The following is a 57671-nucleotide window of genomic DNA, read 5'->3' on the forward strand; positions in this document are numbered from 1 at the left end:
TTCGCGGAAGACCACCCAGCCCAGCCCGGGCGGCACGAGACCGTATTTGTGCCCGGATGCATTGATCGACTGTACGCGCGGCAACCGGAAGTCCCATTTGTAGTCAGGATAAAGAAAGGGATTGATGAAGCCTCCGTTTGCGCCGTCGATATGCATTGGAATCGAAATCCCGGTTTTCTTCTCGTAGCCGTCAAGCCAGTCGTGAATGCCCTGGATGTCATCGTCCTCGCCGGTGAAGGTCTGCCCGGCAATAGCGACTACCGCGATCGTGTTCTCATCGACGTACTTGTCGAGTTCTTCAGCCGTCAGCCGATAGTTGCCCGGCTTCAGTGGCACGATGCGCGGTTCAACGTCGAAGTACCGCAGGAACTTCTTCCACACGATCTGCACGTCGCCGCCCGTCACCATATTGGGCTTGCTTGCATCCTTGCCGTCCGCTTCACGCTTCTGGCGCCAATTCCACTTGTGCGCGAGACCCGCCAACATGCAGGCTTCCGACGACCCGACGGTTGCCGTGCCGTATGGCTCCACGCCTTTCGGACCGTTCCATAGCTCATGCAACCACTTTACCATCCGCGTTTCCATCGCAAACAACTGCGGATACATGTCGTGGTCGATGTAGTTCTTGAATATGTTGCGCTTTGCCGTCTCCGCTGCCTCCGGCTCTGCCCACGTGGTGACGAACGACGACATGTTCAGCATCGGATTGGCATCGGTCCATTCGGAACTGATGACAATGGCCGCCGCTGCGCGCGCCGACATACCCGCCTTCGGGAACTCTGCCTCCGGGATCGGATAATTGAATTCGTCATAAGGGGTAATCTTCTCGATCGACGTTTCCATGTGCAGCTCCTTAAGATAATGATGGGTCTTTCGCATGCACGTCATGGCGCTGTAAAGACGCACACGACGGTTCAAAAAATCCGTTACCAAACCTGGTTGCTGTCGAGCTTCTTACCTGTCGGTTGAAAAACTTTAGCTTGTCCGGCTCGGTGGTGATCGACTCGTAACGGGTATGCAGTTCCCTCTTCACGTCCTTCGGCGATTCCTCCAGCGGGCGATCCCGCACGTTGTCGCGACCGTGCCGGGACGCCAGCCCGTCGCCGCGAAGTTGGGGTTGCGGCGGCCCTGTGGGCCGCGTCAGGCCATGATCATCACGATCACCATGCCCCAGATGGTCAGGAGCGTGTTGCCGACCGCGTAGGTCACCGTGTATCCGAGGCCGGGGATCTGACTCTTCGCCGCGTCACAGACCATGCCGAGCGCCGCCGTCGTGGTTCTCGCGCCGGCGCACGCACCAAGCAGGATGGCGGGATGGAAGCGGAACACATACTTGGCGATGAACATGCCGAGAATCAGCGGAACGGACGTGGCGAAAATGCCCCACAGGAACAGGCTGACGCCCAGGTGCTGAAGACCGGTGACGAATCCGGGGCCCGCCGTAATGCCAACTACCGCGATGAACACATTCAATCCGACTGAGTTCATGAACCAGACAGCAGGTTCCGGTATGCGGCCGAACGTGGGATGAATCGCGCGCAGCCAGCCGAACACGATGCCAGCTATCAACGCGCCACCGGCGGTGGACAAGGTGATCGGAACAGTGCCGACCTTGATGACAATCGCGCCGACCAGCGCGCCGATCGTGATCGCGAGGCTCATGAAGGCCACGTCAGTCACACTGGTTGGCCTGTCTAGCACGCCGAGCGCCTTCGCAGCGGCAGTCGTGTCCTGCGTGCGCCCAACAAGCGTCAACGTGTCGCCCCGGTGCAGTGTTGTTTTCGGCAGAACGGGGATCACCGTTTCCGTCGGTCCGCGCTTGATCTTTCTCAGGTAGACGCCACGCGCTGCGGGTAACGTGGCGAGTTCCGCCAGCGTCTTGCCGTCCACCGCCTTGCTTGTCACATAGACGTCCACGCCTTCTGCCGGTACGGCGAGCAGTTCAGGGTCGTCCACTTCCTGGGCTCTTGCCTGAGTTGCAACAAGCTGGTCGCCGCTGCTGCCCACGTCCTTGTCCTTCGTTCCGAGCAACGCGATGAGCTGCTCCCGGCGACCCGCTACCGCTACCACGTCATTTGGCTGAAGAACGAAATCGAGCGTCGCCTCTTCAATCACGGTCCCACGCCGGACCCGCTCGATGAACAGGCGCATCCCTTCGGGCTCAAGTGCTTCCACCTGGCTCACCGTCTTGCCCGCAGCCAGCGTGTCGGCGGGAAGCCTGTACGCGCGCAATTCGTAGCGGTGCCATGCCTGGCCCGGGGCGCCCAGCTCCTGCTTGCCGCCGCCCATGCTCGCTTCATACTCCTTGCATGACGCGATCAGATCTATGCCCAGCAGCTTTGGGCCAAGAGTGGCGAGGATCAACGCAGAGCCAACCGTGCCGAAGATATACGACACCGCGTACGCAGTCGGCATCGCATCCAGCAGCGCCTTTGCCTGGTCTGCCGGTAGCCCAAGCCGGTTGATGGCGTCGGTGGCCAGACCCATGGACGCCGAAATGGTTTGGGACCCGGCGAGCAGCCCGGCCGCGGATCCGACGTCGTAACCCGCGAGTTTCGCAGCAACGATTGGTGCGGCGAGGGACAGCACACATTGAACGACCGAAAATAGTGCCTGAGGCGCGCCGTCCTTTGCAATGCCACGCACGAACTGCGGCCCAACGCCGTAGCCTACGGCGAACAGGAACAACAGGAAAAACACAGACTTAACATTGGGCGAAATTGTGATGTGAAGCTGCCCGATGGCGATCGCCACCAGCAGGGTCGCTGTCACCGCGCCCAGACTGAACCCCTTAAAGCTTTTCCCGCCCACCCAGTAGCCGATTCCGAGTGCAAGGAATAGGGCAATCTCAGGATAGTGTCGCAGGGTATCGGCTAGCCAGACCATGATGGATCCTTTGTCTTTGATCGTTTCGGAAACGCGAAAGACTTACCGCGGCTTCATTAGAGAGCGCCATGTGTGAAATTTGCATAACCAGACGCCCCTCCGGAGGGTTCGCGCCTGGATGGCGAGCGCTTCGCAATAGCCTCGATGTCCGACCGGGCCGGTTTCGATGGCGTCGCCTGCGCAAGGCGCAGGTCAGGAAGGTCTCCTGTCACATCGTCCGTCCGGCGCACCAGGCTTTCAACTTTCATTCAGTTGGGCGCGCTGAGCGCGCTGTACCCCTTCTAATGATGGTGCGAACGTTCCGACAGGACAATGAGACTTTAGTCCGATGACGCAGTCTGTTGATCAGGCGCATTCTGGGTGCGCGCAAGTGCGCCGCAACCTCCGGAGGAAATCAAGCGTGATTCAGCGACGATCGGCGTATGCACCGCGATCCGCTGCGATCGAGACAAGGTCAAGTCTAATGGAATGGACGCCCCCACCCGAAAGGGATGGATGTGCCAAAGTGGACGTGTCTAAGCAACCACCGAGGGGAGCGCCCATCATGAAAATTACGACAGTTGGTATCGATCTGGCGAAGAACATTTTTGCCGTCCATGGTGTAAATGAGCATGGCACGAACCGTGCTGCATGGCACGAACCGTGCTGAAAAGGTGCTCAAACGAAATCATCCTTGAAGGCAATACCCTCGAGCAACAGCTTGATCTGTTCGGGGCCGTAGATATGGCGCCGACGTCCAAAAATTGGGAACCGTAGTCCACTCAGTGCTGTGCTATAAAAAATACAGCGCTCTCGTCCCGGGTCCGCTCATTTCCTCGTCAAGTGCAAGGAGAACCGCAATGCAAACAAGAGGCTTTTTGCTAAAAGGTATTGTTGCGATGGCCCTAGGCTGTCTGGTGCTTTCCGGATGCGGTACGACTTCGGAATCGTCGGGCGGTGCCGCGGTCAACACGTCGAAACGTCAAACGATCGACGCGAGCGTCGACGACGCACTGGCCAAGCTGTATGCGAAGGTGCCGGGCTCGAAGGAACTGGTCGCGAAAGCGCAAGGCGTGCTGGTGTTTCCGAACGTGGTTCAGGCAGGCATTGGCATCGGCGGCGAGCACGGTGACGGCGCATTGCGTATCGGAGGCAGCACCGTTGGTTACTACAGCACCTCGTCAGGATCGATCGGCGCAATCCTTGGCGTCCAGACGAAGGCCGTCATTTACCTGTTCATGACGCAGGACGCGCTCAACAGCTTTCGCAACGCCAGCGGCTGGTCGGTGTCCGGCGATGCGTCGGTGGCGCTCGTTAAGGTCGGCGCCAACGGGACGATCGACTCGTCCACTGTCACCGCACCCGTCGCAGTGTTCATCCTGACTGACTCAGGGCTGATGTTCAATGTGTCGCTGGCCGGTTCCAAGATCACACGCCTCGATATCTGAACATCCAATGCGTTCGCTGCATGCGAATCAGGCATGTCTGCCGTCCAGCGTCCGTTGCAGCGTACTGCTTCATTTCGGCGATCCGCACGAAGGGAGTGTGTTCAAAGGCCTCAGCCAGCGATTGCACTCCATGAGTTTGCGGCGCATGGCGCGAGACTACCGCCGGGGCGACGAGCGGCCTCTCTGCCCGACTGGCCGCTTCATCATGCGGATTCAACCGGTGGATGCAACACACTAGAGGCTGCGCAAGCAGTGGGAGTGTTGCAGATGAAGCAACGACGCCGGATTTATTACACCGAGACCCAGAAAGCGCTGATGCGGGAACGCTGGCAGAAGGGCGAATCCCTCCAGCGTATTGCCCAGCTTTTTGACCGGAACCACTCATCGGCACAAGGGATTCTGGCTGAGACGGGCGGAATCCGGCCGCCACAGCGACGCCGCTCCAGATTGGCGTTGACGCTGGCCGAGCGCGAGGAGATATCGCGGGCGCTCGTGTCGGGCGATTCGGTCCAGTCAATTGCAAAGCAACTTGCACGGGCTCCCTCCACAGCGACATTTTCCTCGGCTGGTCCAAAGCGCGAATTACGGGTATCGATTTTTACGTGCGACAGTTGCGTGACATGAAGGGCGCATTCGATTTCAGCACCTTTAAGGCTGATGATCTCAGCGAATATGCGGTGTCTTGCGGCCACGCCCTTGCCCACGCGATGGCAAAGGCTGGTGATCCCGCGCTCATTTGCGGATACTTCGGCAAGTCCGACGGTTCGACGAGGCTATCGAGCAATTCGCGCTCGCCTATGCCGAGCAGAACGAGGCTGACTGGTCGGCGTTGAAGGCCGCAGTCAAAGCGGGACGCATCGACGGTATGCAAGACAGTTGACCGCCATCTGCTTGTTTGTGTCGGTCCCGCTTCGGTTCGTATGGTGGCAACGCGTGGTCGGCAACGCAATACGCGCCGTCACGCGAAGCGTGGCATCACGATTTGTTCGTTCCGGACCCACCACCCGCCACCTGCAATGACACCAGTCGTGCAAGCACGATAGCCGGATAAAGTTGGCCGATCAGCGCTTCGAGATTCGAAAGCGATCTCGCCGCGGGGGCGACAGGCGTGATGTCGCCATACCCTACGGTGGTCAATGTGACGAAACTGAAATAAATCCAGATCGAGTGATTCTCTGGGATCTCGCTGTGTGTAGCGCCTGCAAACGCCCCGGGAACGTAGAGGCTGACGAGGTAATACGCGTCAGCCCAAACTACTCCCACCAATATGTAAAGCGCGACAGCTCCGGCGATCCGGTCACGTGTCACCGCGCCCGGGCCGAACACTCTCATTCCAACGACCATGCCAAGCAGCACAAGTGCAAGGAGTGTCGCTTCGTCACGTATCGCCAGCGTGAGGACTGTCGGGAGGAGCCATCCCGCCCAGACCACAACGAGAGCCACGAGGGCGACCAGCGAGATCAGCGCGAACTCTCCGGATCGATCCGTCGCGGTTATTAGTCCGTTCAGGAGGATCAGCGAGAGAAGCACGTCCTGCAGAATTCGACCGGCCACGCTAGTCAACGCGGTGACGAACGGGAGCACGAACACCATCATGACGAAGAGCACAAGAAGCGCGATCATGCTTCCGTGACGCAACGGCGCGGCGCGGTCCCGCCATCGCTGTACGTATGCCATCGCCCCTCCAGTCGAACAGAAGTCCGCGACCGTTTCCCTGCCTGAAGATGCGCACTCGGGTGGACCGCGGTGCGCGAGGAAAGCAAAGAGGGCAACTGTCTATGCGCCGATACGCCGATACACCGATACGCTGATGACTCTTGTCGCCCAGGTCGAGCATCCAGTGTACGTCGCTCCGTTCTGCATTTCTCATTCGTTTAGTCTCTAAACAGTTCAGTCTTGACAAATGTGGGGATGACCCGCTTCGATGGACCCTTGAACGGAATGTCGAATCACGCCATCATGGCGTCGTTGCTGCAACGCCATGTCCAGCGCGCGCAACATCAGTTCGGTGTACAGATGGTTGGACATCGCCCAGCCGATGATGCGACGGCTGAACACATCCAGCACGACCGCCAGATAGAGGAACCCTTCACCCGTGGGTACATAGGTCGCATCTGCGACCCACAGCACGTTTGTCGCGTCGGCACTGAAGCGCCGGCGCACCAGATCAGGCGCGCGCCGGCCGCCTGCGCCTGGCCGTGTGGTGCGCGGCCGGCGCCGCCGGCTTGCCCCGCACAGACCCGCCATACGCATGAGGCACCGCGTATCCATGCGCAGCGCGCGCGCGAAGGCGTACACGTGGGGCAAGCTCAGGCTATCCGGCGCCACATCGGTGGCCTTGACCTCGATCTCCACCAGCGTGGTGGTGCTGCCTGCCGCATTGGTGCCCGTGATCGTATAAATAGTGGCGTTGCTGACGGCGGTGGGCGTGCCGGTGATCGCGCCAGTCTGGGGATTCAGGCTCAGGCCGGCAGGCAGCGGAGGCGACACGCTGTATTGCGTGATCGTTCCACCGCTGCTGCTCGGCGTATCGGGGATAATTTCCTGCCCTTGGGCGTAGACCACCGATTCATCGTGCTCACTCATGCCGGCGGGCGGCCCTTGCGTGACGACGGTGCCGCCACTGCTTCCGCCCTGGCATCCAGCGAACAGCATGGCCAGCAGCACGAGCAGGCCTGTCAGGCAACGCGTGATCTGCATGAACATGCTCCCGGACAGATTCACTCATTCATGATAGGCCGCGTCGGTACGTTTACCATCCGAAAGCAAAGGCCTCTATATCGGCCGAAAACGCGACCAGCATGGCAACGGGCTTAACGTCCGCAGCCTGACTTGAAGCGACGTTCGACCGTCCGCGCTAACGTGATCGCCACCGACCGCAGTTGGCCGCACCCGGTCCGACGGCAAGCTTTGGTGAGCGAGCTGAACACCGACGGTCGCGATCGGCGGCAAACGACGACCCGTTGCGGGCGTAGGGAGCGGATGTCGGTCTGTCGGTTGCCGTATCAACAGCGGACAAAGTTTTCTCGCCCAAAACCCTGTTTCCACGTAGTGGCGCTCCTGCGCTCGACGGTTGAAGGCATGATGCACCGCGCCATTCGAGCTGCCACGTATGTTCTTGCGAACCAGATGGCGGCGTTACATCGGCAATCGGAAGTCCGCGAGACAGTCGCTCAGCAGATCAGATGTTCATGGAGAGCTATTTCCATCCCGCGACGTCGCTTTCCAGTCAGATTGACTCCAAGAAAAATGCAATCTATGTTGAAACAGATTCCCGCCGTGTCGAGACCGGAATTGAACTTCGTGCTCCGCGCCGGAGACTCCTGGTGCAAACAGAAGCGTGCTGTGGACATGTTGGCATAGATGACCGAATCGTCCAGGTGCCTGGCCGCCGTTGCGGTCGTAGTTTTCATATAGAAACGGCTGGAAAAACTGAGGTGCGGATCGATGAACTCGTCTGTGCAAAGTGCGCCAGGGTATCTGCAGATGACCTTCTACGCATTCTGGGCACTGACGCTCATTTTCGCGGTGGTAACCTTGCTTGTCTTCCGGCGCAAAACAGAGTTGCAAAATTCCGGTATTGAAAAAGGGGCTTGGATAGCAATCGTATTGGCCATCTTGCTGCAGCTGGCCTCTTTATTGCTTGGCGGGCGACTGGTGAGCTTCGTATTTCACATAATCAGCCTGATTGTCGTGTGCACCGGCCTGTTCGGCTTTAGCGCGTACGCAGCCTTCCTCGTGGTCACTGGCCAGTCGCGAAAACGCAACGTCAGCGGCTAACCACGCGCGACGGCGTGTGGTCCGCGGGAAGCGGCCGCACAGCCCCGCTTCGCAGCGCGACCCCGAAAAGCCACGGCGAGCCATACCCGACGCCGATACCATAGAGCAGCGCGTCGCGAACGGCGTCCGCTGACTTGAGGCGAAAGCGGCCGGCAACCGCCACCTCGTTATCGCCAAAGCGCCAGGTACCCTGGACTGAGAGTGCAGAAATCGTCGCGGATGGCGGCAGGATGTTGAACGGGTAAATGTCTGCGGTCACCGGGTCTCGTGGTAATAAAGCCCGCTGGATTGTGACGTGGCGCGGGAAGATGTTCACCGCGCTAAGGCCTATGTCGTAAGCGCCTCATCTCGGCCGTTCTCTAAGCAGCCATAAATGGAGGTAATTTGGTTCCCACCAAATTTTTTGGGCGGGAACCAAAGTGGCCGACATAGTAGATGGCAAGAACGAAGCGCCCGGTAGGCGCCCGAACTTTCCGCGCGAATTCAAGCGACAGCTGGTCGAACAGACCTTCGAACCGGGAGCTTCCGTATCGCTGGTCGCGCGTCGCAACGACATTAACACCAACCTGCTGTTCAGATGGCGTCGCCAATATCTTCAAGGCGTATTCGGAGCACCACATCCGGCGCATGTGCAACAGCAGTCAGAGGTTGACGTTGCACCGTTTCTTCCGGTGAGCGTTGTCGCCGAAACCGAGACATCGATGTCCATGCGCGAGGCTGTGTCGGAGAACGTCTGCGAGATCGAATTTGACCGTGCACGCCTGCGCATCCGCGGCAACGTGTCGCCTGATATGCTGCGGTTACTGGTACGAGAACTGTCCCGATGATCGGGCTGCCGGCGGGCACCCGCATCTGGATTGCGGCTGGCGTCACCGACATGCGTTCCGGATTTCAGGGCCTGGCGGCGAAGGTGCAAACTGCACTGGAGGAGAATCCGTTCGACGGGAACGTCTTCATCTTCCGGGGCAGGCGCGGTGACCTCATCAAAATCCTGTGGGCCACGGAGGACGGGCTATGGCTCCTGGCGAAGCGGCTTGAGCGAGGGCGGTTTGTCTGGCCGCAGGCCGACGGCGGTAAGGTCCATCTGACACAGGCACAACTCTCGATGCTACTCGAGGGCATTGACTGGCGGCAGCCGCGTCGAACCGCGGCGCTATCGGTGTTGTAAACGCTTCGGGGCACGCGTAAACTCCGGCGCATGACCGATGATGCCCGTCTTCCGGATGACGTCGATGCGCTTAAGGCCTTGCTGCTGGAGGCTCGTGCCCAGCTTGCCGAGCGCGATATCGAGATCGAACAGCTCAAGGCCCAGATCGACAAACTCAAACGGGTGCAGTTTGGCCGCAAGTCCGAGCAGCTGGACCGGCAGATCGAGCGGCTCGAAACGGAACTGGATGAGCTGAGCGGTGGGCGCGGTGTCGCGGATGTTCGCCGCGACCGCACATCGGGCACAAGTGTGCCCGCCGGCGCAGCAGCCTCGAAGGAGGCGTTGCCGCCCCATCTGCCGCGTGAAGAGCGCGTACTCGAACCCGATCCGAGCTGCCCGAACTGCGGCAACACCATGCGGCCACTCGGCGAGGACGTGTCCGAGCAGCTTGCCCGTGTCGCCGCCATGTTCAAGGTGATTCGCACGATCCGCCGCAAGGCGGTCTGCACCTGCTGCAATCACATCTCGCAGCCGCCGATGCCGGGCTTGCCAATTGAGCGCAGCATCGCGCATCCGGGCCTGCTTGCTGACATCCTCGTTTCGAAGTTCGCTGATCATCAACCGCTGTACCGGCAGTCGGCAATTGCCGCGCGTGACGGCGTTAAGCTCGACCCCGCCAGCATGGGGCGCTGGGTCGGCCAGTGCGAGGCTTTGTGCGAGCCGTTGACCGAAGCGCTGCGCGTCTACACGATGGCAACGTTCAAGCTGCACGCGGACGACACGCCGATCCCGGTGCTTGCACCGGGCAACAAAAAGACGCGCACGGGTCGCCTGTGGGTGTACGTTCGCGACGACAGCCGTTCGGGCTCGACGGACCCGGCCGCAGTCTGGTTTGCCTACTCGCCCGACCGAAAGGGGATACATCCGCAGACTCATCTGGCCGGATTCAAGGGCGTCCTGCAGGCCGACGCCTACGGTGGTTTCGACGAGCTGTATGCAGGCGGCAAGATTCGTGAGGCGGCTTGCTGGGATCACGCGAGACGGTACATATACGACGTTCATGTCCGCACGCCGACTGAGTCGACAAGGCACGTACTCGAGCTGATCGGCGAACTCTACGACATTGAGGCTGATATCCGGGGCGAGCCCGCCGCCGAACGATTGCGCGTACGGCAGGAGAGAAGCCTCGCGGTGCTCGCGACCATCAAGGCGTGGATGACGGACAAGATCGCGACCCTGTCGGCAAAATCCGAGTTGGCCAAGGCGATACGCTACTCGCTCAATCAATGGAACGCACTCGTTCTGTACTGCGAAGACGGTCGTATTGAGATCAGCAACGCTCTCGCCGAAAACGCTCTGCGCTGTGTAAGTCTGGGGAGGAAAAACTTCCTGTTTGCAGGCTCCGACAGTGGAGGCGAACGGGCCGCTGCCATGTACGGTCTGATCGGCTCGTGCAAACTGAATGACATCAACCCCCGTGCATATCTGGAATACATCCTGACTCACATCGCGGACCACAAAATCAGTCGCATCGACGAACTGCTGCCCTGGAACATGGTCGGCAAGTTGCCCACGCAATCCACTCCGCCGTCAGCGACAACCTGATCGCCGCAACGTCTCCTGCCGGTATCCGCGAGGTATCGATCAACGCGTTACCGATAGCGTGCCACATGCGCGCGACACATCACGAACGGCCGACGCGAGGCGCTTACCTATGTCTGAGGCCAAGGCGGGAGTGGACAAAGCGAATCCACGCAGCGGTCTTTGGCTCAACACGGCAGCTGCTTCATGATTCCCCAGGACAAACTCGAATGTGGCTTGTTGGACGCCATCGGCGCCATGCGTCGTCCGACGCAAAGCGATCCGTTGCTGCCCTTCGAGGAAAACCCGCGAACGACTCAACTTCGGCCTTATGCGAAGCTTTCCATAGGGCCGATGAAGCATCGTTCGTCCTCGCGAATTGAATGGCTTGCTTGCCGGGCAGAGCCGCCATTCGAACGTCCATGTGAGAGCGTGAGCGGATGTCCGTAGATGACCGATTGCACGCGCATCGCGCACGCTCCGAAAGCGGCCGTACGGTTGCGATTGCCGTTGGCGATCGCGGCAACTGACGCGTGAACAGGCCGGTCGGGGGCAGTCCGCAATCGGTAATCAAAATAATGTTAATGCTAAACCGCTCCACACGCGCTGGCGTCTATGGGCATTGGATGATCGTCGCGGTGATTTGCGATGCTCGGCGCACGGTTGGCGCACGCCGGGACCCGGCGGTTGTCCGGGCCCGTTGTGCGAACGCGGCGGGAATGCGGACGTCAATGGGCAGGGAATCCAGAGTTTCGCGGCATTGTGATGGTGCGACGACGCTAAAGCACGAACGGGTTCGCGTTGGCCGCATGGGGGAAGACCAACGTGCGCGTGGATGGTGCTGATCCCGGTCAGTACACATCGCTCGGGTCAGGTGGCGTAGCAAATTCTGCCCCCACGTGTGCAGGACCGTGATGAAGCCGAGTTCCGCGCCCAGGTGTCTCGGATCGGCGGCGATCGTGCGCAGCGTCTCGGCGCTGGTGCGAAACAGCAGATCGTAGAGGGTCTTCTTGTTCTGGTACGCGAGCGCGACGATAGACTCGGGGAGTGTGAAAGCGACGTGGAAGTACTCGACCGCGGGAAGCAGCTCTGCGCGCCGGCGTTCGAGCCATTGCGCGCGGGCAGTCCCCGCACGCCGGGCTGATGTTCCTGGGGGAAGCACCTCTTGGGTTGGCCCTTCGAGCGCCCGCCACTGGCGGATACGCACGCTCCAGCGTGCGCCGCATGCTATCGGGATAACGATCCGGGTGATCATCCTGCAGCTTGCGCAGGACCGTGATGCCCATCAGATTGGGCGAGTTGCGCAGCAGCGGTACGACTTCGCTGTCCCATACATCGACGATGGGATCAGGGCGGGCGCATTGACTCAAATTATTTGCTACCGAGTCGGGGTCGTTGCCTCATGTAATTTGCTACCTGTCAGACGGCTGGCGGGGGCGACTTATGACGAGGCGGCTCAGCATGGCAACACGAAGGGAATTGATCGAGGCGGTCGGACAGCGCTACCGGTGTTCTGACCGGGAAGACAAACTTCAGCTTGTCCGGCTCGGTTCTGATCGACTCGTAACGGGTATGCAGTTCCCTCTTCACGTCCTTCGGCGACTCCTCCAGCGGGCGATCCCGGACGTTGTCGCGACCGTGCCGGGACGCCAGCCCGTCGCCACAACATTGAGGTTGCGGCGGCCCTGTGGGCCGCGTCAGGCCATGATCATCACGATCACCATGCCCCAGATGGTCAGGAGCGTGTTGCTGACTGCGTAGGTCACCGTGTATCCGAGGCCGGGGATCTGACTCTTCGCCGCGTCACAGACCATGCCGAGCGACGCCGTCGTGGTTCTCGCGCCGGCGCACACACCAAGCAGGATGGCGGGATGGAAGCGGAACACATACTTGGCGATGAACATGCCGAGAATCAGCGGAACGGACGTGGCGAAAATGCCCCACAGGAACAGGCTGACGCCCAGGTGCTGAAGACCGGTGACGAATCCGGGGCCCGCCGTAATGCCAACTACCGCGATGAACACATTCAATCCGACTGTGCGCATGAACCAGACAGTCGGTTCCGGTATGCGGCCGAACGTGGGATGAATCGCGCGCAGCCAGCCGAACACAATGCCAGCTATCAACGAGCCACCGGCGGTGGACCAGGTGATCGTAACAGCACCGACCTTGATAACAATCGTGCCGACCAGCGCGCCGATCGTGATCGCGAGACACATGAAGGCCACGTCAGTCACACTGGTTGGCCTGTCCAGCACGCCGAGCGCCTTCGCAGCGGCAGTCGTGTCCTGTGTGCGTCCGGCAATCGTCACTGTGTCTCCGCGGTACAACTTTGTGTTCGGCAGAACAGGGATCGGCGTTTCGGTGGGTCCGCGCTTGATCTTTCTCAGGTAGACGCCACGCGCTGCGGGTAACGTGGCAAGCTCGGCCAGCGTCTTTCCGTCCACCGCCTTGCTGGTCACATAGACGTCCACGCCTTCTGCCGGTACGGCGAGCAACTTGGGGTCGTCCACTTCCAGGGCTCTTGCGTGAACTGCAACAAGCTGGTCGCCGGTACCGTCCATCTCCATGTCCTTCGTTCCAAGCAACGCGATGAGTTGCTCCGGGCGACCCGCTACCGCTACCACGTCATCTGGCTGAAGAACGAAATCGAGCGTCGCCTCTTCAATCACGGTCCCGCGCCGGATCCGCTCGATGAACAGGCGCATCCCTGCGGGCTCGAGTGCTTCCACCTGGCTCACCGTCTTGCCCGCAGCCAGCGTGTCGGCGGGAAGCCTGTACGCGCGCAATTCGTAGCGGTGCCATGCCTGGCCCGGGCCGCCCAGGTCCTGCGTGCCGCCCAAGCTCGCCTCATACTCCTTGCATGCAGCGACCAGATCTATGCCCAGCAGCTTTGGGCCAAGCGTGGCGAGGATCAACGCAGAGCCAACCGTGCCGAAGATATACGACACCGCGTACGCAGTCGGCATCGCATCGAGCAGCGCCTTTGTCTGGTCTGCCGGTAAGCCAAGCCGGTTGATGGCATCTGTGGCCAGACCCATGGATGCCGAAGTGGTTTGCGATCCGGCGAGCAGCCCGGCCGCGGATCCGACGTCGTAACCCGCGAGTTTCGCGGCAACGATTGGTGCCGCGAGGCACAGCACACATTGAACGACGGAAAACAGTGCCTGAGGCGCGCCGTCCTTTGCAATGCCACGCACAAACTGCGGCCCGACCCCATAGCCTACGGCGAACAGGAACATCAGAAAGAATACAGATTTAACGTTGGGCGAAATCGTGATGTGAAGCTGCCCGATGGCGATCGCCACCAGCAGGGTCGCTGCCACCGCGCCCAGACTGAACCCCTTAAAGCTTTTTCCGCCAACCCAGTAGCCGATTCCGAGTGCAAGGAATAGGGCAATTTCAGGATAGTGTCGGAGGGTATCGGCTAGCCAGACCATGATGGATCCTTGGTCTTTAACCGTTTCGGAAACGCGAAAGACCTACCGCGGCTTCTATTAGAGAGCGCCATGTGTGAAATTTGCATAACCAGACGCCCCTCCGGAGGGTTCGCGCCTGGATGGCGAGCGCTTTGCAATAGCCTCGATGTCCGACCGGGCCGGTTTCGATGGCGTCGCCTGCGCAAGGCGCAGGTCAGGAAGGTCTCCTGTCACCTCGTCCGTCCGGCGCACAGGCTTTCAACTTGCATTCGGTTGGGTGCGCTGAGCGCGCTGTACCCCTTCTAATGATGGTGCGAACGTTCCGACAGGACAATGAGACTTTAGTCCGATGACGCAGTCTGTTGATCAGATCCAGGCGCATTCTGGGCGCGCGCAAGTGCGCCGCAATCTCGTAAGGATATCAAGCGTGATTCGGCGACGATCGACGTATGCACCGCTATCCGCTGCGATCTGCTGACCCGTCATGATCGCGGGGTGTCGATGCTGAGGTGTGCGACGTTTTCCCTTCACCTTTCTTTCAATTTGCAGGCGCTAGCATGATTAACGAACATCAACAAAAGCGTGCGGCTGGCGACCTGTGCCGCCCGTCGGCAAGCTCGTCGGGACGAGATCTGGACCGCCATCCGGGGCACGTGCCTCACCTGGTCCGAGACAACCGGTTGGGAGGCGATCGAGGCGCTCGCACCACCGGATTTCGATCTGCGCCGTCGGCGCCTGCTCGGCCTGAAGGACGGGCGGCCATGGTGCTGGCTCTACAGGGCCGTCGATGGCCGCTTCGTCGCGCGCTGGGAGCACGCCGGGCTGCAAGTATGGGGTACCACGCCCGCCACGGCGATCTGGGCATTGCGGGACGTGCGGCGACTTATCAGCGCCTCTGTCACGTCGATTTGCCGTACACCTTGCAGGCACCGTTAGTCACGCTCGAGCCGATGACAGAGGTGGCCGCTCGGTGCGCTGCCAGCGCCGTAAGCGCGTACGTCTTTGCCGAGCAGTTGTGCCCAGTGGTTGAGCATGCCTTCACTCAGCACGCTGTGTGCAGAGTTGTGGGTGCAGAGGATCAGGACGTTGGTGGTCTTGCCGGCCATGGCAACGCTCCTAGCAGCAGGACGAACCAGATTTCACCGCGATGCCGACCGGCTTTCCACGCGGCGCTTGCGGCGCGCAGCACGCGGAGCCTTCGGTGGGCACGTCTTTCTGCTTGCCCTCGCAACACCGGGATGTTTCCCAGCGAATGGAAGTGTTCCCATGCAATGCCTTGCGGATCGGTGATCCAGTGTTTGTCGCTACGAGCGTAGCAGCAGGTGGTCTCGCCATCGTCCAGCAATGCCATGTCTGCAGCCTCTGCACGCGCTTTAAGCTCGGCCAGTCCAGCGGCGTCATCCACCTGGAAACCCAGGTGGTCCACCCCGGCGGCACTACCGCGTGTGGAAATGGCGAAGTTGATGCGCGGATCGTCCAGCATCCATTTCGCGTAGTCGCTTTCCACTCGGGTCGGCTCGGCGGCGAACAGCTTTGAATAGAACGCGGATAACTTCGTTCTCTTCCATATTTCCAATATATTCGAGAACATGGGCAAGAACCGGGAGGGAAGGCAAGCGACCGCTCTCGGTAGGTCACTGCCTGAGACGATCGATCGGCAGCAAGTGGCTTAATTCCGTTCGATCTATCTTCGCGATACCAGATAGCCGTCGTCATCGGTGAGGCTTCGCGAGAAACGTGCGCGGTGGGTGCGTTCGGGTAGAGCTAGCGTATGGATGGCTCGCTCGAGACGCTGCGCCATATTGGCAGTGCAAAGATACGTTGACGTGCTCGTCGCCGAGATCGACTCGCGTTTGCATCCGGCGACGAACTCGACTGTCTCTCCCGATTCCATCGGCGTTAGTGGACGGATGTGGCAATGCGCATGGCGCCAAAAACCGGCGCAAGCCTATCCTGCCATACCTCGTTTCAATGTCCGTTTTTATCTCCCGGCTAAGCGCTTTCAGCGAGGTTGGCCGGGAATTTCCGTAAGGTGGCCAGATGCGTCCGCGGGATGCACCCCATGAATCCACTGTTCTTCCTTTGCTCGACCGCACACCGTATCTCATGGTGCGGGATGTCGATTGAACGAGTCTGCATACTGGGCAGGCGGATTTCTGCGTAGTGATCCGGTCCACTGCCGCTACCTGAATGTCAGATGTCTGCGAGGGCCGCGGCTGGAGTCGGTAATCGCACGCGCTGAATCGGCAACGTCGATTCAGCTTCGGGCGGCTGTTGATCTCCTAAAATCTCGCCGGTCTTTCCCAAAGATATGCAGGCAGGGCTATCGGGAGTTCGTAGAGTAAGGGATATAGTCTGCGAGACTATCGTGTCTCTATCGGCTCGCAGTTCCATTATGTGAATCCTGATGGCCAGCACGATTCAGCCCGTTGCCTGTGATCATTCTGCGCCTGCGCCGTCGTGGAGTTTGCCCGGAATCCCTTCGCTACGTCTTTCCGGACATCGGCCCGGTCCGTTGCTCGTGCCAGGCGTGTCCAAAAGATTTCTTTTATTCCAACGCGATCCGTCTGATTCCATGACGTTCCGATAGCGAAAATCCGGCCAAAAACAGGTGTTGACGAGGTCTTCCCGAGTGAACAAGATGGGATAAAGAGAGCACGACGGAGCGAGCCATGCCAGTTGCGAAAAGCTATACCCGGGCGCAATGGGATGCGCTTGTCCGCACTCTGGAATCACTGCCGGTCAAGCCAGAGGCCGAGCAGCGCGTCTCTATTACCGATGCGATGAAAGAGATGCGTCTGGTAATCCGTGCGGTGAGGAAGAAGGGATATACGCTGGAAGAAATCGTTGAACATGCACGGAAGAAGGGCATTGATTTTAGCGTTGGCTCTGTCAAGTACGCGTTATACCCATCGAAGAAAGACAAACCAGCTCGACAGTCTGCAAAGGAATCGGCACGGGACAATGCCGCGCCATCGCCTCGTACGAAGAAGGTAAGCAAGGACGATGTACCGCGCGCGGAGGCTGTCAGAGAAAATCAAAAGCAGGATGCGGGAGAGATTGTCAGTAGGCCGGGAAGCATGGTGATGCGTGACGCGTTCTCATTCGAGATCAGGCCTGACACTGAGAACCTTTAGAGGATTCAAATGGACACGACGACTTACCCCATCTATCTCGTTGGTGGCAGCAAGGGCGGCGTAGGCAAGAGTTTTGTTGCGCTCGCGCTGGCCGATTATCTGCTACGGCGGGATATTCATGCCGCGCTGGTGGAAACCGATACCTCCAATCCGGACGTGATGAAAGCGGTTCAGGGTGAGATGCGCTGCATCGCCTATAACCTGGACGATGCAGACGGCTGGATCGGCCTCGTCAATTTCTGCGATGAGCAACGGGACGCCGCGATCGTTGTCAACACGGCGGCGCGGAGCCAGACGGGTGTTGAGCAGTTCGGGGCGACACTGGCCGGCGCGCTTGGCGAGCTTCGGCGCCGGCTTGTTGTCCTGTTGGTGATCAACCGGCAACGCGACAGCCTTGAATTGCTGAGCGCTTTCAACGAGACGTTCCCGGACGCGGCGATGAACGTCGTACGCAATGGCTACTTCGGTCCGGCGGAGAAGTTCAGGCTGTATCAGGGGTCGCAGCTTCGCCGTTCCATCGAATCGCGCGGTCACTCACTGGATTTTCCTGATCTTGCGGATCGGGTCGCGGACGAGCTTCGCAGTCAGCGCATGTCGATTCGCAAGGCAGCGGAGACGATGCATATCGGTGAACGGGTCGAGCTATTGCGTTGGCGTTCGTTGTGCGATGCCATGTTCGCCAAGGTAACGGTCGATGGATAGCAGGCAGGGCAGGCCGGTGGACGAGCTTTCCTGTCTGTTTCTCGACGTCACGGGCGAATTGCCCGACGATGCCAGTGTGCTGCGAATGCGTCGGGTATCGAGTGCGCTCAACCTCCGCGACAACGATGCGCTGTGGTCTGTGCTGGTCATGCTCGAGCACGACAGGCGACTCTACGAGGCCATGCCGGAGCGCATCCGGCAGGCAGGCGCGGGCAGTCTGGATGTCGTGCGGACGGAGGCGTGGGCAGCGACGGATGCGTTGATGACGCAGCATCGTGACGCGCTCGCGCGCTGCAAGGCCACGATTGAACTGGCCGGGCAGATGATCGATGAACATGAGACGCGCTACCGGGCCGCGCTTGCGGCGCTGAACGATGAGGCGCTGGCTACACTCACGCGGCGGGCGGCGAATCACATTGCCCGCGTTGCCGGTAACCGGCTCGTGGGGGCGACGGCTGTCGCCGTACGGCGCTGCACCGGGCGCAACCTGCCGTGGCGGTTCAGTTCGACAAAATCGCGTTCGATGCGCGTTTCCGTCCAGCCCCAGGCTTTGTCGCAGTAAGGATCAAAGAGCGAGCGAGATCGATATGCGAAGTACTGCTTATATTGCGAGCTCGTAGAATTGATCAGCGGCGGACGGGTGGGTTCCGCGAGCACATTTCATCTGTCCTTTGGCGATCATGTGCATAATCTCAATGCCGGCCAGAAGGATCCGGGCACAGCGAAAGGTCTTGAACCCCAGCGTGGGCCGCGTTCGTCGTTTGATCGCCCGATGATCCTGCTCAACGAGGTTATTGAGATATTTGGACTGGCGGATCCTGATGGGCGCTTCACAATCGGCATTGATCGCTTCGAGCGCGGCGAGATTGGCGCCGCTTTTGTCGATGGTTACCGTCTCGGGTACACCGTTCTGGGCGATCGATTTCTCAAAGTAACGCCGGGCCGCAGTCTTGTCCCGATGGGCGCGTAGCAGAAAGTCAATGGTGTTGCCGTCCTTGTCGACGGCCCGGTAAAGATACCGCCATTCCCCCTTGACGCGGATGTACGTCTCGTCCATCCGCCAGCTCTTACCCACCGGCCGCTTGCGGCGGCGAAACACTTTCTCCAGCACCGGCAACAGCTTGATGGCCCAGCGGTGCACAGTCGAATGATCGACCGAAACGCCGCGCTCAGCCATCATGTCTTCAAGGTGCCGTAGGCTCAGCGGATAGGCCACGTACCGGCGCACGCAAATCAGAATCACGTCGAGCGGATAATGCAGGCGTTTGAGCACTCGGCCACCGCCGGATTCATCGTCTTCATCGAGCTTTCAGTCGTTCATGTCGTTCCGCATATCATAGCGGACCGGCCTTACTGCAACAGAACCGATTCGATCCGTCCTGCGCGCCCGTCCGCACCGGTGGAGCGACGGACGCCTGAAACCCCAAACGACATCGCCATAAATTGATTCCGTAGTCCAGGACGTAATCGACAAGGATAGCGACAGGTCAGACCGGCAGCGGGCGAACTCGAAAAGCTGTGAGGCGCTACACGAAATGTATTCGCCGTCCAACGGATGGAGTCCTGCTGCGCGGTTACTATCCAGGCCCGGGCGCGGTTGTGATGGCGCCCAACAAGGCCGTTTACAGGCATGCAGTCTGTCACGCCGCCAACCGTCGTCGTTGTAGTCCTCACTGACCGATTCAGGAATCAAACATATGGATCACTAAACCAGCTTGCAAAAACTGGAAGGTCCTTATAGGCAGCTTTGAAGAGTACAACGGCCATGTGCGCGGTCTCGTCGCACGGCAAGTGATCGGCGCTCACGGCGCTGAAGTACCTCGCCGGCGCTCCACCCATCAACCATTAGAAATGGCTGTCTCATACCCGCGCATGACGGCCTTACCGGGCGCCCCGGGGACACCTCGAGGCATCCGAAAGTATGAGCACGTTATGCCCACGGGCGACTGCAGCGACCGTTCGTACAATGGTTTTCTTTTCGTCGTCCGTCTACCTTGATTCCATGGAGTTCGAGGTTCATTTCGCGTCTGTATCCAGTGAGGGTCACGATGAACACGAGCGCAAGGAGTTTTGGACCAGTTGCGTCGAGACGATCCGATGTCGGCGGTAGCGACCATCCGCAACGGAACCCGGCCACTTCTCGGCTGCGTCGATATTGAAGCCATGCCGGCGCATATAGCTGACCGAAATCCCCGCCACGCGCATAGCTGAAGCGATCGCCGCTATGAAGGTAATAGACGACGCGTGGAACCGCGATCCGACTTGCGCCATGCCGTCGCGCCTGATGACCGATCTGGCGATAGCGCGGATCGATCTCGAGACGGTGCTCGGGCCGACGAAACTTAACTTACTGGAGGCCGCGTGAGCGAGTCCAAAGAATTGACCGTGCCCGAGCGTGCCGCTATCGCACTCGGCACAGCTGAGCATGAAACGAAATTGCGCGACCTGGTTGCGAAATCAGCATCCATTACCGCGATCAAAAACAAAGACGGGCGCGAAGAATGCCACTCCGCACTGATGGTTCTCAAAACCACGCGCACTGGCATTTTGCGAGCAGGCAAGGCAGCCCTTGAAGTTGCGACCGAATTCTCCCGTGCGGTGATCGCGGAAGAGAGGCGGCTTGTCGCAATCGCCGAGCCAGAAGAAATGAGGCTGGAAGACTTGCGCGATGAGTGGGACGAGGCGCGTGCCGCAGAGAAGCGTGCCAAAGATGGAGCAAGACCTCTGGCAGTTCGCAATGCTCGTCGCGCAATACGAGAAGCAACTGAGGCAGAAAGCCGCCTGACTACCGCCGCAGCCCCCATGCATTGGCCTCGCGCGTTTCGCATGATCCAAGGGCAGCGGCACCCCAAAAACCGAGCGGCAATCCCCGCTCGCGTGTGTTCAATCCGCCGCAGTTTCGGGCGGTTCTTTTTATCTGCTGGACGGATAAGTGGCGTTTATTCGTGAGGCGGATATTGCGAGGCGAGATGACAGAACATACAGCACCTGATGCCACGCGACTGATCGAGCGCCATGCAAAAGCCGCCCGCGCGCTTGAGCATATGTACACCGAGAAGAACGTCGAACGGCTGAACGCTATCGGCGAAGAGCTCGAAGCCGCTCTCGCTGCTACCAGTGCAGAGCCGATCGACGAAGCTAATCCGATGACAACGGTCCCGTTGCTCCACTATCAATCTTTAGTGCGACGCGCGGCACTCCCTCGCTGTGCCGCGACTGTGAGCGACGAGCGGGAGGCATTCGATGCCGAGCAGCATCAGGTGCTGATTGGCTACGACATAAATGGTGATGCCGTGTTTGGGACGGACCCGGAGGCTCGCGCGGCAGTACCGCAAGCAGGGATGCAATTCAAGCCCGTTGGCCGATGCGAATGCGCGTTCTCGCTGGACGAATGCGAAGTCTGCGAAGCGAATCGAGAGGCGTATCAAGAACACCTCGCCGAGCAAGCCGCCACTCCCCAAGCCTTCTGGACGAAGGAACAGGTAGCCGCCGTACGAGACGATGCCAAGCAGCTGCATGCGAAGCTATCCCCAGGTACGCTGATTGATGATGCCCTTCCGCGCGCCAGCGATGCACTCAAGGATGCGGGCGACGCCGTCACGTTGACCGGCGCGCAACTGGCCGAAGCGCTCGACTTCATCGCGCCGGATCGAGATGGCGATCAACTCGAAACCGAGGCGACCATTCAATACGGCTTTGGGCATTCGGGACAAGGCATCTATTGCTGGATTACTGAATATCCCGAGGAAGGCGCGATCCTGCTCGATGGCACGACGGCTCAGCCAGTCGCAGACGAGGCGGTGACGTATGACGACGTAGTTTCGATCTGCGACGCGCACGGCATCAATCTGCCGGTCGAATACGTTGAGCACGCCGTGGAGATTGCTAACTTCGCCGCCCGCGCAAAGGACTGACATGGACATGAAAGTGTGGGCTGGAGCGCTTGAGGCCATAGGGTTGTTGCTCGGACTGATGGCAGTCGGCGGGTTCTGCTTCCTGCTTGATGTGCTGATTGTTTACCGGAGTGAACGCCAGATGGCGTGGAAGGAAGCAGGCAACGCCATCCGTCTCGCCCAGCATACATCTGATATCGCGCTCACCCGCGCAAAGGAACAGAAATGACCATGACTCCATCCCAAAGCGCGCAGAGCGAGGACGCCCGCAATCTCGTCACACTGGATCGTCGCGACCTGTGGGATCACATGCGCGGCGCGATACATGCGGCTTTGAACGACAAGATCCCGAAAGATTGCGTCGTGTCATGGGCATGGGAAGAAGCCACCAACCGGACCTACGAGATATTCCAGAAGATCGTAGACGCCGCTCCATCGCAAGCCGCTGCAAGCGCTCAACCGCCGCGCGTTCATGGACAGCGCATACGCCTACAGCGTCTTCGACGCCGTACCTAAGAAGAACGCTGACGAAATCCGAATCGCTCGACCGTCTATCGTGTGGCCGACCGGACATGGCGCAAAGGCCCCGTTGATCCTCGATGCCACAGGAGATTGCCATGTTTATCTATTCGATCCGCTATCGCGATGTCTGCGGCCGGTGGTCAGTTGCCTTCGCACAGGCCGCTTCACAGTCCGACGCTGAAGCGATTGCAATCTGCCGTTATGGCGCGTTCCATTCCGTCAGACGTGCCGGATCGGTTCCTTAACAACGTGGTCTGGCAGCCCGAATGGTCAAACTGGACCGGAGCGGCAATTCCCGCCGATCGCGTCGCGCAGTCAGCGAATGCCTGCTTACGATTCGTCGGGCACGGCGTCGCATGCGGCTACCTCCGGTCCCCTAGTGCACAAAGGAATTCCTTGCTACTTCTCAAGTGAACGAAAAATAGAGACCGACAACGCACCAATAAAAATCGGATACATGGCGATGTGAAGTTGACCCAGAAAAACGGACATCTATCCTTTGGAGAAGGAGGTGCCGATTATGGGCAAGCATCGTACCCCGTACCCGGCGGAATTTCGGGCGCAAATAGTCGAGTTGGTGAAGGCCGGACGCAGGCCGGAGGAACTGGAAAAGGAGTTCGAGCCGACCGCACAGACCATCTACAACTGGGTAGCGCAGGCTGATCGCGACACAGGCGTGCGGCATGATGGTCTGACCACAGCCGAACGGCAGGAGCTCGCACGGTTGCGTCGTGAAGTCCGGCAACTGAAGATGGAGCGCGACATCCTCTCTCACGCGGCAGCCTGGTTCGCGAGGGAGACGGGATCCATTCCACCGAAGGGCGGTACGGGTTCATGAAAGCGAACCGGGCCCGCTGGCCCATTGCGATGATGGCGCGGCTGCTCGGCGTCTCGACGAGCGGCTATTACACGTGGCTGGTGCGTGAGCCCGCGATGCACACACGCAGCGATGCGCAACTGCTCTCGCGCATCCGCACGCTACATGCGAGCTCGCGCGGCACGTATGGGGCACCGCGTATCCATGCGCAGCTCGCGCGCGAAGGCGTACACGTGGGGCGCAAGCGGGTGGCGCGCCTCATGCGTATGGCGGGTCTGTGCGGGGCAAGCCGGCGGCGCTGGCCGCGCACCACACGGCCACGCGCAGGCGCCCGGCGTGCGCCTGATCTGGTGCGCCGGCACTTCAGTGCCGACGCGACAAACGTGCTGTGGGTCGCAGATGCGACCTATGTACCCACGGGCGAAGGATTCCTCTATCTGGCGGTCGTGCCGGATGTGTTCAGCCGTCGCATCATCGGCTGGGCGATGTCCAGCCATCTGGATACCGAACTGATGTTACGCGCGCTGGACATGGCGTTGCAGCAACGACGCCATGACGGTGTGATTCTACATTCCGATCAAGGCTGTCAATACACGTCCATTGCCTTTGGACGGCGCTGCCACGAAGCAGGCGTACAGCCGTCGATGGGCACGGCCGGCGATGCCTATGACAACGCGATGTGCGAGTCGTTCTTCGGCACACTCGAAGCCGAACTGCTCTGTCGCGAACACTTCGCGACTCACGAACAGGCACGGCGGCGTCTGTTCTCGTTTCTGGAATTGGGTAGCCCCGTGTCCTTGCGGACACGGAGCCCCCGAAGAACCGTACGTGCGAGTTTCCCCGCATACGGCTCGAGCACCGCGTTAAGCGTCGCACTGACGCCGGCCTTGCCGGAACCGCACAGGGCCTTCGCAAACCCTCGCGTCGTCGGTCTGCCTGATCACTCAGGGGAAAGGCGCTGAACCAGCTTGCGCCGGCCACTCTCAAGCTGCCTTTCCGAGACCTCAGGTGCGCGTCTGCGACAGCTGCACCACACGGAAGTCAGCACCCTTTCAGGTCGGGGCAAATTTTGAACCCCTGTCCGGGCGATTACAGCCCGGCATTCGCTTTTTCCGCGTTCTCTTACCCACTCCCCCAACAGCTTGCCTCACGGCTCACCTGCCACGGGCCCGAGTTCAGACCGATGGCGGAGAATCGGGCTTACCACGTTCCCGTTCCTGCCGACCCAGATGCAATTTGAACTTCTCCTCGCAGCGGGCCTGTCCGTTTAGCGCCCGTCTTTTCCCCGGCAGCGTTGCGACGACGTGCTCCTACAACCCAAAGGAGCATCCAGCTGCGTGCCTTTTTGGCTCGGGCCTGTAAGCCGCTTCGGCCCGTTGTTGTTTACGAGGTTTATCAACGGTTCACATCTGTTGCGCATGCGGAACTTGCCTGGCCTCTACGCCGCATTGCGGCTTGCAGCATCGTCACTCACCGTCGCCAGTAATGACGTCTTTCGACGAGACGTTGTCCCTGGAGCTTCGCACCCGACCGTTACCAGTCACGCACGTCCAGGTAGGCAACTGCCGGTCGTACGGCAGGTCACGGCACGGCAAGCCGCGCGTGACAAGACAGAAACAGACTTTGCCATCCACTACATTGCCGATTTACGTCCGGCGGACGGCGACACGTGTCGCACGAGCTGGTACAACATACGCCGCCTGCACAGCAGCATCGGCTACTGTTCGCCGCTCGAGTTCGAAAACCTGCATGCGCAAGATCAAAGCTTATCGCCGCGCGGATTGCCCACCGCCGGGCAGCGTCGTGGTCGCGACAGGCGACCCGCCGCCCGACCGTGGACAACCCGCAATTCAACCTTATCGGGAGGTGCCACACCGCATTAAACTCAACTGCAAATCTATCCATCGAACCGGGTCAACCTCAACGAAAGTGCGCGTGGATTCTCTGTTGCGGTCTGTCCAGAGTTGAAAACTGCCGACTGGATTTTTCGGTATGGCTGACGGTATCGTCACTCCCGACCGGCCGGAGAAGCCGTATACACAAGGGTTCCCGTCGCCGATTGACGATCGAGTGGGCGTTATCAAGAGCGACATCCGCGAGAAAGACCTCGGCGGTCCCCGTACATCAAGGTTGCCGAAACGGCAACACTCGTTCGACGGTTCAGGCGACCGTCAAGGCGGGCCGCGAACCGGCGAAGGCAGAGCGCTTAGCATTCGGCCGGCTGATAATATGCTGTCGTATCGAACGCCGGAGTCGGCGGGGATACGCGGCAGATTTCACCATGCGGCAAGTGCGGCGATTCTTGCAGCGGGGGTGTGGGTAGGAAAACTGGAAGTCAAACCCGGCACGGGCTTGCCGACGATCCCAAGATTCCCGTCTCTCCGCCAGAATACCCCGCCAGATCAGGCTTCCAGCCTGTCACCCCGCAATCTCCTATGCCTTAACCCCGTGCTCGACCCGCACGCTGTCATGATGTGCGTGTGTTGCGCGGTCGCGGGCAGTCGCTCGGACGAGCCGTCGGCCTGCCTACATCAGTTGGATGAGAAACCCTCGATCGAGTGCGGGAAAAAAACCAATTCCTGGGGGGCGCCGTCAGAAGCGTCAAGGTGAATCATTTTGCCGTACTCGCGCGGCTCCAAATCGAATACGCGCACGGTCTGATGAACAGTCGGGTCGCCGCTGAACTGATATTCAACGCACGCAACTACGGCGAATCCCGGAACAAATCCTTTGGCGGGACCTTGGCTGTGGGCCTTCCATTGCAGGTTCTCAACAGCGCTAGGGAACATTACATCGCCCATCCCGCGTGCACGGGCAAAATCATCTTGCTGGCATGCTTGGGCTACAGTGCGCCGCAGAACCTCGGTCGGTTCAGCATAAGAGAAACCACCGAGACTGGTTCCCCTTCGTGCGGGTTTGCTAGCGGCATCATCATGGCCGTGAACATGACGTTGAAAGCCGGCGATCGGCCTACATTATTTAGGCGATATCCGAACGTGTATGCCATGCCGTTGTTCTCGTTACGGACAAGCGGGCCTTCTGGTTGCGTTTCCAGCGAAATCCAGGGCCGCTGATCAAACTTGATCGCCTGTGGTTGCTCTCGGGATGCCTTGAACTGGTACCAGGATGCTCCAGCGCCAAACACTGAGCCGATAGCCGCAAATAACGCAACCCAAGCGGCTACATAGTCCAACCAGTGCTTTTTCGTCTCACGCTCCGACATATCGCCCCGAGTTTTCCAGGAGATCATAAGTGAAAGGTGATGTCGATGACCCGGGCGAGCATCGACCTCGGGCTTGACCGGGATATCGCATTTGTGGACAGCACAAGGACGCCTGCCGATATCGTTTTTCGCGCGGAACTGCAGAGACTGGCGAAACTGTCGCCGCAACTGAAGCTGATCTTCGTATGCGAAGGCATCGGTGACGAAAGCGATTGGGCTGGCGCGACAGGTCGGCTTGGCCTGCAACAGCTTTCTGAATGGCTGCCTGACTTCAAGGAGCGGGAAGTCTTCACCTGCGGCCCTGCCGGCTACATGTCCGGAGTAAAGGATTTGCTCCAGAAGGCGGTCACGACCCGGACCGTTACCACCAGGAAAGCTTCACTTTCGCGCCGGCTGTGGCGCCGGAGCCTATGGAGGAAAAGAACGGTGCGGCTCAAGAGGTGTTCACGGTCAGGCTTTCCCGCTCGGCCAGGAGGTTCACCATGAGCCCGTCTGACACCGTGCTGGCTGCTGCGAGGAAGAACAGCGTCCCGATACCGTCGTCCTGCAGTCAGGGTGTATGCGGGACATGTAAAACCAGGGTGCTTGAGGGCACTGTGGATATGAAGCACAACGGTGGGATTCGCGAAAGAGAGGTTCAAAAGGATTTCCGTTTGCTTTGCTGCACCCGACCCACATCGGATCTCGTTCTCGAGCTTTGAAACTGCATTGCGAATTCCTCCCGCGATTGTACGGTCGTGCGGGCTGTGCTCCAGGTTGAGGTTGGCGCGAGTGGCGCTGCACATGGTGACGGCAAGGTAACGGTGGTGCGGCAAAACCAACGTGCTAGACTGCATCGCTGGTCATTCGCAACGTAAACATTGCCGATACACAACATGAATACTTCCTTCGTGAATCCGTTGCCAGGCGTTCCAGATGTTGAATCGCCGTTCTTCGACGAGCTTTTCGCCCAGAAGGAGGCATCTGAAAACGTTTTACGTGCGGCCAGACAACTCCGCGAGAATGGCTTCGCGATTATCGATTTTCCGGATGCCGAGTTCGACGCGCGCGCGGAGCGAATCAAAACGAAATTTCATGGAAGGTTTGATTTTGACCACTGGCGCGGAGGGTGTAAAAATTTTTGTGTAAACGGTCATTTGGCAGGAAACTGTCAGCAACAGGAGCACAGATGACCGTAGCGAAACGCAACAAAAGAGAAAAACCCGATCCTGAACTCGTCAAGCTGGCAGACAGCCTGCTGGCGAACTACCAGAAGCCGGAAGATCTGATAGGCGAGAACGGGTTGCTCAAGCAGCTCACGAAGATGCTGGTGGAGCGAGCGCTTGAGACGGAGATGTCCGAGCACCTGGGCCATGGCAAGAGCGAAGCGGTGACTAATGCCACTGGCAACACCCGGAATGGGCATAGCGCCAAGACGCTGCAGGGGGAATTTGGCGAGTTGCCGCTCAACATCCCGCGCGACCGTCAGGGGGCGTTCGAGCCGAAGCTGGTGGAGCGCCATCAGACGCGCTGGACGGGCTTCGACGACAAGATCATTTCGCTGTATGCGCGTGGCCTGAGCGTGCGCGAGATCCAGGGGCACCTGGAAGAAATGTACGGCACGGAGGTCTCGCCCACGCTCATCTCGGCGGTCACCGACGCCGTCAGCGAGGAGGTGAAGGTCTGGCAAGGCCGTGCGCTCGATGCGCTTTACCCGATCGTCTATCTCGACTGCATCCACGTCAAGGTGCGCGACAGCGGCGCGGTGCGCACCAAGGCAGTGTACCTGGCCATCGGCGTGAACATGACCGGTCACAAGGAGGTTCTGGGACTGTGGATTGCCCAGACCGAGGGTGCCAAGTTCTGGTTGCAGGTGCTCACTGAGCTGAAGACGCGCGGCGTGCAGGACATTTTTATCGCCTGCGTCGACGGGCTCAAAGGTTTCCCTGAAGCCATTGAAGCGGTCTATCCGAAGGCGGCCGTGCAACTGTGCATCGTGCATATGGTGCGCAACAGCCTGAACTTCGTGCCGTGGAAAATACAGCAGGAAGTCGCCGCCGATCTGAAGACGATCTACACTTCATCGACCGTAGAGCTGGCCGAGCAGATGCTCGGCGTCTTCGAGGCCAGGTGGGACAAGGACTACCCTTCCATCGGGCAGAGCTGGCGGCGCAACTGGGCACGCGTGATTCCGTTCTTCGATTACCCGCCGGAAATCAGGAAGGTGATTTACACCACGAATGCCATAGAATCGATCAACATGAGTCTGCGCAAAGTAATCAAGACCCGCAGCTCGTTTCCGACCGATGAGGCCGTGACCAAGCTGTTTTACCTGGCGCTGAACAACATCAGCAAGAAGTGGACGATGCCTATCCGCGACTGGAAAGCGGCCCTGAACCGCTTCACAATCCAGTTCGAAGAGCGGCTAGTGCCGGGTTAAACCTCAACCCGTTTACACAAAATTCCGGACACCCCCCTGGCGCGACGAGCTCTGGCATAAAAATGATGGCATGAGGGTGCAGGACGCGTGGGAGACCGACGAGGACGTGCGATCGTTGGCCTCCAATCCACAGATTCTTCATCTTCTTTCCCAGCTCTACGGACGCCGTGCCATCCCGTTCCAGACGCTGAACTTTCCTGTCGGAACACAGCAGCCTATCCACAACGACGCCATACACTTTTCGTGCGTTCCAGAGCGCTTCATGTGCGGTGTGTGGGTCGCATTGGAAGACGTAGACGGCACCAACGGCGCGCTCGAATACTATCCGGGCAGTCACAAATTTCCGACCTATGTGAATGAGCACATGGGCGTCTGCTCGGCAACGCAGCACAAGCCCACGGCGCACTACGCTAGATACTTGAGCCTCTGGCAGCAACTGATCAGGAAAGCAGGAATCGCACCTGTAACGTTCCACGCCAGGAAGGGGCAGGCACTGATTTGGGCTTCGAACCTTCTGCATGGCGGCTCAAAGCAGACCGATCCAACCCGTACCCGTTGGAGTCAGGTCACGCACTATTACTTCGAAAACTGCGTGTACTACACCCCTGTGGTATCTGACCCGGCGTTCGGTCAGACCCAATATCGACAGATCAAGGATGCCAGCACAGGTTTTGTTCAGCCCAACATTTATTCTGGAGTCGAGGTCGAGCATGCCGTCATCGAACGCAGCATGCCTGATGCGTTTGAGCCTTATGCAAGGCCGAAACTCCCACTGGATTTCGATCCCGCCGTCTACCTGCAACTGAATCCAGACGTCGCGGCAGCCAACGCAGATCCCGCGGCACACTACCTCGAACACGGGTGTCGGGAAGGGCGGCGGTGGAAGTTTCTCTGAGATGTGGGGTATTCGATCCAAGCCGGTTCAGCCATCAGATCGACAAGGTCGGGCGCGCGGTCATGGACGCTGTGTAGACATAGCTCCTCCGGGACAGAACACAAAACCCGGTCAACGAGAATTTTGTGCACGCGGCATCGTCCCAAGAGGCGCGAAGCTTCGACGAGCCTCACCCCTCATCCCCCTCCCGCAACTCCCCCGTATTCCCCCGTATTCCCCCGTTCCGCGCAAGCGCCCGTAACAGGCGGCCGCCCCCGCGTCGCCTCTGACAGCGTCACTCCCTGCTGAATCCCAGCCTTCGCCAGCATATGTGCACTGATCGGCGCGGTGAGAAACAGAAACGCCGGAATCAGCAACTCATGCAGGCTCGCGAAGTTGTTATGCGCGCTGAAATACACCACCGACGCGAGCACGATGCCGCCCACACCGAGCGTGGTCGACTTGGTCGGACCGTGCAGCCGCATGAAGAAGTCGGGCAGCCGAGCGAGCCCGACCGCCCCGACCAGCGTGAACAGACTGCCGGCCAGCAGCAGCAAACAAACGATCGCTTCGACAAAAGTTTCCATCGGCATACCCCACGCTAGTTGAGTTCGATGATGTCGCCGCGCTGCAGGTACTTGGTGAGCGCGACGGTACCCACGAAACCCATCACGGCAATCAGAAGCGCAACTTCGAAGAGCACCGTCGAGCGCAAGCTGATGCCGTACACGACGATCAACGCAATCGCATTGATGTTGAGCGTATCGAGCGCGACGATGCGATCGGGCAGCGAGGGCCCGCGCACGAGGCGCCACAGCGCGAGCAGGAACGCGATGCCGAGGATCGCGAGCGAGATCGGAATCACGATGGCTAGCATGCGAAGATCTCCATCAAAGGGGCTTCATAACGGGACTTGATGAGCGCGATGAGTGCCGCATCGTCGCCGAGATCGAGCACGTGCACGGAGAGGCGCGTGCGGTCGTCGCTGAGTTCGGCGCACAGCGTGCCCGGGCTCAGCGATATCACGCTGATGAGCACCGTGAGCGCGATTTCGTGGGTGCTGTCGAGCGGCACTTCGATGAACGCCGGGCGCATCCGCTGCGTCGGGCCGAGCACGAGCAGCGCGACCTCGACGTTGGCCACGATGATATCGACCAACACATGCCAGGCGAGGAGCACGAGCAGCCACGGTCGGCCGAAGCGCACCGGCCGCAGCCACAAGCCTTCGGCGACGCGAAAAGAGATCGCGTAGCCGAGCGCGGCGCCGAGCAGCAGATTGCCCGGCGAGACGTCGTTCATCAGCAGCACCCAGCAGATGATCAGCAAGACCGCGAGCCACGGGTGGGGGAAGAGCCTTTTCAACATCGTCAGTTCCCCTGTGCGTCGGCCGTGGTCGCGGCGGCCGCTGGTGGCGAGGAGCGCGCCGCGGGCAGGATCGCGTGCACGTAGGCGGCGCGATCGAATAGCTGTGTCGCCGTATCGGTGAGATAGTGCCGCACCGCGCCCGCGCCGAGCGTGATGGCCACGACACAGCCGAGCAGGACCGCGCAGGCGGCGAGCTTCGCATTACTGCCACGCGGTGCGCGCTCCGCTTTGCCGGCGGCGGCGCGCGCGGCCGGCGCGGCCCACATCAGGCGCGTGCCCGTGCGGCTCAGCGCGACGATCGAGAGCAGGCTCGACAGCAGTACGGCCGGCCACAGCACGACTGCCGCGCCGAGCGGCGTGGCGGCCAGCACCATCGCCTTGCCGAGGAACCCGGACAGCGGCGGCAGGCCCGCGGCGCCCACCGCGGCGATCAGATAGAGCAGCGCGGCGAGGTTCGACGGCCACGGTGCGTGCGTGCGCGGGACCGCTTCGACCGTAGCTTCGGCTTCGGTGTGAGCCGGTTCCCCGACCAGCACGGCGAGCGCGCCGGCCGTCTCGACCTGCAGCGGCTGCACCAGCGCCAGCGTCGCCACCGCTTCGCCGTCCGGGTCGGGCGAGATGGCCGCCGCGGCCGCGTCGTCGAGCGCTTCGAGCGAGCCGGGCTCGATCGAATTGGCATCGGCGGAAACGGCGGCGTGGGCGGCGTGCGGTGTCGGGGCTTGCTCGGGTTCGAGCGTGTCGGCGAGCAGGAACAGCGCGCCTGTGCAGAGCGTCGTGCTGATCAGGTAGTAGAGCAGCGCGCTCCATGCAAGCGGCGTCTGTAGTGCGATCGCCGCGATCAGCAGACCCACCGAAACCAGCACGAGATAGCCCGTCGTGGTCTTGAGACTCGACACCGCCAACGCGCCCAGCGCGCCGAACACGATCGTCGCGATCGCGAGCCACCACGCCCACTGATGCATGAACGCATCGAGCACGCCGCCCGCCGCGCCGAACACGAGCGCGTCGCAGCGCAGCATCGCATAGATGCCGACCTTGGTCATGATCGCGAACAGCGCGACCACCGGGCCGATGGCGCTGCGGTAGGCCTGCGGCAACCAGAACGACATCGGAAACACGGCGGCCTTGAGGCCGAACACGAGCATCAGCGTCGCGCCCGCGAACTGCGCGAGCGGCAGCGACTCCGGCCCGAGACGCGCCAGACGTTCGCCCATGTCGGCCATGTTGAGCGTGCCCGTGACGCCGTAGAGCACGCCGATCGCGACCAGAAAGAACGACGAACCGACGAGGTTCATCAACAGATAGTGCAGCCCGTTGCGTACCCGTCGCGCGCCGCCACCATGCAGCAGCAGCGCGTACGACGCGATCAGCAGCAGTTCGAAGAACACGAACAGGTTGAAGAGATCGCCCGCGAGGAAGGCGCCGTTCAGGCCCATCAGCTCGAACTGGAACAGCGCACGGAAATAGCGGCCGCGCCTCGCGTCCTCGCTCGAGGTGCCGAGCAGGCAGCAGACCGCCAGCACGGCGGTGAGCACCAGCATCAGCGCGCCGAGCCGGTCGAGTTCCAGCACGATGCCGAACGGCGCGGGCCATGCGCCGAGCGCGTAGCTGGCGATCTCGCCTTGCGCGGCGCGCGCCATCAGCAGGCACGCGACGGGCAGCAGCGCGATGATGGCGAGCGCGTTCAGCGCGCGTTGCAGGCGTTTCGCGCGCAGCGGCAGCGCGACGATGACGCCCGCGGAAAAGAGCGGAATCAGGATCGGGAGCAGGAGGACGTGGTTCATTCGCCGTGCGCCTCCTCGCCATTGACGTGATCGTTGCCCGTGATCGAAAACGAGCGCAGCGCGAGCACCACGGTGAAGGCCGTCATTGCGAAGCCGATCACGATGGCCGTCAGCACGAGCGCTTGCGGCACCGGATCGACGTATTGCGCCCCCGCCGCGATGACCGCTGGCTTGCCGATCGCAAGCCGGCCCATGCCGAGCAGGAACAGGTTGATCGCATACGAGAACAGCGTGATGCCGAGAATCACCGGCAACACGCGCGCGCACAGCAGCAGGTAGATGCCGCACGCGCAAAGGACGCCGATCGCGATGGCAAAGGCGGCTTCCATCAGCTTTTCTCCACGGACTGCATGTCCTTGTCGCGTACGCCGAGGTGCGAGACGATCGTGAGCGTCGTGCCGACCACCGCGCCCGTTACGCCGAGATCGAACAGCATCGCCGTGGACAGTTCGATCTCTCCGATCAGCGGCATGTGCAGGTGCCCGAACGCACTGGTCAAAAACGGCTGGCCAAACGCGAGACTGCCGAGCCCCGTGGCCGCGGCGATCAGAATGCCGAAGCCCGCGAGCGCGCGGTAGTTGAGGTGGATGCGCGACTCGGTCCACAGCACCCCGCTCGCGACGTACTGCAGCAACAACGCGATCGAGAGGATCAGCGACGCGATGAAGCCGCCGCCGGGCAGGTTGTGGCCGCGCAGAAACACGAACACGGCGACGAGCACGGTGAGCGGCAGCATCAGCCGCGCAAGGATCGCGAGCATCAGCGGATGCGATTGCGACGACCATGGCCGCCCATCCGGCCCCGCATCGGGCGACTTCAGGCGCAGCCCGCGCAGCAGCGCCTTGACGGCGAGCCCCGCGACCACGAGCACGCTGATTTCGACCATCGTATCGAAGCCGCGGAAATCCACGAGGATCACGTTGACGACGTTGTGGCCGCCGCTGCCGGGCAGCGCATTGGCGAGGAAGTACGGAGCGATGCCTGGCAGCGGCGCGCTCGTCATGATCCTGTACGACACGGCGCCGAGCAGCGCGCCGCCCGCGAGCGCGAGCACGCCGTTGCGCAGCCGGACGGGGAACGGCTCGACGGCGCGTTGCAGCGCGGGCAGGAAATAGACGGCCAGCACGAGCAGCAGGATCGTGACCAGTTCGACGGAGATCTGCGTGAGCGCGAGATCGGGCGCGGAGAAGCGCACGAAGGCGAGCGACACGAGCAGGCCGCAGGTGCTCAGCATCACGAGCGCGTAAAGGGTGCGCGCACGCACGAGCACCACGCCGACGGCGAGCAACGCCATCAGCACGAGGCCGCTTAGCGTGAACGGATCGGGCGGCAGGCGCGTGTGGCTGCCGCTCCAGGTGTCGAGCGCGAGGAGCGGCACGCCCGGCACGATCAGCATCGCCGCGATCATCCATGCGAGGTAGGCCGGCAGCGAGCGCGTCTCGAACAAGCGCACGATCACGCCGGCGCTCTGCTCGAGACGCTGCACGAAGCGGTCGAAGATTTCGCTCGCGTTCAACTCGGTGAGCGCCGTGCGATGGTGGCGGAACGCATTGCGGCGCAGGAAAAAGAGCGCCGCGCCCGCCGCGAACGACACCGCGCTCATCACGAGCGGCGTATTGACGCCGTGCCACAGGCTAAGGCTGTAGTCGGGCAGCTTGCCGCCGAGCGTGACCCACGCGGCCGACTCGAGCAGCCTGCCGATGCTTTGCTGCGGGAACAGGCCGATCAGCAGGCACAGCGCCACGAGAATCTCGACCGGCAGCCTCATGAAGCGCGGCGCCTCGTGCGGCGGATAGTGCGGCAGATCGCGCGGCGTCTCGCCGTCGAAAAACACGCCCCAGACGAAACGTAGCGAGTACGCCACGGAGAGCGCCGCCGCCACGATCGCGATGACCGGCACGGCGAGGTTCAGCGGCCCGAACATGCTTTGCGCGAGTGTTTCGCCGAAGAACATTTCCTTCGAGAGAAAGCCGTTGAGCAGCGGCACGCCGGCCATCGACAGCGACGCGACGCTCGCGAGCACGGCGCCGTATGCGGCATGTACCTGCGCAGGCCGCGCAGACGGCCCAGATCGCGCGTGCCGGTTTCGTGATCGACGATGCCCGCCGCCATGAAGAGCGACGCCTTGAATACCGCGTGGTTGACCGTGTGAAAGAGCGCGGCGACAGTCGAGAGCTGCGTGTCGAGGCCGAACAGCAGCACGATCAGGCCGAGATGGCTGATGGTCGAATAGGCGAGCAGGCCCTTCAGATCGCGCTGCAACAACGCCATCCCCGCGCCGCCCACCAGCGTGACGAGCCCGGCCACTGTCGCCGTGTAAGCCCATAGGTGGGTACCTTCGAAGACCGGATAGAGACGCGCGAGCAGGAACACGCCGGCCTTCACCATCGTCGCCGAATGCAGATAGGCCGACACGGGTGTGGGCGCCGACATCGCGTGCGGTAGCCAGAAGTGAAAAGGAAACTGCGCCGACTTCGTGAACGCCGCGAACAGCGTGAGCAGCAGAATGGCCGGGTAGAGCGGATCGTGCTGCACCTTGTCAAGCTGGGCGAGCACGTCGTTCAGCTCGTAGCTGCCGCATACGTGGCCGAGCAACAGCACGGCCGCAAGCAGCGCGAGACCGCCCGCGCCGGTGATGGTGAGCGCCATGCGTGCGCCGCGCCTTGCGTCGGGCCGCGATGGCCAGAAGCCGATCAGCAGGAACGAGACGAGGCTCGTCAGTTCCCAGAAGATGACGAGCAGCAGCAGGTTGTTCGACAGCACGATGCCGAGCATCGCGCCCATGAAGAGCAGTAGCAGCAGGTACAGACGCGGCAACGAATCGCTGCCGGCGAGGTAGTAGCGTGCGTAGATGAAGACGAGCAGGCCGATCGCGAGTACGAGCAACGCGAACATGAACGAGAGGCCATCGAGGCGCAGCGACAGCGCGAGGCCGATGTCGGGCATCCACTCATGGCGCCATTGCAGCACGTCGTGGTCGCCCATGCCCACGCGCTCGCTCAGCAGCAGCGCGCAGCCGAACAGCGCCGTCGCGAACGCGATCCAGGTGCAGAGCGCGGCGGCGCGCGGCCTCGTGAGCGCAATGAGCGCCGCGGCCATGAACGGAAGTAGGACGAGCCACCCCAGTACCATTCGATGCCCTCCGGGAGTTCGAGTGTTAGACGGTGTGGCTGGCCGGTGGGACTGGGCCGGAGTGCCGCCAGCCGGGCGGCTGCCCACGGGGCACAATCATAGCCGCAAACAGCCCGGCAGTTCACATCGATACATCAAGCATAAATATACGCACCGCGAAGCGCGCGGCGAGCCCGACTGATGCCCAATCATGCCCATTGATGCGGACGCGCGTTCGATTTAACACCCGTCGCGTGACATGCGGCGCGCTGATGCACCATAATCGGCAAACTTGACGATCAATCGAGGCACCAAATTGAAAGGAACTGAACTGGATCTGTATGCAACTGAAGAGCCAGGCCACACTTTGGCTTTCAATCTTTTCGATGGCACATGGGTGTCCGATGTGCCGGGCTACGGTTTAGGTATGGCGCCCCATTTCGACGATGGGCGTCTCCACTGGTTCGAGATCATGTGCGGCGGCTTTTCCGGAAAAAGCGTGCTCGAACTCGGACCCATGGAAGGCGGCCATACGTTCATGATGGCCAAAGCCGGCGCTTCACGTGTCCTTGCTATCGAGGCGAATTCGAAGTCCTTTCTCAAATGCCTGCTCGTGCAGAATGCATTGAAGTTCAATGCCGAATTCATGTATGGCGATTTCAGAGAATTGCTGAAAAAACGCGATCAGCGATTCGATCTGATTCTTGCAAGCGGCGTGCTCTATCACATGATCGATCCGGTATCGCTACTGGAAGATATGGCCTATGCGTCAGATTCGATCTGCATCTGGACGCACTATTACGATGCCGAAGTCGCGCGGACGACTGCGAACCTGCAAAGGCACTTCGATCCGACGCCAACCGTCTCGGAGTTTCGCGGACGCGAAGTGCATCTCCACCGACATAGTTATCTCGACAGCATCAACAACGTAAAATTCATCGGCGGGACTGCTCCGCAAGCCAACTGGATGACCCGTGAAAGCCTGATGGCGGTCCTCGACGCACTGGGCATGACGGTGATCGTGGGCGTGGACGATCGCGAACAACATCCGGCCGGTCCGTCGATTCTTCTTTTCGCTGCTCGCATTCCGCATTTCAACGAGGCGCACTATCTTCAGCGCAACCCCGACGTAGCAGAAGCCGTTGCGCACAAGCACATCAGCTCTGGCGCGGAACACTACATCCGCTATGGCCGTGCGGAAGGGCGCTCGTTCGAGTGATCGACACCGCGCGGCCAGCGTCGTGTTCAAGCCAGTTACCCTAAAACGCGAACCCGGAAAGTTCCCCTAAAATGAATACTCTCGAGAATCAGCGCTTTTTCGATAAGCCCGTCGTCGCGGACGTTCCGATCGACAGTCAGACCCAGGTCTTCAAATTCGAAAAATTTCCCGCGGCGGGCCCCGTTCCCTGGCTCGATCGACCGGATGCGCTGGAGCGGGTTGCCGAGCTGTTGTCCCAAGGCGTAATCAGCGAGCAGCAGGCCGAATGGTGCCGCAAATGGGCGAGCGACGGCTATCTGATCATTGAGGGTTTCTTCAAGACGGAACAGCTCGATGCGACGTGGCAAGCCTACGAAAACGCGATTGCCGACGGCACGCTGCGGCCGCCGCATGAGCCGCTTTTCGAAGGCGATACGCTACCTGGGCGCACGCTGAATCCGCATTTCAACGTGCCGGCTGTTCGCGAGATACTGTTCGACGCGCGCATGAACGAGATCGTGAGTCTGCTGCTGGGCGCGAAATCGGCGCCGTTCCAGACGATCGGCGGTCACAAGAGCAGCGAGCAACTCGAGCATTCCGATTCGATTCACATGTCGACCTATCCGAACGGGTATCTGGTCGCGAACTGGATCGCCTTCGAGGATATTCATCCCGACTCCGGGCCGCTCGTTTATCACCCCGGCACGCACAAGCTGCCGTATCTGATGTCGACTGAATTGGGCATGCCGTTCGGTTGCGGGTATTCCGCTTATCACGACATCTACGAACCCGCGATTCAGAAGCTCATCGCTGAACGTTCATCGGGCCCAAAGCATTTCTACCCGAAAAAGGGCGATGTACTGTTGTGGCATGCGAACCTGTTGCACGGCGGCAGCAAGATGCGCGATCCGGAGCACGTGAGTCGCAAGGCACTGGTTTGCCATTTTTTCGCGGATGGCTGTCTGTGCTATCACGACCTGACCGGCATGCCGTCGAGCCTGACGCCAATCGTCGACTTCGACGGCGAGGCGTACCTCGAGGCCAATCCGGACGTCGCCGCGAGCGGCGGCAATGCATTGCAGCACTACATCTACTACGGTCGATTCGAAGGTCGCCCGTTGAGCAGCGCCGAATCGTTTCAACGCAAGGCGCGGCTTGCCCAACTGCCTGACGGTTTCGATCCGAAGCTTTACCTCGAAGCGAATCCCGACGTCTCCGCGGCGGGCGTCGACCCGGTCGATCACTTCGTCGACTTCGGCCGCGCGGAAGGCCGGCCGTTGCGGCCCTGAGTCATGCGTGGCGCCGAAGCAGGCGAAGGCGGCCTGCTTCGGCAAGTTCGCGGACAGTGCATGTCGAAACCTTTTGTCCGCGTCTCGCGCGCACGGTCACCCGGGTTGACGACCCGCCTGCGCCCACAGCATGCGTTCGAGCGCGCTCGCCCCGGCACGGGCCGCCCGCCATCACGCCGCCCGTGCCAGCCTCCTTTGTGCATGCCCTACGGTCTTGCTCTAAACTGGCGCCCGCCCAACCCACGCCCCGATGCGCCCAGTCACGAGCAACAACCGATGCCCCCAGCCTCCATCGATCCCGCCGATTCCCCGCATTTCAGCCTGCCGAAACACCCGCCGTTCCAGCGTTTCTGGTGCACCCGCATCCTGTCGTCGCTGTCGTTCCAGATGCTCGCGGTCGCGATGGGCTGGCATGTCTACGCGCTCACGCATAGCGCGTTCGCACTTGGCCTCGTCGGTCTCGCGCAGTTTCTGCCGATGTTCCTGCTGACGCTCGTCGTCGGCCATGTCGCCGATCGTTACGATCGCCGCCGTATCGCCGCCGTCTGCCAGAGCCTCGAAAGTGTCGCTGCATTGCTGTTCGCGATCGGCACCTTCGGCGGCTGGATCAGCGCGCCGGTCATCTACGTGCTGGCTGCCTGCGTCGGCGCGTCGCGCGCGTTCGAATCGCCGGCCGTGGCGTCGCTGCTGCCGGCCGTGGTGCCGCGCGGCTATCTGCCGAAGGCGACCGCGTGGGCGACGTCCGCCAATCAGACCGCGCAGATCGCCGGGCCCGCGCTCGGTGGTCTGCTGTACGGCATCGGGCCCGGTGCCGCGTATCTCGCGTGCACGCTGACGTTCGCGGCGGCGGCCGCGTCGGTGTGGAGCATTCCGTTGCAGATGAAGCCGGCGAGCCGCGCGCCCGTCACGCTCGAATCGATCTTTTCGGGCATCGCGTTCATTCGTCGCGAGCCGGTGATTCTCGGCGCGCTGTCGCTCGATCTGTTCGCGGTACTGTTCGGCGGCGCGACCGCGTTGCTGCCGATCTTCGCGCGCGACGTGCTGCACGCGGGCCCGCTCGGTCTCGGCCTGTTGCGCTCGGGCACGGCGATCGGCGCGCTCGCGGGCACGATCTGGCTCGCGCATTTTCCATTGCACAACCGGCCAGGCGCGCGTTCGATCGGCGCGGCGCTCGCCGGCTATGAACTGCCCGGGCATCCGTTGCAGGTGCGCGTGAAGCAGACGGTCGCGAGCGTCTGCGATCTGCCCGACGAGGGTGTGCAATGGGCGATCGACGGCTGCAATCTGCCGACGCCGGCGTTTGCGCTCGACCGGCTCGCACGTCTGTTCGCGAAGCTCGCGGCGGCGCAGGATCAACAGGAAACCGAAGCCGCCGCGACGACGCCGCGTGCGGCCGCGCTCGCGCGCATCTATCGCGCGATGACGTCGTACCCGGAACTGGTCGGCGGGGAGGGGCGCTTCTGTACGCTGCTGATGCAGGCTTTCGATGGCGCGCTGGTCGGCAAGGTCGGCGCGGACGGCAGCTATGCGATCGGCGTACGCGCATCGCGGCAGACCGCGCGGCTCGGCGCGAAGGGCGCGCTAGGCATCGCGCTGAAGATCGAGGACGGCAATCCCGCCGTGCTCTACGCGGTCACCGCCGAGTTGCTCGCCGTGCTCGATATCGGTACGCCTGAACAACGCGCGGCGCTCGACGGCTTTCATGCGCCGCAGCGGCTCAACACGATGGGCGTCGAGATCGGCCGGATGGACTTCTCGATCGAGCTTGCCGCGCATCGTTGAGCGCGGCGCCCCGATTCACTGCTCGACACCCCAGACCTCAAGCCGCCGCCGCCTTCGCCGGCGCGGCACCCAGCGCATCACGGATCGCATCGGCGAGCTCGCTCGCCGCGAACTTCGCGACATAGCCGTTGGCGCCCGCGTTCTTCACATGCGCCTCATTGGCCGCGCCCGTCAGCGACGAGTGAATGATCACCGGAATATCGCGCGTGCGTTCATCGGCCTTGATCTGGCGCGTCAGCATGAAGCCGTCCATCTCCGGCATCTCCAGATCGGTCAATACGAGCGCGATGGTGTCTTTGGCGCGCGCGCCGTTTTTCTGCGCTTCGCGCGCGACCTGCTGCAGCGTCTGCCACGCTTCCTCGCCGGTCTTCGTCATGATGTAGTCAGCGCCGATCGCGGCGAGCGCCTGTTCGATCAGCTTGCGCGCGAAGCCGGAGTCGTCGGCGGCGAGGATCTTCGCGCCGCGGCGGATGCCGAGCGCCCGGCCGACCGAGGCCGGATCGACGCTCGGATGCTGCGACGGGAACACGTCGCGCAACACCTGCTCGACGTCGATCACCTGGGCGAGCCGCGAGTCGCCGGTATTGCCGTCGATGCGCGCGATGCTCGTGACGAGCTTGCCGCCCGCCGAGCCATCGGCCGACAGCACCTGGTTCCATTCGAGTCGCACGATCTCGTCGACTTCCTCGACCGCGAAGGCCTGCGTCGAACGCGCGAATTCGGTGACCAGCAGGATGTTCAGGCCGCGCGTCGGCTCGCAGCCCATCAACCGCGGCAGATCGATCACGGGGATGATCTGCCCGCGAATGTCGACCGCGCCCATCACGTAAGGCGACGATCCGGCGATCGGCGTGACGGTCGGCATCGTCGAGATTTCGCGCACCTTGAACACGTTGATCCCATACAACTCGTGCGCGTCGCTGCCCGGCACGTGGCCGAGGCGGTATAGCAGCAGCTCGAACTTGTTGGAGCTCGTCAGGTTGCTGCGTTCGGTGTGGCGCTCGTGATTGGCACGGTGGTCGTCTGCCATCGGAATCGTTCTCCAGAATTGCGGTGCTGAGCGGTGCTGAGCGGTCCCTGTATCTGGTTATCGGCGCCGATGGCGAAAAATTCAGCACTGCGTGGCAGCGTCGAGCGGCGCGCGCGATTCACGCGAATACGGCAAACGTGTGCGCATTCATATGAGGGTTACCTAAGGTTACAGAAGCGACAGTAGCGTTTCACCTGCCCGACGGCGTGGCTTCTAGAATCGGCAGCGATAAAAGCGTGGCGCTGGGCTCGCAAGCAGTCCGCAGCGTTTTGCATCGCACGCTTCGTTCGCGGCGCACACGTGTCCGTCGTTTTGCTTTCAGATGCTTTCACCTCAAGGAGAACGTATGATCCGCCTGCCTTCCGTCCCTTCCGTCGCTTTGGCCCGCATCGCCGCCGTTGCCTGCTTCGGTGGTCTTCTGACGGCCGCCTCGGTGGCCAGCGCGCAGAGCGCCGCGTCCACGGACACGGGCCGCCTGCATGCCGCCGACCAGACCTTCATCGCGGACGGCACGCAAGCCGTCGCGACGCAGCGCGATGCCGCGCGTATCGCCACCGCGCGTTCGGCCGACCGCGACGTGAAGGCCTTCGCCGAGCGCGTGTCGAGCGACGACGCCAAGATCACCGACGCGTTGCGCGCGGCGAGTCCGCGCGGTGTCGACGTGCCGAAGAACGATCCCGATGCGGCCGTGCTCGCAAGCATCAACCATCTGCGCGGCGCGGACTTCGACAAGGTGTACATCGAGCAGGTCGCGCTCGCGGGTGAACAGAAGGCGCTGTCCGCTTTCCAGGCGGAAATCGCAGCGGGCCGCGACGAGCCGTTGAAGGCCGCCGCGAAACAGGCGCTGCCGACGATCCAGCAGCACTATGCGATGGCGCAGGATCTCGCGAAGCGCAAGCATCTGTCCGTGGCCGCGCAATAGGCGGCGTCACGTCGCTACGCGGCAGGCGGCGGTACTTCGAACCCGGGCTTTTCGGCGATAATCGTGCGCTTCTTCCGACGATTCGTCGCGCCTCCGATTCCAGGTACCGCATGAGCAAGCACGCCAGTCTGCCGCAACAGTTGGACCATCTGCTTCGACAAGCCGTCGCGCTCCAGCAGAACGGCGCGCTCGTCGAAGCCGAGCAGATGTATCGCGAGATACTCGAACTGAAGCCGAAGCATGGCGATGCGTTGCGCTGGCTCGGCGAACTCGCGCTGCAAACGGGCCGCTTGCAGGAAGGCGTCGATCTGCTGAAGAAGGCGCTCGTGGTCAACGCGAGACAGCCGGCCGTGCATTCGAATCTCGCCTATGCGCTGAACGCGTTGCAGCGTCATGACGAAGCGCTCGCGTGTGCCGAGCGGGCGCTCGCGATGCAGCCGAAATTCGCCGATGCGTTGAACAATCGCGGCAACGCATTGGCGGCGCTGAACCGTCCACTCGATGCGCTCGCGAGCTACGAACGCGCGCTTTCGCTCGTGCCGGAGTTTGCGCCGGCGTGGAACAATCGCGCATGCGTGCTGCGCGATCTCGGCCGCTATGCCGATGCGCTCGATAGCTGCGACCAGGCGCTCGCGTTGCAGCCGAACTATCCGGATGCGTGGAGCAATCGCGGCAACATGCTCGGCGATCTGAACCAGCCGCACGAAGCACAACACTGCTACCAACGCGCGCTGGAACTTGCGCCTGCTTTCGTCGATGCATGGAACAACCTCGGTCTCGCGCAGATCGATCTGAATCAGCGCGAACAGGCGTTGTCGAGCTATCAGCGCGCGCTTGCGTTGAATCCGGCGTCGGTCGAAACGCACTGGAACCAGGCGCTGTGCCTGCTGCAAATGGGTCGGTTCGATACCGGCTGGCGCGAATACGAATGGCGTTGGGAGCGCAGCCGCATCAAGGCCGGCAGGCGCGCGTTCGCGCAGCCGTTGTGGCTCGGCGATGTTCCGCTCGACGGCAAAACGATTCTGCTGCATGCGGAGCAGGGCCTGGGCGACACGTTGCAGTTCTGCCGCTATGCGCCGCTCGTTGCGAAGCTCGGCGCGAAGGTCGTGCTCGAAGCGCCGGGCGCGTTGTTGCGATTGCTATCGACGCTCGATGGTGTCGATCAGTTGATCGAAGCGGGGCAGCCGTTGCCGCCGTTCGATTGTCATTGCCCGCTGCTGAGCTTGCCGCTTGCGTTCGGCACGAACGAAGCGAGCATTCCGGCGGCGACGCCGTATCTTTTTGCGCAGCCGGCGGCCGTCAGCGAATGGCGTGAGCGGATCGAACACGACGGCAACATCAACGCGGATGCCAACGCAATCAGGCCGCTGAAAGTCGGCCTCGTCTGGGCCGGCGAGAACCGCGCGCATATCGCCGAGCTGCGCAAGATCGACGCGCGTCGGTCGCTCACGTTCGAGCAACTCGCGCCGCTCCTCGAGGTGCCGAACGTTCGCTTCTTCAGCGTGCAGAAGGGCGCGGCCGCACCGCAATTAGCCGAAAGCGCCTACGGTGAACGCGTCGCCGATTACACCGGGCTGCTGCACGATTTCGCCGATACCGCCGCGCTCGTCGCCAGTCTCGATCTGGTGATTTCGGTCGACACGTCCACCGCGCATCTGGCCGGCGCACTCGACAAACCCGTCTGGATCCTGAACCGCTTCGACACCTGCTGGCGCTGGTTGCTCGAACGCAGCGACACGCCATGGTATCCGTCCGCACGTCTGTTCCGTCAACCGGCGCTCGGCGATTGGGGCGGCGTGATCGATGCCGTGCGCGATGCATTGGCGGATCTGAGCGCCCCCGCCTTCGTGACGCCATTTGGCGCAGACGCGTAGACTGAACCTCCGTTCATCGACGGCAATGCCACGGAGAGTTCTTCAATGGAATACAGACATCTGGGTGCATCGGGTTTCAAGGTGCCGGTGCTGAGTCTCGGCACCGGTACGTTCGGCGGCAAGGGTGAATTTTTCGAGGCGTGGGGCGCGACCGACGTCGCCGAAGCGCGGCGTCTGATCGACATCTGTTTCGACGCGGGCGTCACGATGTTCGACACCGCCGACATCTATTCGAAGGGCGCGTCCGAGTCGGTGCTCGGCGAGGCGCTGAAGGGTAAGCGCGACAAGGCGATCCTGTCGACCAAGGCGACGTTTCGTTTCGACGACGATCCGAACGGCGTCGGTTCGTCGCGCTTCCATCTGATCCAGGCGGTCGATTCAGCGCTCAAGCGTCTGCAAACCGATTACATCGACCTGTTCCAGCTGCACGGCTTCGACGCGAAAACGCCGATCCCCGAAGTGCTGTCCACGCTCGACGACCTCGTGCGCGCGGGCAAGATCCGCTATATCGGCGTGTCGAATTTCTCCGGCTGGCATCTGATGAAGTCGCTCGATATCGCCGACCGTTACGGCTATCCGCGCTATGTCGCGAATCAGACCTACTACTCGCTGGTCGGGCGCGACTACGAGTGGGAGCTGATGCCGCTCGGCGTCGACCAGGGCGTCGGTGCCGTGGTGTGGAGCCCGCTCGGCTGGGGCCGCCTCACCGGCAAGCTCAAGCGCGGCCAGCCGCTGCCGGAGACGAGCCGTCTGCACAAGACCGCCGACATGGGGCCGGCGGTGCCGGAAGACTATCTGTTCCGCGTGCTCGACGCGCTCGACGAAATTGCCGCCGAAACCGGCAAGACCGTGCCGCAGATCGCGCTGAACTGGCTGCTGCAACGGCCGACCGTCGCGACGCTGTTGATCGGCGCGCGCAACGAGGAGCAACTGCGGCAGAACCTCGGCGCGGTCGGCTGGAATCTGACGCCGGAGCAGGTCGCGAAGCTCGATGCGGCCAGCACGGTGCGGCCCGCGTATCCGTACTGGCATCAGGAAGGCTTCGCGGAACGCAATCCAAAGGCGGTTTGAGCGGCGGGTCGACCACGTTCCAGGCGCCGCAGCCGGCGCAATGCATTGGTCCAGCGCGGCCGCACGCTGGACTAGCGCATCCCATCAAGCCAAACCGCCATTGGCCCGCAATACCTGCCCATTGACCCAACCCGCATCCGGGCCGACCAGAAACGCGACCACGCCCGCCACGTCTTCCGGCTCGCCGAGGCGTTGCAGCGGCGGCATCTTCGCGAACGTCTCGATCTGCTCGTCGGTCTTGCCTTCGAGGAACAGCGCGGTCGCGATCGGTCCCGGCGCGACCGCATTCACTGTGATGTTGCGCCCGCGCAGTTCCTTCGCGAACACACGCGTGAACGCTTCGACGGCTGCCTTGGTCGCCGTGTAGATGCCATAGCCGGGCAGGTTCAGCGCGAGCACGCTGGTCGAGAAATTGACGATGCGCCCGCCGTCGTTCAGGCGCGCGGCCGCTTCGCGCAGCGTGTTGAAGGTGCCGCGCACGTTGGTGTCGAAGGTTTGGTCGTAGAGTGCGTCGGGCGTGTCGGCGAGCGGCGTGGGCTTCATCACGCCCGCGTTGTTGACGAGCACATCCACCTTGCCGAGTTCGCGTTCGGTGATCTCGAACATGCGACGCACGTCGTCGGGCTTCGACACGTCGGCTTGCACCGCGACCGCCTTGCCGCCAGCTTCGCGGATCGCGCCGACGAGCGCGTCGGCTTCGCCCGCGCTCGATGCGTAGTTGACGGCGACCGCGTAGCCGTCGTTCGCGAGCCGCTGTGCGATCGCCATGCCGATGCCGCGCGATGCGCCCGTGACGATGGCGACTTTCGGTTGTGGGTTCGTGCTCATGACTGGTTTCCTCATAGAAGGTGGTGGATCGGTGAGGTGAATCATGAACGCTTTGCGCGCAGAGATAATCCGGTTAGACTCGCCATCGTCATTCCATTTACTTTAATAATCCCCAATATGGACCGTTTCGAGGAAATGCGCGTATTCGTGCGGATCGCCGAGCGCCAGAGCTTCACGCGCGCCGCCGACGATCTGCAAATTCCGCGCGCGACCGTCACCAACCTGATGAAGCGCCTCGAGCAGCGGCTCGGCGCGCGGTTGCTCGAACGCACGACCCGCACGGTGCGGCTCACGCCAGACGGTGAAGCGCACTACCAGCGCTGTGTGCGCCTGATCGCCGATATGGAGGAGGCCGAGGGGGCGTTTTCCCATCTCGCGCCGAAGGGGCTGTTGCGCGTGAACGTGCAGGGCACGCTCGCGCGGCACTTCGTGGTGCCGGCGCTGCCCGCGTTTCTCGCGCGCTTTCCCGACATCGAGCTGATGATCGGCGAGGACGACCGGCTCGTCGACCTCGTGCGCGAGGGCATCGATTGCGTGCTGCGCGCGGGCGTGCTGCAGGATTCGTCGATGGTCGGGCGGCGCGTCGCGCAACTGCAGCAGGTGACGGTCGCGAGTCCCGCGTATCTGGCCACGTATGGCGAGCCGGCCGATCCTGCCGCGCTGTCGACGCATCGCGCGGTCAACTACGTGTCGAGCGCGACCGGCAAGCCGGTGCCGCTCGAATTCCGCGTCGACGGGCGGGATACCGCGCTCGTGCTGCCGTCGGCGGTGTCGGTCAGCGGCGCCGAACTGTACACGGGCGCGGCCCTCGCCGGGCTCGGCATCGTGCAGGTACCGCGTTACCGCGTGGATGGCGAGTTGGCGGCGGGGCGGCTGCGGGTCATTCTGGCGGACTATCCGCCGCCACCGATACCGGTGTCGGTGCTGTATCCGCAGAACCGGCAGTTGTCGTCGCGCGTGCGGGTGTTCGCGCAGTGGCTGCGGGAGATGTTCGAGCCGGTGAGCTGAGGGAGCGAAAAACGCAAAGGAATACGTTTTCGTGGTTAACGCCTGGACATGTGCGCCTCGCATAATGTCATTCTCAAGAGCGCAGAAAGCCGCCCGTGATCGAGGGTGGACGCACAGAACGACCGGGGGATCTGATCATGAATCGTTTTCGTTCGCTGGGTGTGGCGACGGGCGCGGCGCAGTTCGCCAGTGCCGACATCCTCAGCCGGATGAGCACGGCGTCGCGCCGGCCAGGCGCCGCGCGCCCCTTCGATCTGATTTTCGAACCGCGCGCGTGGCAGGGGCCCGCCGCGCCCGAGGCGACGGACCCGCAGTTCAAGATCCACGTGTTCGACACGATGCGCGCGTTCGAAAAACGCGGCGTCGACGCGATCGTGCTGCCATGCTTTCTGAGCCATACCTTCATCGACGAACTCGCGGCCAACGTCACCGTGCCGGTCGCCAACATCATGACCGCGTTGTCAGCGCACGTGCGGCGCACCTATCCGTCGGCGCGCCGAATCGGCGTGCTGACGTCGGCGGCGATTCGCGCGAACGGCCTGTTCGAGCGCTACTTCGAAGCCGGGCAGTTCGACGTGTGCTATCCGCGCAACGACACCGGTTTCGACGGCGTGACGAGCGCCGTCTTTGGTGTCGGGGGCATCCGCGATGGGCGCCTGCACGGGCGGCCCGTCGAGCTGTTGCGCGCGGCGTGCGCGGATCTGGTCGCGCAGGGCGTCGACGTGATCGTGCCGGGGCTCGCGGAGATCGGCCTCGTGCTGCGCGCGCTCGGGCGCATCGAGGTGCCGCTCGTCGATACGAACCAGGTGTATGCGCGCTATGTCGCGGCGGCGCAGTACACGCAGCCGGAGCGGGCCTTCCGCCTCGGCGTGGTCGGCGGCATCGGGCCGGCCGCGACCGTCGATTTCATGGCCAAGCTCGTGCGCAACACGCCGGCCGCGCGCGACCAGGACCATATCCGGATCATGGTCGAGCAGAATCCGCAGATCCCCGACCGCACCGCGGCGCTGCTCGAGCGCGGCGACGATCCCACCCTCGCGCTATACGCGGCCTGCAAGACGCTCGAGGACGGCGGCGCGGATCTGATCGCGATTCCGTGCAATACCGCGCATGCGTTCGTCGAGCGGCTCCAGCCGGCGCTGCGCGTGCCGATCGTCAATATGCTGACCTGTACCGCCGATTATCTGCGCGAGACCGTTCCGGGTCTGCGCGAAGTGGGCGTGCTGGCCACCTCGGGCACGCTCGCGAGCCGCGTCTACGAACAGGCGCTCGACGCGCGCGGCTTGGCGCAGATCGCGCCGTCCGCCACTGCGCAAGCGCGTCTGATGAACGCGATCTACGGCCCGCGCGGCGTGAAGGCGGGGCACACGTCGGGCGACTGTTGCGACGACCTCGCGGCGGCCGTCGACGATCTGGTCGCGCAGGGCGTGCAGGTGATCGTGCTCGCGTGCACGGAGTTGCCGTTGCTGTTGCGCGAACCGGTGCTCGCGTGTCCGGGCGGGCGCGTGGTGCGGCTGGTCGATCCGACCGACGTGCTGGCGAGGCGCTGCGTTGCGTATGCGCTTGGCGACGGTGTCGCACGCGTAGCCCCGGCGGGTTGCGCGACGCCGGATGCGACCGGGTGCTCGCGGGTTGAAAGCGCGCTCGGCTAGTCAGGCAGCGCGACCGCGGCGCAGCCGTTTGCGCATCGCCGCCGATCCGGAGGTCAAGGCGCGCCCGAGCCCGTCATGGAAAAGTCGGGTAGCAGCGACGCATTGCTGCGCCGCCGCCCCCTAAGAACCGTACGGGCGAGTTTCCCCGCATACGGCTCAAGCCTCTGTAAGGCCAGTGGTTGAACTAACCCGGCGGCACAACGTACCGACAGGGCCTTCTGTACCTGCGTCATGACAGCGCGCGGTCTAGCTGCGGCCGTGGCCCGTCCGCCGTGCGCGGGAGACCCGGCTTCGGATCGCAGCACGCTGCGCGAAGTAGGGGTGCCACGTACGATCGTATGGGTTGGCGTCCGACTGGATTTTCGGATGCCGTTCGATGGGGACGCTAGCTGCCGTCCGAAGTATCCGGAGCAGGGGGCGTCCGCTTTCGTCCAGTTGTTCGGTAGAGGCGCCGAAGACCCAGCGCCGCAGACCGATCTGGTGGAAATAACGTCGCATAACCCACTCTGGAGGCTTCTTTGGGTGGCGTCGCTTCGCCCATTGCCATATGGCGTACCAGATATGGCTGTCCACCTTGGAGAAGGTTTCCTGCGCAACAATGTGGCGGTGGTAGTTAGCCCAGCCTGTTATCACTGGATTGAGGGCGTCGATCAACGAGTGTTGCGGCGCTGACCATAGCCTTCGAATGACGTCCCGGACCTTTTGCAGGAAGGACTGCACATTCTTCCGCGCCGGTTTGATAAGCAGTTTGTCGCCATATCGCCGGATGTTCTGGCCAAGGAAGTCATAACCTTCTGTGAGATGGGTGATCTTCGTTTTCTCTGGAGCGAGTTCCAGTCCCCGTGATGCGAGAAACGTGGTGACAGCCGGTGTGATGATGTCTTGCAGCACTTCCCGGTTCAAACCAGTGATGACGAAGTCGTCGGCATATCGCACGAGATTGACCTTGTGGGCCGCACGCTGCGATGCATTCTTGAAGGCGGACGATATAGCCTTGTCCAGCCCATTCAACGCGAAGTTGGCGAGCACAGGGCTGATGATGCCGCCTTGTGGTGTGCCTTCGGTTGTTTTCGCGAATGTGCCGTCCTTCAGGTAACCGGCCCTAAGCCATTTCGCCAACACGGCCTTATCCATCGGCACGTGCTGTAGAAGCCACGTATGGTCAATGTTGTCGAAGCAGCCGCGGATGTCCGCTTCAAGGATCCACTGTGCCGAAACCCGTGCGCCCCGATCCTTTGGGTTGCCGTGGTAGCGGGCGTTCAGGAAGCATTGTGCTATCGCGTCGTGTGTGGATCGTTCTTTGCGGAATCCATAGGATTGCGCATCTGAGATCGTTTCGGATACGGGATCGAGGGCGAGCAGGTGTAGGGCCTGCATCGCCCGGTCGCGCATCGTAGGGATACTCAGTGGGCGCAGCTTGCCATTACTCTTCGGGATGTAGACACGTTTAAGCGGCATCGGTTGGTAGCCGCTCCGCTTTAGCGAGTCTATCGCCATGTATTTGGCATCCGGTGTCGACCAGAGTACCTTGTCGACGCCCGGTGTACGTTTGCCCTTGTTTTCCGTAACCCGTTTAACGGCTAAAGCTTTGCCGTAGAACGAGGTGGTCAGCAGCCGTTGCAGGGCCTTGACCCTGTTCCAGCGACCTTCCTGTGTTGCCTTCACGATACGTGCCTGCATTCTTTTGACCGTGGCGTGAGCGGTGTCCCAGTCGATGCTGTGCCACGACGCGCCCCGGTCGGCCAGCGCACACGTTGACTGCCCGTTCATTTGCTTTCTCGCCTTCAAAGATTACGCAAGCTATCTCGTGATGAGAGACCAGTTGGAAGTCTGCCCACTTTCGTGTCGAGCAATGTTCCAGCTCGTATCCAGGCCATTACAGTCTGGCATTCGCTTTCTCCAACCTCCTTTACCCACTTCGCCAACAGCCTCCCTTGCGGTCGGCCTGCCCCGGAGGGCGGCGAGATGGGCTTACCCTGTTCCGCTATCACCACAAGATGGCAGCGGCTCCCTCTTTACGCCGACGACGCAGTGTCTGCGTGCATCCCCAACAGACTGAATGCACCCGGTCGCTTAGCTTTTGCCCTCAGCCTGTCAGCATCTTTGGCTGGACTGTTTTCACGACGCTTGCGAGAGTTCACTTACGTTAGCCACGCCATCCGAGCCCTTCCGCTTCCCGCATCGATGCTTGCAGGTGTCGCTTTCGCCTCGCAGCTCCAGCTAGGCTTAACGCCTCGGTCGTTGTCCTTGAAGCTCCGCACCCCACCGTTACCAGTGACGCACGATCAAGTAGGCTACTGCTGGCAGAACAGCAGGTCCTGTCCGACCAGATGCTATCGGCAGGACAGTTGCGATAGCGACTTTGCAGGTCGCACCTGTATAAACATACAGTATAGTATCCCCCTACAGCCAGGCTTCCGGGCGCTCCTCGCGCCGACCCGGCTGCACCGAACTTGCGCGGTCGCGAGAGCCGGCCGTGAGAGGTGACCCACTCCTTCAGACGGTCGGAAAAATTGTCCTCCAACGACGCAACCCTTGACACCCTCGCTGACACTCCCCAAGGCGGCAACCCGAGCGGCAACAAGATCCAGGGCACGATCCGCATTCGCGGCGCCCGCCAGCACAACCTGAAAAACGTCGACCTCGACGTGCGCACCGGCGAAATGACGGTCGTCACGGGGCCGTCGGGCTCGGGCAAGTCGAGCCTCGTGTTCGACACGCTGTATGCGGAAGGCCAGCGCCGCTACGTCGAAACCTTCAGCGCGTACGCGCGCCAGTTCCTCGACCGGATGGATCGGCCGCAGGTCGACCGCGTCGACGGCGTGCCGCCCGCCATCGCGATCGACCAGACCAACCCGGTGCGCAGCTCGCGCTCCACGGTCGGCACGATGACCGAGCTCAACGATCACCTGAAGCTGCTGTACGCGCGCGCGGCCGAGCTGTTCGACCGCCAGAGCGCGTATCTGGTGCGGCACGACACGCCGGAGACGATCTACGCGGAACTGCTCGAGCGCACCGCGCAGGAGGAGCCGCGGCTCGTCGTCACGTTCCCGGTCGAGCTGCCGGAGTCGGCGTCCGCGCAGGAGGTCGAGCAGTGGTTGTCGGCGAGCGGCTATACGCGCGTGCAGGCGCAGCGCGAAGTCGATTCGCCGACCGGCAAGCGCAAGTTGCTCGACGTCGTCGCCGACCGCTTCCGGCTGCGCTCGGTGGATAAAGCACGCGCGATCGAGGCGATCGAGGCATCGCTGAAGCGCGGCGGCGGGCGCGTCAATATTTACGTGCTGCCGGCTACCTCGGACGAGCCGCAGGCCGAAGCCGTCGAGCCGCGCATCTGGCGTTTCTCCACCGGCTTGCACAGCCCCGAAAGCGATCTGCGCTATGCCGATCCGCAGCCCGCGCTGTTCTCGTTCAACTCGGCCTATGGCGCTTGTGATGCCTGCCGCGGTTTTGGCCGCGTGATCGGCGTCGACCTCGGTCTCGTGATCCCCGACGCGCGCAAGACGCTGCGCGAAGGTGCGGTCAAGCCGATGCAGACGCCCGCGTGGAAGGAGTGCCAGGACGACCTGATGCGCTACGCGGCGAAAGCCGACATCCGCCGCGACACGCCGTGGGGCGAGCTCAGCGAGCGCGAACGCAACTGGGTCATCAACGGCTCGCCGGACTGGAACGGCAAGTGGCAGACGCATTGGTACGGCGTCAAACGCTTCTTCGACTATCTCGAATCGAAGGCGTACAAGATGCATATCCGCGTGCTGCTGTCGAAATACCGCAGCTACACGCCGTGCGAAACCTGCGGCGGCGCGCGTCTGAAAACCGAATCGCTGCTGTGGCGCCTCGGCAGCAAGACCAATGCGAACGCCGTGCTCGCGCCCGCGCAGCGCTTCATGCCGCGCGGCGTGAAGTGGTCGCGCGCGCAGCTCGAAGCGTTGCCGGGCCTGACCGTGCACGATCTCATGCTGATGCCGATCGAGCGCATCCGCCGCTTCTTCGACGACATCACGCTGCCGAGCGCGTTGCTCGACGACGCGCTGAAGCTGCTGCTCGCCGAAGTGCGCACGCGCCTCAAGTATCTATGCGACGTCGGTCTCGGCTATCTGACGCTCGACAGGCAAAGCCGCACGCTGTCGGGCGGCGAGGTGCAGCGTATCAACCTGACCACCGCGCTCGGCACGTCGCTGACCAAGACGCTGTTCGTGCTCGACGAGCCGAGCATCGGCCTGCACCCGCGCGACCTGAACCGCATCGTCGAAGCGATGCACCGGCTGCGCGACGCGGGCAATACGCTGGTCGTGGTCGAGCATGATCCGTCGGTGATGCTCGCGGCGGACCGGCTCATCGACATGGGTCCGGGACCGGGCGAGCGCGGCGGCTCGATCATTTTCGACGGCGCGCCCGAGGCGATTCGCTCGACCGGCACGCTGACCGGCGAGTACCTCGGCGGCCGGCGCCATGTCGCGGATGCCGCGCACTGGTTGCGTCGCGCGGTCGACGCGAGCACGCCGCGCATCGTGCTCGAAGGCGCGAGCGAGCACAATCTGCGCGACGTCACGGTCGAAATTCCATTGCAGCGGCTCGTCTGCGTGACCGGCGTGTCGGGTTCCGGCAAATCGACGCTGCTGCAGGACGTGCTGTATCCGGCGATGGCGCGCCACTTCGGGCTCGCCACCGAAGCGCCGGGCGCGTTCAAGGCGCTGAACGGCGCGGACCAGGTCACCGACGTCGTGTTCGTCGACCAGTCACCGATCGGCAAGACCGCACGCTCGAATCCGGCCAGCTACGTCGGCGCGTTCGACGAAATCCGCAAGCTGTTCGCGAAGGCACCGCTCGCGCAACAGCGCGGCTACGGCCCCGGCATGTTCAGCTTCAATTCGGGCGACGGCCGCTGCCCGACCTGTGGCGGCTCGGGCTTCGAGCACATCGAAATGCAGTTCCTCTCCGACGTGTACCTGCGCTGCCCCGATTGCGACGGGCGTCGTTATCGCGCGGAAATGCTGGAGGTGAAGATCGAGCGAGGCCAGCCGGCGCGCGCATTGAGCATTGCCGACGTGCTCGAACTGACCGTCAGCGAGGCTGCCGCGTACTTCGCGAAGGACGCCGAAGTATTACGCGTGCTGCAGCCGATCGTCGACGTCGGGCTCGAATACGTGAAGCTCGGCCAGCCCGTGCCGACGCTGTCGGGCGGCGAGGCGCAGCGGCTCAAGCTCGCGGGCTTTCTCGCGGAGTCGGCACAGGCGCGCGGCGCACGCGGCGCGAAGCAGGTGATCGCGAAGCGTCTGTTCATGTTCGACGAACCGACCACGGGTCTGCATTTCGACGACATCGCGAAGCTGATGCAGGCGTTCGGCAAGCTGCTCGCGAGCGGTCATTCGCTGATCGTGATCGAGCACAATCTCGACGTGATCCGCGCGGCCGACTGGATCATCGACCTCGGTCCCGAAGGCGGCGACGGCGGTGGCCGCGTGTTGTGCGCGGGCACGCCGGACGAAGTGAAAGCGTGCGCCGAATCGCATACCGGCGAGGCGTTGCTGCAATACGACCGCGCGATGGACACCGCAACCGCGGCGGAGCCCCAGGGCATCCCGCTGCAGAAGGCCCTGAGCGCGGCCCGCGCACGTCGCGCGATCGAAGGCGAGGACGTCGTGCGCATCGTCAACGCGCGCGAGCACAACCTGAAGGCGCTCGACGTCGACATTCCGCACGGCAAGTTCAACGTGATCACCGGCGTGTCGGGCTCGGGCAAATCGACGCTCGCGTTCGACATCCTGTTCCATGAAGGTCAGCGGCGCTACCTCGAATCGCTGAACGCGTATGCCCGCTCGATCGTGCAGCCAGCCGGACGGCCCGAAGTCGACGCGGTGTATGGCATTCCACCGACCGTCGCGATCGAGCAGCGGCTCTCGCGCGGCGGTCGCAAAAGTACCGTCGCCACGACCTCGGAGGTGTGGCACTTCCTGCGTCTGCTGTACGTGAAGCTCGGCTTGCAGCACTGCATTCACGACGGCACGCCGGTCACGTCGCAAAGCGCCGAATCGATCGCGGCGCAGTTGCTGCGCGATCACAAGGGCCAGCATGTCGGCTTCCTCGCGCCGCTCGTCGTGAACCGCAAGGGCGTCTATACAGATCTCGCGAAATGGGCAAAAGCGCGCGGCAATACGCATCTGCGTGTGGACGGCGAGTTCGTGCCGGTCGATCCGTGGCCGAAGCTCGATCGCTTCCGCGAGCACACGATCGAGCTGCCAGTCGCTGACCTCGTCATCTCGGCCGATCATGAAGCGGAGCTGCGCGAAGCGCTCGATCAGACGCTCGACATCGGTAAAGGCATCATGCATCTGCTCGCGCCGCTCGATGGTCTGCACGACGCGCTCAACGGCGGCGAGTCCACCGCGAAGCTCGGCGACGTGAAGGTGCTGTCGACGAAGCGCGCGTGTCCGGTGTGCGGCACGAGCTACCCCGAGCTCGATCCGCGCATGTTCTCGTACAACAGCAAGCATGGCTGGTGCACGAGCTGCGTCGGCACGGGGCTGTCGCTGACGCGCGAGCAGCGGGCCGCGTACGACGACACGATCGTCGTCGACGACAATCGCGGTCGCGAGCAGAGCCTTCCCTCGGAGGAGCAGGAACCGGAAGGACTCGTCGACGAGCCGTGTCCGGATTGCGCGGGCACGCGTCTGAATCCGGTCGCGCGCGCGGTCACGTTCGACTCGCAGGCGATCGTCGACGTCGCGCAATGGACCGTGTCCGACACGCGTGCGTGGATCGATACGCTGCGGATGACGGGCCGCGACGCCGAAATCGCGCGCGACGTGGTCAGCGAAATCGGCAGCCGGCTGCAGTTCCTCGAAGAAGTCGGGCTCGGCTATCTGAGCCTCGATCGCGCGGCGCCGAGTTTGTCGGGGGGCGAAGCGCAGCGCATCCGGCTCGCTGCGCAGCTAGGCAGCAATTTGCAGGGCGTGTGTTACGTGCTCGACGAGCCGACCATCGGTCTGCATCCGCGCGACAACCAGATTCTGCTGAACGCGCTGCGCAAGCTCGGCGACAAGGGCAATACGCTCGTCGTCGTCGAGCATGACGAAGATACGATCCGGCGCGCGGATCACATCATCGATATCGGGCCGGGCGCGGGCAAGCGCGGCGGCAAGCTGATCGCGCAGGGCAGCGTCGCGGACCTGTCCGCGCAGCCCGATTCGCTGACCGGCCGTTTCCTCGCGCAGCCGATCGTGCATCCGCTGCAGCCGCGCCGCGAGGTCGTCGCGCCGGGCGAGCGTGCGGCCGCGGTGCCGGAGAACTGGCTGACCGTGCATGGCGGCAAGCTGCATAACCTGCGCGACGTGACGGTCGGCATTCCGCTCGCGCGGCTTGTCGCGGTGACGGGCGTCAGCGGCTCCGGCAAGTCGACGCTCGCGCGCGACGTGCTAATGACCAATCTGCTCGATGCGGTCGGGCGCTCGGTGCTGTCGTCGCCGGCGACGCGCCGCGCGCGTGCGGCCGCCGAGGAGAAGCCGGCCGCGAACCGGCGTTCGAGCGTGCTCGCGCGCTCGGCGCCGCGCGCGCCGCTGAACGTCACGCACATATGGCAGGGCTGCGATTCAGTCACCGGCTGGGAAAGCATCGACCGCGTGCTGGAAGTCGATCAGACGCCGATCGGCAAGACGCCGCGTTCGTGTCCCGCCACCTACATCGGCGTGTGGGATGCGATCCGCAAGCTGTTCGCGGGCACGCTGGAGGCGCGCGCGCGCGGCTATACCGCGTCGCGTTTCTCGTTCAACACGGGCGAGGGCCGTTGCCCCGCATGCGAGGGCCAGGGCGTGCGCACGATCGGCATGAGCTTCCTGCCCGACGTGAAGGTGCCGTGCGACGTCTGCCACGGCCAGCGCTTCAATCCGGAGACACTCGCGGTCACGTGGCGCGGCAAGAACATCGGCGACGTGCTGACCATGGAAATCGACGAAGCGGTCGAGTTCTTCGCGTCGATTACGAACATCGGGCATCCGCTGCAACTGATGAAAGACGTCGGGCTCGGCTATCTGACGCTCGGCCAGCCGTCGCCGACGCTGTCGGGCGGCGAGGCGCAGCGCATCAAGCTCGTCACCGAGCTGAGCAAGGTGCGCGACGACATCACGCGGCGTGGCCAGAAGCCGCCGCACACGCTGTACGTGCTGGACGAGCCGACGGTCGGGCTGCACATGGCGGACGTCGCGAAGCTGATTCGTGTGCTGCACCGGCTCGTGGATGGCGGGCATAGCGTCGTCGTCATCGAGCACGATCTCGACGTGATCGCCGAGGCGGACTGGATCATCGACCTCGGTCCGGAGGGCGGCGTGGGCGGCGGTACGATCGTTGCGGCAACGGATCCGGAAAGCCTGTCACACGTGGCCGCGAGTCATACCGGCGCGGCTCTCCGACCGGTGCTCGCGCGCACGGCCGCTACGTCGACGCTGGCCGGCGAAGGGACGAATGGCTGAGGCACGGTGACGAGCGGTGGCGCGGCCGTTGCGCGCCGCGATGCCGTTCCCCAGCCGACTGTTTGCTCGCATTCCCAGACGCGCGCATCAGGTATGCCGTTGCAATTTCGCAGGTTGTAACGGCCGGCGCTTCGTCGCGTGTCCGCCACACATCATTGCTGCGCTGCATCCAATCATCTGAGGCTCGATCAATGCGGCGCATGCGCGCGTTTAAATCATACGAAAGAGGCCAGCGATGTTTCAAAATAGAAACATTTTTAGAACCCCCGATAAATCAGCATTTGGATATTAATTTGTGGTGCGGAGCGAATGCCACGGAAATGCCTAATGCCGCGGGCAATAAATTTACGCTTTGCGAATAAAGCACCGAATTGCCCGGACATAATAGGGCGATAAGCAGTTCACAATTGAAACATTTTTGAACTGCGCAAGAAACGTACTCGGGAACGCGCAATGGCCGGGCTTCGC

Annotated in this window: 43 protein-coding genes and 10 pseudogenes; 32 read left to right on the forward strand and 21 right to left on the reverse strand. The window is 62.3% G+C overall.

The features are described 5' to 3' along the window. From OKW28_RS21730 to aspT (OKW28_RS21740), 3 genes and pseudogenes are all read right to left on the reverse strand, one after another. On the reverse strand, nucleotides 1-843 hold an 843-nt coding region (locus OKW28_RS21730), incomplete at its 3' end, for a pyridoxal-dependent decarboxylase (RefSeq protein WP_429448851.1). Between the two features lie 103 nt (nucleotides 844-946). After that, nucleotides 947-1110 (reverse strand): annotated as a pseudogene (locus tag OKW28_RS21735) (bifunctional aspartate transaminase/aspartate 4-decarboxylase); the annotation flags it as partial. Nucleotides 1111-1140: 30 nt separating this feature from the next. After that, nucleotides 1141-2886 carry an aspartate-alanine antiporter gene (aspT, locus tag OKW28_RS21740; protein ID WP_429448853.1) on the reverse strand — a complete coding sequence of 582 codons (1746 nt, stop codon included), beginning with the start codon at nucleotides 2884-2886 and terminating at the stop codon, nucleotides 1141-1143. Between the two features lie 839 nt (nucleotides 2887-3725). Here aspT (OKW28_RS21740) and OKW28_RS21745 point away from each other — a divergent pair. The 3 genes and pseudogenes from OKW28_RS21745 (at nucleotide 3726) to OKW28_RS21755 (ending at nucleotide 5146) form a co-directional block, all read left to right on the forward strand. Next, nucleotides 3726-4313, forward strand: a complete 588-nt coding sequence (locus OKW28_RS21745; protein WP_429448855.1) for a BPSL1445 family SYLF domain-containing lipoprotein — start codon at nucleotides 3726-3728, stop codon at nucleotides 4311-4313. A gap of 267 nt (nucleotides 4314-4580) precedes the next feature. After that, a pseudogene (locus OKW28_RS21750) lies at nucleotides 4581-4862 on the forward strand (helix-turn-helix domain-containing protein); the annotation flags it as partial. Nucleotides 4863-4915: 53 nt separating this feature from the next. Further along, nucleotides 4916-5146: a DUF2252 family protein gene (locus OKW28_RS21755; protein ID WP_429448857.1), complete on the forward strand. Its 231-nt coding sequence runs from the start codon at nucleotides 4916-4918 to the stop codon at nucleotides 5144-5146. A gap of 142 nt (nucleotides 5147-5288) precedes the next feature. Here OKW28_RS21755 and OKW28_RS21760 read toward each other — a convergent pair whose 3' ends face one another. Together OKW28_RS21760 and OKW28_RS21765 are read right to left on the reverse strand one after the other, a co-directional pair. Next, on the reverse strand, nucleotides 5289-5990 hold the full coding sequence (locus OKW28_RS21760; RefSeq protein WP_429448859.1) for a potassium channel family protein: 702 nt from the start codon (nucleotides 5988-5990) through the stop codon (nucleotides 5289-5291). 213 nt (nucleotides 5991-6203) lie between these two features. After that, nucleotides 6204-7013: a DDE-type integrase/transposase/recombinase gene (locus OKW28_RS21765; protein ID WP_429448861.1), complete on the reverse strand. Its 810-nt coding sequence runs from the start codon at nucleotides 7011-7013 to the stop codon at nucleotides 6204-6206. Between the two features lie 747 nt (nucleotides 7014-7760). On the opposite strand from OKW28_RS21765, the gene OKW28_RS21770 reads away from it, so the two are divergent. Then, the gene (locus OKW28_RS21770; RefSeq protein ID WP_429448863.1) at nucleotides 7761-8093 is read left to right on the forward strand and encodes a hypothetical protein; all 333 of its coding nucleotides are present in this window, start codon (nucleotides 7761-7763) and stop codon (nucleotides 8091-8093) included. On the opposite strand, the gene OKW28_RS21775 is transcribed toward OKW28_RS21770, so the two are convergent. Next, entirely contained in the window at nucleotides 8083-8352 is a 270-nt protein-coding gene (locus tag OKW28_RS21775; protein ID WP_429448865.1) for a hypothetical protein, read from the reverse strand. The genes OKW28_RS21770 and OKW28_RS21775 overlap by 11 nt on opposite strands. Nucleotides 8353-8512: 160 nt before the next feature. On the opposite strand from OKW28_RS21775, the gene tnpA reads away from it, so the two are divergent. Genes tnpA through tnpC form a run of 3 tightly spaced genes read left to right on the forward strand, consistent with a single transcriptional unit; the run spans nucleotide 8513 to nucleotide 10845 of the window. Then, nucleotides 8513-8920: an IS66-like element accessory protein TnpA gene (gene tnpA / locus OKW28_RS21780; RefSeq protein WP_429444462.1), complete on the forward strand. Its 408-nt coding sequence runs from the start codon at nucleotides 8513-8515 to the stop codon at nucleotides 8918-8920. After that, on the forward strand, nucleotides 8917-9261 hold the full coding sequence (gene tnpB, locus OKW28_RS21785; protein WP_429444458.1) for an IS66 family insertion sequence element accessory protein TnpB: 345 nt from the start codon (nucleotides 8917-8919) through the stop codon (nucleotides 9259-9261). The genes tnpA and tnpB overlap by 4 nt, the downstream gene beginning before the upstream one ends. A 30-nt stretch (nucleotides 9262-9291) precedes the next feature. Next, entirely contained in the window at nucleotides 9292-10845 is a 1554-nt protein-coding gene (tnpC, locus tag OKW28_RS21790; RefSeq protein WP_429444456.1) for an IS66 family transposase, read from the forward strand. Between the two features lie 850 nt (nucleotides 10846-11695). On the opposite strand, the pseudogene OKW28_RS21795 reads toward tnpC, so the two are convergent. The 5 genes and pseudogenes from OKW28_RS21795 to OKW28_RS21815 form a co-directional block, all read right to left on the reverse strand. Continuing rightward, nucleotides 11696-11944, reverse strand: a pseudogene (locus OKW28_RS21795) (IS91 family transposase); the annotation flags it as partial. Next, a pseudogene (locus OKW28_RS21800) lies at nucleotides 11944-12176 on the reverse strand (IS21 family transposase); the annotation flags it as partial. The pseudogenes OKW28_RS21795 and OKW28_RS21800, both read right to left, overlap by 1 nt. A gap of 342 nt (nucleotides 12177-12518) precedes the next feature. Beyond that, complete coding sequence (gene aspT / locus OKW28_RS21805) at nucleotides 12519-14261, reverse strand: aspartate-alanine antiporter (RefSeq protein WP_429448867.1); 1743 nt, start codon at nucleotides 14259-14261, stop codon at nucleotides 12519-12521. A gap of 935 nt (nucleotides 14262-15196) precedes the next feature. Next, a pseudogene (locus tag OKW28_RS21810) lies at nucleotides 15197-15346 on the reverse strand (arsenate reductase ArsC); the annotation flags it as partial. Between the two features lie 10 nt (nucleotides 15347-15356). Next, nucleotides 15357-15831: pseudogene (locus OKW28_RS21815) on the reverse strand (ArsI/CadI family heavy metal resistance metalloenzyme). A 1081-nt stretch (nucleotides 15832-16912) separates the two neighbouring features. Here OKW28_RS21815 and OKW28_RS21820 point away from each other — a divergent pair. The 3 genes and pseudogenes from OKW28_RS21820 to OKW28_RS21830 form a co-directional block, all read left to right on the forward strand. After that, on the forward strand, nucleotides 16913-17377 hold the full coding sequence (locus OKW28_RS21820; protein ID WP_429448869.1) for a hypothetical protein: 465 nt from the start codon (nucleotides 16913-16915) through the stop codon (nucleotides 17375-17377). 9 nt (nucleotides 17378-17386) lie between these two features. Continuing rightward, nucleotides 17387-18079 carry a protein mobD gene (locus OKW28_RS21825; protein ID WP_429448871.1) on the forward strand — a complete coding sequence of 231 codons (693 nt, stop codon included), beginning with the start codon at nucleotides 17387-17389 and terminating at the stop codon, nucleotides 18077-18079. After that, nucleotides 18072-18548 (forward strand): annotated as a pseudogene (locus OKW28_RS21830) (hypothetical protein); the annotation flags it as partial. The gene OKW28_RS21825 and the pseudogene OKW28_RS21830, both read left to right, overlap by 8 nt. Nucleotides 18549-18680: 132 nt before the next feature. On the opposite strand, the gene OKW28_RS21835 reads toward OKW28_RS21830, so the two are convergent. Next, a protein-coding gene (locus tag OKW28_RS21835) for an IS6 family transposase (RefSeq protein WP_429448873.1) occupies nucleotides 18681-19381 on the reverse strand; the annotation gives its coding sequence in 2 pieces (ribosomal slippage) (nucleotides 18681-19357 and nucleotides 19357-19381; 702 coding nt in all). Between the two features lie 922 nt (nucleotides 19382-20303). On the opposite strand from OKW28_RS21835, the gene OKW28_RS21840 reads away from it, so the two are divergent. The 13 genes and pseudogenes from OKW28_RS21840 to OKW28_RS21900 all read left to right on the forward strand — a co-directional run. After that, nucleotides 20304-20444 (forward strand): hypothetical protein, encoded by a 141-nt coding sequence (locus OKW28_RS21840; protein ID WP_429448875.1) that lies wholly within the window; start codon nucleotides 20304-20306, stop codon nucleotides 20442-20444. Beyond that, nucleotides 20441-21028: a hypothetical protein gene (locus OKW28_RS21845; RefSeq protein ID WP_429448877.1), complete on the forward strand. Its 588-nt coding sequence runs from the start codon at nucleotides 20441-20443 to the stop codon at nucleotides 21026-21028. The genes OKW28_RS21840 and OKW28_RS21845 overlap by 4 nt, the downstream gene beginning before the upstream one ends. A gap of 20 nt (nucleotides 21029-21048) precedes the next feature. After that, nucleotides 21049-21993 (forward strand): hypothetical protein, encoded by a 945-nt coding sequence (locus OKW28_RS21850; RefSeq protein WP_429448879.1) that lies wholly within the window; start codon nucleotides 21049-21051, stop codon nucleotides 21991-21993. 1 nt (nucleotide 21994) lies between these two features. Then, the gene (locus tag OKW28_RS21855) at nucleotides 21995-22201 is read left to right on the forward strand and encodes a hypothetical protein (RefSeq protein WP_429448881.1); all 207 of its coding nucleotides are present in this window, start codon (nucleotides 21995-21997) and stop codon (nucleotides 22199-22201) included. 2 nt (nucleotides 22202-22203) lie between these two features. Further along, nucleotides 22204-22488, forward strand: coding sequence for a hypothetical protein (locus OKW28_RS21860; protein ID WP_429448883.1), 285 nt, complete (start codon nucleotides 22204-22206; stop codon nucleotides 22486-22488). 101 nt (nucleotides 22489-22589) lie between these two features. Beyond that, on the forward strand, nucleotides 22590-22739 hold the full coding sequence (locus tag OKW28_RS21865; RefSeq protein WP_429448884.1) for a hypothetical protein: 150 nt from the start codon (nucleotides 22590-22592) through the stop codon (nucleotides 22737-22739). A gap of 254 nt (nucleotides 22740-22993) precedes the next feature. Continuing rightward, a complete protein-coding gene (locus OKW28_RS21870; RefSeq protein WP_429448886.1) occupies nucleotides 22994-23332 on the forward strand; it encodes a transposase in 339 nt (112 codons plus the stop codon). Beyond that, on the forward strand, nucleotides 23329-24273 hold the full coding sequence (locus tag OKW28_RS21875; protein ID WP_429448888.1) for an IS3 family transposase: 945 nt from the start codon (nucleotides 23329-23331) through the stop codon (nucleotides 24271-24273). The genes OKW28_RS21870 and OKW28_RS21875 overlap by 4 nt, the downstream gene beginning before the upstream one ends. Before the next feature lie 1644 nt (nucleotides 24274-25917). Continuing rightward, nucleotides 25918-26385, forward strand: coding sequence for a hypothetical protein (locus tag OKW28_RS21880; RefSeq protein ID WP_429448890.1), 468 nt, complete (start codon nucleotides 25918-25920; stop codon nucleotides 26383-26385). Nucleotides 26386-26570: 185 nt separating this feature from the next. Further along, nucleotides 26571-27235, forward strand: a pseudogene (locus OKW28_RS21885) (flavin reductase family protein); the annotation flags it as partial. Between the two features lie 174 nt (nucleotides 27236-27409). Further along, nucleotides 27410-27706 (forward strand): hypothetical protein, encoded by a 297-nt coding sequence (locus tag OKW28_RS21890; protein ID WP_429448892.1) that lies wholly within the window; start codon nucleotides 27410-27412, stop codon nucleotides 27704-27706. Continuing rightward, nucleotides 27703-28953, forward strand: a complete 1251-nt coding sequence (locus tag OKW28_RS21895) for an IS256 family transposase (protein ID WP_429448894.1) — start codon at nucleotides 27703-27705, stop codon at nucleotides 28951-28953. Before OKW28_RS21890 ends, OKW28_RS21895 begins: the two co-directional genes overlap by 4 nt. A gap of 31 nt (nucleotides 28954-28984) precedes the next feature. Continuing rightward, a pseudogene (locus OKW28_RS21900) lies at nucleotides 28985-29848 on the forward strand (phytanoyl-CoA dioxygenase family protein); the annotation flags it as partial. Nucleotides 29849-30024: 176 nt separating this feature from the next. On the opposite strand, the gene OKW28_RS21905 reads toward OKW28_RS21900, so the two are convergent. From OKW28_RS21905 to OKW28_RS21930, 6 genes and pseudogenes are all read right to left on the reverse strand, one after another. After that, on the reverse strand, nucleotides 30025-30414 hold the full coding sequence (locus OKW28_RS21905) for a Na+/H+ antiporter subunit G (RefSeq protein WP_429448896.1): 390 nt from the start codon (nucleotides 30412-30414) through the stop codon (nucleotides 30025-30027). A gap of 14 nt (nucleotides 30415-30428) precedes the next feature. Then, entirely contained in the window at nucleotides 30429-30704 is a 276-nt protein-coding gene (locus tag OKW28_RS21910) for a K+/H+ antiporter subunit F (RefSeq protein WP_018418609.1), read from the reverse strand. Further along, a complete protein-coding gene (locus tag OKW28_RS21915) occupies nucleotides 30698-31192 on the reverse strand; it encodes a Na+/H+ antiporter subunit E (protein ID WP_429448898.1) in 495 nt (164 codons plus the stop codon). The genes OKW28_RS21910 and OKW28_RS21915 overlap by 7 nt, the downstream gene beginning before the upstream one ends. A 2-nt stretch (nucleotides 31193-31194) precedes the next feature. After that, on the reverse strand, nucleotides 31195-32976 hold the full coding sequence (locus OKW28_RS21920) for a monovalent cation/H+ antiporter subunit D (RefSeq protein ID WP_429448900.1): 1782 nt from the start codon (nucleotides 32974-32976) through the stop codon (nucleotides 31195-31197). After that, the gene (locus OKW28_RS21925; RefSeq protein WP_429448902.1) at nucleotides 32973-33305 is read right to left on the reverse strand and encodes a Na+/H+ antiporter subunit C; all 333 of its coding nucleotides are present in this window, start codon (nucleotides 33303-33305) and stop codon (nucleotides 32973-32975) included. Before OKW28_RS21925 ends, OKW28_RS21920 begins: the two co-directional genes overlap by 4 nt. Then, nucleotides 33305-36108, reverse strand: a pseudogene (locus OKW28_RS21930) (monovalent cation/H+ antiporter subunit A). Before OKW28_RS21930 ends, OKW28_RS21925 begins: the two are co-directional and overlap by 1 nt. A gap of 271 nt (nucleotides 36109-36379) precedes the next feature. On the opposite strand from OKW28_RS21930, the gene OKW28_RS21935 reads away from it, so the two are divergent. The 3 genes from OKW28_RS21935 (at nucleotide 36380) to OKW28_RS21945 (ending at nucleotide 40356) form a co-directional block, all read left to right on the forward strand. After that, entirely contained in the window at nucleotides 36380-37306 is a 927-nt protein-coding gene (locus tag OKW28_RS21935) for a class I SAM-dependent methyltransferase (protein WP_429448904.1), read from the forward strand. 71 nt (nucleotides 37307-37377) lie between these two features. Further along, nucleotides 37378-38574 carry a phytanoyl-CoA dioxygenase family protein gene (locus OKW28_RS21940; RefSeq protein ID WP_429448906.1) on the forward strand — a complete coding sequence of 399 codons (1197 nt, stop codon included), beginning with the start codon at nucleotides 37378-37380 and terminating at the stop codon, nucleotides 38572-38574. Between the two features lie 276 nt (nucleotides 38575-38850). Next, entirely contained in the window at nucleotides 38851-40356 is a 1506-nt protein-coding gene (locus OKW28_RS21945) for an MFS transporter (protein ID WP_429448908.1), read from the forward strand. 37 nt (nucleotides 40357-40393) lie between these two features. On the opposite strand, the gene OKW28_RS21950 is transcribed toward OKW28_RS21945, so the two are convergent. Next, entirely contained in the window at nucleotides 40394-41386 is a 993-nt protein-coding gene (locus OKW28_RS21950; RefSeq protein ID WP_429448910.1) for a chemotaxis protein, read from the reverse strand. 346 nt (nucleotides 41387-41732) lie between these two features. Between OKW28_RS21950 and OKW28_RS21955 the strand changes: the two genes are divergently transcribed. The 3 genes from OKW28_RS21955 (at nucleotide 41733) to OKW28_RS21965 (ending at nucleotide 45253) form a co-directional block, all read left to right on the forward strand. Beyond that, the gene (locus tag OKW28_RS21955; RefSeq protein ID WP_429448912.1) at nucleotides 41733-42308 is read left to right on the forward strand and encodes a DUF4142 domain-containing protein; all 576 of its coding nucleotides are present in this window, start codon (nucleotides 41733-41735) and stop codon (nucleotides 42306-42308) included. A 110-nt stretch (nucleotides 42309-42418) separates the two neighbouring features. Beyond that, nucleotides 42419-44182, forward strand: coding sequence for a tetratricopeptide repeat protein (locus OKW28_RS21960; protein ID WP_429448914.1), 1764 nt, complete (start codon nucleotides 42419-42421; stop codon nucleotides 44180-44182). 45 nt (nucleotides 44183-44227) lie between these two features. Further along, the gene (locus OKW28_RS21965) at nucleotides 44228-45253 is read left to right on the forward strand and encodes an aldo/keto reductase (protein WP_429448916.1); all 1026 of its coding nucleotides are present in this window, start codon (nucleotides 44228-44230) and stop codon (nucleotides 45251-45253) included. Nucleotides 45254-45337: 84 nt separating this feature from the next. On the opposite strand, the gene OKW28_RS21970 is transcribed toward OKW28_RS21965, so the two are convergent. Continuing rightward, nucleotides 45338-46081 (reverse strand): SDR family oxidoreductase, encoded by a 744-nt coding sequence (locus OKW28_RS21970; protein WP_429448918.1) that lies wholly within the window; start codon nucleotides 46079-46081, stop codon nucleotides 45338-45340. Between the two features lie 117 nt (nucleotides 46082-46198). Between OKW28_RS21970 and OKW28_RS21975 the strand changes: the two genes are divergently transcribed. Then, nucleotides 46199-47089 carry a LysR family transcriptional regulator gene (locus OKW28_RS21975; RefSeq protein ID WP_429448920.1) on the forward strand — a complete coding sequence of 297 codons (891 nt, stop codon included), beginning with the start codon at nucleotides 46199-46201 and terminating at the stop codon, nucleotides 47087-47089. Nucleotides 47090-47226: 137 nt separating this feature from the next. Continuing rightward, the gene (locus tag OKW28_RS21980) at nucleotides 47227-48741 is read left to right on the forward strand and encodes an amino acid racemase (protein ID WP_429448922.1); all 1515 of its coding nucleotides are present in this window, start codon (nucleotides 47227-47229) and stop codon (nucleotides 48739-48741) included. Between the two features lie 246 nt (nucleotides 48742-48987). Here the strand turns inward: OKW28_RS21980 and ltrA are convergent, their stop codons facing one another. Continuing rightward, the gene (gene ltrA, locus OKW28_RS21985; RefSeq protein WP_429443081.1) at nucleotides 48988-50511 is read right to left on the reverse strand and encodes a group II intron reverse transcriptase/maturase; all 1524 of its coding nucleotides are present in this window, start codon (nucleotides 50509-50511) and stop codon (nucleotides 48988-48990) included. 743 nt (nucleotides 50512-51254) lie between these two features. Between ltrA and uvrA the strand changes: the two genes are divergently transcribed. Beyond that, nucleotides 51255-57203, forward strand: coding sequence for an excinuclease ABC subunit UvrA (gene uvrA, locus OKW28_RS21990; protein ID WP_429448924.1), 5949 nt, complete (start codon nucleotides 51255-51257; stop codon nucleotides 57201-57203). Nucleotides 57204-57671: the final 468 nt, after the last annotated feature.

This window comes from Paraburkholderia sp. 40 (genome assembly GCF_050434105.1).
Classification (GTDB): Bacteria; Pseudomonadota; Gammaproteobacteria; order Burkholderiales; family Burkholderiaceae; genus Paraburkholderia; species Paraburkholderia tuberum.

Bases quoted from the DNA above. Each gene is read 5' to 3' on its own strand.
- aspT (WP_429448853.1), bottom strand. From the start codon at position 2,886: ATGGTCTGGCTAGCCGATACCCTGCGACACTATCCTGAGATTGCCCTA.
- OKW28_RS21745 (WP_429448855.1), top strand. From the start codon at position 3,726: ATGCAAACAAGAGGCTTTTTGCTAAAAGGTATTGTTGCGATGGCCCTA.
- OKW28_RS21760 (WP_429448859.1), bottom strand. From the start codon at position 5,990: ATGGCATACGTACAGCGATGGCGGGACCGCGCCGCGCCGTTGCGTCAC.
- OKW28_RS21765 (WP_429448861.1), bottom strand. From the start codon at position 7,013: ATGCAGATCACGCGTTGCCTGACAGGCCTGCTCGTGCTGCTGGCCATG.
- OKW28_RS21770 (WP_429448863.1), top strand. From the start codon at position 7,761: ATGAACTCGTCTGTGCAAAGTGCGCCAGGGTATCTGCAGATGACCTTC.
- tnpB (WP_429444458.1), top strand. From the start codon at position 8,917: ATGATCGGGCTGCCGGCGGGCACCCGCATCTGGATTGCGGCTGGCGTC.
- tnpC (WP_429444456.1), top strand. From the start codon at position 9,292: ATGACCGATGATGCCCGTCTTCCGGATGACGTCGATGCGCTTAAGGCC.
- aspT (WP_429448867.1), bottom strand. From the start codon at position 14,261: ATGGTCTGGCTAGCCGATACCCTCCGACACTATCCTGAAATTGCCCTA.
- OKW28_RS21820 (WP_429448869.1), top strand. From the start codon at position 16,913: ATGCCAGTTGCGAAAAGCTATACCCGGGCGCAATGGGATGCGCTTGTC.
- OKW28_RS21825 (WP_429448871.1), top strand. From the start codon at position 17,387: ATGGACACGACGACTTACCCCATCTATCTCGTTGGTGGCAGCAAGGGC.
- OKW28_RS21840 (WP_429448875.1), top strand. From the start codon at position 20,304: ATGAAGGTAATAGACGACGCGTGGAACCGCGATCCGACTTGCGCCATG.
- OKW28_RS21850 (WP_429448879.1), top strand. From the start codon at position 21,049: ATGACAGAACATACAGCACCTGATGCCACGCGACTGATCGAGCGCCAT.
- OKW28_RS21855 (WP_429448881.1), top strand. From the start codon at position 21,995: ATGGACATGAAAGTGTGGGCTGGAGCGCTTGAGGCCATAGGGTTGTTG.
- OKW28_RS21860 (WP_429448883.1), top strand. From the start codon at position 22,204: ATGACTCCATCCCAAAGCGCGCAGAGCGAGGACGCCCGCAATCTCGTC.
- OKW28_RS21865 (WP_429448884.1), top strand. From the start codon at position 22,590: ATGTTTATCTATTCGATCCGCTATCGCGATGTCTGCGGCCGGTGGTCA.
- OKW28_RS21875 (WP_429448888.1), top strand. From the start codon at position 23,329: ATGAAAGCGAACCGGGCCCGCTGGCCCATTGCGATGATGGCGCGGCTG.
- OKW28_RS21890 (WP_429448892.1), top strand. From the start codon at position 27,410: ATGAATACTTCCTTCGTGAATCCGTTGCCAGGCGTTCCAGATGTTGAA.
- OKW28_RS21895 (WP_429448894.1), top strand. From the start codon at position 27,703: ATGACCGTAGCGAAACGCAACAAAAGAGAAAAACCCGATCCTGAACTC.
- OKW28_RS21905 (WP_429448896.1), bottom strand. From the start codon at position 30,414: ATGGAAACTTTTGTCGAAGCGATCGTTTGTTTGCTGCTGCTGGCCGGC.
- OKW28_RS21910 (WP_018418609.1), bottom strand. From the start codon at position 30,704: ATGCTAGCCATCGTGATTCCGATCTCGCTCGCGATCCTCGGCATCGCG.
- OKW28_RS21915 (WP_429448898.1), bottom strand. From the start codon at position 31,192: ATGTTGAAAAGGCTCTTCCCCCACCCGTGGCTCGCGGTCTTGCTGATC.
- OKW28_RS21920 (WP_429448900.1), bottom strand. From the start codon at position 32,976: ATGAACCACGTCCTCCTGCTCCCGATCCTGATTCCGCTCTTTTCCGCG.
- OKW28_RS21925 (WP_429448902.1), bottom strand. From the start codon at position 33,305: ATGGAAGCCGCCTTTGCCATCGCGATCGGCGTCCTTTGCGCGTGCGGC.
- OKW28_RS21940 (WP_429448906.1), top strand. From the start codon at position 37,378: ATGAATACTCTCGAGAATCAGCGCTTTTTCGATAAGCCCGTCGTCGCG.
- OKW28_RS21945 (WP_429448908.1), top strand. From the start codon at position 38,851: ATGCCCCCAGCCTCCATCGATCCCGCCGATTCCCCGCATTTCAGCCTG.
- OKW28_RS21950 (WP_429448910.1), bottom strand. From the start codon at position 41,386: ATGGCAGACGACCACCGTGCCAATCACGAGCGCCACACCGAACGCAGC.
- OKW28_RS21955 (WP_429448912.1), top strand. From the start codon at position 41,733: ATGATCCGCCTGCCTTCCGTCCCTTCCGTCGCTTTGGCCCGCATCGCC.
- OKW28_RS21960 (WP_429448914.1), top strand. From the start codon at position 42,419: ATGAGCAAGCACGCCAGTCTGCCGCAACAGTTGGACCATCTGCTTCGA.
- OKW28_RS21965 (WP_429448916.1), top strand. From the start codon at position 44,228: ATGGAATACAGACATCTGGGTGCATCGGGTTTCAAGGTGCCGGTGCTG.
- OKW28_RS21970 (WP_429448918.1), bottom strand. From the start codon at position 46,081: ATGAGCACGAACCCACAACCGAAAGTCGCCATCGTCACGGGCGCATCG.
- OKW28_RS21975 (WP_429448920.1), top strand. From the start codon at position 46,199: ATGGACCGTTTCGAGGAAATGCGCGTATTCGTGCGGATCGCCGAGCGC.
- OKW28_RS21980 (WP_429448922.1), top strand. From the start codon at position 47,227: ATGAATCGTTTTCGTTCGCTGGGTGTGGCGACGGGCGCGGCGCAGTTC.
- ltrA (WP_429443081.1), bottom strand. From the start codon at position 50,511: ATGAACGGGCAGTCAACGTGTGCGCTGGCCGACCGGGGCGCGTCGTGG.